Source organism: Verrucomicrobiota bacterium (assembly GCA_039192515.1).
In the GTDB taxonomy this organism is placed as follows: Bacteria; Verrucomicrobiota; Verrucomicrobiia; order Methylacidiphilales; family JBCCWR01; genus JBCCWR01.
In genome coordinates, this window is record JBCCXA010000014.1 from 1 (window position 1) to 57,671 (window position 57,671).

Here is a 57,671-nt window from a genome sequence, read left to right on the forward strand (position 1 = left end):
AAGTGAACAACACGTCAACCATATCCGCCTTAGATTGGCTGCCTACATTGTGTGGAATTGCAGGCGTAAACATCAACCCTAATGAGTTTCATGGAGAAGATATACTAGACATCTGGATGGGGAACGATCGTTCGCGCGTAAGTAACCAATACTGGGAACGTTCAATGAAACAAGTCGATGACGAGGGCGAATGGAGGCTGTATGTAAATGAGAAAAGACCAGGAGTTTTCAAGATAACCGGGCTATACAACTTAACAGCCGACTTATACGAGACCAAAGACCTCCAAAAAAATCCTCTTTATGCAGATAAAAAGGCCGAACTTCTAGCTGACTGGCAGGCTTGGGCAGCTACCTTACCAGTTACCTTGCCTTAACAAGTATGCAAGACCTGCACTAAATACTGATTCCCACAGTAGACCCCAAGGCCAAGTAAGCCTTGCTACTGTGGGATAATTTTAAGCATCTAGAAGCTTTCAAGCTTAACTTTAAGCTACTTCCTAGCTCTTAGCCATCGTAGCCGGGAGCAATGCCTTAATCAGATTATCCAGTCTCTTTTCATTGTGGCTCAAGCTTTTATGCATCTCGTTCAACTTCTATTACCTAATCCGCGTTAAAGATCCTCTGTGCTCATTTCTGTAAACTAACCCTTGTTCATTATTCGCTCTATGGTTAGCAGAGAATGCTCGCAGGCATCAGTATCTATTCAGAGCATGTTTGAATTCACTTCAATAACATTTAAATATCCATTTTTGTCACTGGGGTTATCGATAAGATTGAAGCATTCATAAATTATTCCGCCGGATTGATCCTCTGATGCCAACTCCAATCAAAGCCTAGTTGCTCTGTGCACTTTTCCGGATTTGATCCCCTGAAACTGACCCCGATCTAAGCAGTATGGTGCTCCGCGCAAATTTTTTATAGCTTTCCCGGTCAAGCCGCAAGATGACAATAAAATAAGCCGGAGATAACTCTAAGAGGTCTGAAAGCATAATAGCTTGGACCAGGCACTATCAATTATTCATTAGCAAATAAGCTAATCATATTTATGTATACACATACGGTTAATAAAGATTTGGATTAAATGTTTAATTTATTTGTGTTTCCACCCGATCTTATAAGAGGAAAGCAGTGATTATGAAAAAGAAGGAACCCATCAAAGTTAAAAAATCAGGGGAAATTCAGGATACGTTCCAGGCATATCTGAATGAGATTGGAAAGACCAAATTACTGACACGAGCTCAGGAAATTGAGCTGGCTGAAAAGATCAAGGCTGGCGACTCCAGAGCACGTCAGCATATGATCCAAGCAAACCTCAGACTTGTCGTTAAGTTGGCTCAGGACTATAAGAATTATGGACTACCCATGCTTGACCTGATTTCAGAAGGCAATTTGGGCCTTATACGTGCAGTTGAAAAATTTGATCCAGAAAAAGGTGCTAAATTCAGCACCTATGCCTCTTGGTGGATCAAGCAATCCATCAGACGAGCACTAGCCAATCAGAGTAAAACTATACGTTTGCCTGTTTATCTGAGTGATCGCGTTCAGAAAATGAGACGCATTGAGCATCAACTAACGGATGAACTGAGTAGGAATCCTACAGATTCTGAACTGGCTGCAGAGTTAGAAATGACTATAGCTCAGGTTGCTATGCTAAAAAGAGTGTCGCTCGAAACACTGTCGCTAGATGCGTCTGCCTTAAGTGATACGGAAGACTATACACTCGCAGAATGCCTTGGTGACGCCAACTCGGACGATCCCTCAGAGCAATTAGAAGAAATGAATATGCAGCAGGCTGCTATTGAAGCACTTGCAGAATTGGATCAGCGTGAGATACGCATTCTCTCACTTCGATTTGGTCTAGAGGGAGAAGATGTGCAAACTCTTTCGGAAATCGGCAAGTCTTTTAACGTAACCCGCGAGCGCATACGCCAATTACAGAACGGCGCTCTGCGCAAAGTGCGAAGAGCGATCCGAAGAATGGATTCCGAGTCCAAGCGCGTTGCTAAAAACTTACAAGCAAAAAAGAGTGCCGCTAAAAAAGAAACCCGGGGCATCCTAGAGAACAAACTACCTCGCGAAACCTCTTGTCTAGAAATTAAGAAGCCATTTCCAGATAAAACCGGAAGTTTACTGGCCTAGTCTTGTTATAATCTATTTCATCCATTGACGAAACGTCTACGATCTGGCTTCATGGAACATTTATGAAGACGATAGGGTTAGGACTTGTAGGATGTGGTGTTGTAGGAGGCGGATTGGTTAAGGCTTTGCGTAAGAATAGTGATTTGATCACCCAACGTTCCGGATTGGAATTGAACATCGCACGCGTTGCCGTGCGCGATATCAAAAAGGACCGCGGCATTGACCCTTCTTGTTTGACCACAGAATGGCTCGAAGTTATCCAAGATCCTAAAGTTCAGGTAGTTATTGAGTTAATGGGAGGAACTGACACTTCTTACAAGGTAGTGCAAAGGGCTATTGAATCAGATAAGCCTGTCGTAACGGCAAACAAAGCTTTACTCGCTGAAAGAGGCGAGTCGCTTTTTGCTCTAGCAACCGAAAGAAAAGTCCCACTCTATTTTGAAGCCAGTGTCGCCGGGGGGATTCCTATAGTCCAAGCCCTAACAGAAGGTCTACAAGCAAACCATATTAAATCCATACATGGTATTATCAATGGGACTTGTAATTACATTATGACTCGCATGGCTTCAGAAGGTGCTGACTTCGAAACGATCTTGGCTGATGCCAAACGCCTTGGATACGCAGAAACCGATGAGGCCCTTGATGTCGATGGCATTGATGCAGCACATAAAGCAGCCATCTTGGCAACACTCGCATACGGCTTCTTCGTTCCATTTGATCATGTTTTTGTAGAAGGCATTCGCAACTTAACACCTTTGGATTTTGATTTCGCGAGCAGCCTAGGATATTTACCTAAGCTGCTAGCAACGATTAAAGTAAATGAGAAAAACGCTGTAGAAGTTCGCGTTCACCCTACCCTCATTCCAAAATCACATGTCCTGGCTTCTATAGATGGTGTTTATAACGCTGTAGCGGTTGAAGGAGATGTCGTGGGCAATACTCTCTTTTACGGCCGAGGTGCAGGAGCTGATCCTACTGCTAGTGCGGTATTGAGTGACACAATAGAAGTTGCCTCGCAAATAGCATCGGGTGATGCTGCACGACATTTCCAAGAACACCATCTTTACAACAAACTCATTACTATGGATGAAGTGATAACCCGGTATTATGTCCGCCTTACAGTTGATGATAAGCCTGGTGTGTTAGCACAAGTTGCAGACGCTTTTGGAAAGAACAATATTGGTATCTCATCGGTCATCCAACCTGATAAGTCAAATGCGGATGGCACTATCCCATTGGTCCTTATGCTAGATAAAGCAAAAGAATTGGTTCTGCAGGAAGCCATGCAAACCATTACCCAGTTACCTGTAGTCAAATCACCTAATCAAGTGATTCGTTTGGAAGACTTTGAGGAGTAAATCGAATAGCTTGCCATGACTCCTGTAGCTGGTTCTCAAGATCAGCCCGATGATTGTCACAAATCTTGACTGCTAGAAAGGTAGAACCACCTCGCAGCATCATTCCTAATTTATCTCCTGAAATCCATATTACTACTTTATCTAGAGTATTTTTGAGTTCATTTTAAATAGACGTTCTCAGCATACCCCGGTTCAAACGGGTTACTCAGGAGATTGAAGTATTTATAGATTTTTCAGCCGAATGGATTCTCTGACATCAGCTCCAATCAAAGCCTAGGTGCTCTGTGCAGATTTTCTGGACCCCTCAGTCAAGCCGGAGGACGACAATAAAAAAGCGAGAGATGAGGATAAAGAAGAGCTAGAGAATGACAAGTTGGACTAGGCATTGTTGCCTATTAATTTTGAAATCCATTAGATTGACACTTCATACAGTTGATAGCTAAGCCTTCGTTTGCTTCATATTCAGGTTAGCTCAGACCATATGATTAATACATCTACATCAACTGTTTCACTCCCTTATGACTCAAGCTTTTATGCAATGATAATGCCACCGTTTAAAAGTTGAGGAAAGTGAAGAGTGTGGCAGGTTCTTGTTCTGTCTTTGTAAAATGGAATAGTGACCATCAAAATAGAGAACTACTTCTTAGGGCTTTGATTTCTGACAAATCACAAACTCCATTCTTTGCTACAATGGAATATGAAAAATTGGTTGATACAGCACCTAAAGAAGATCCCCCTAACACGACTTAGGAGTCTAGTGACTTAGATCGGATAAGATGGCCTATACTACATAGAAGAGCTTTAGAGTAGAAAAGCATTCTGTGAGTTTTTAATCTGGTTTAACTCGAGCATGACAAAAAGATACAATCGGAAGTGCCATTAAGTCTGTACGGTTGCCTTAACTACCAGATGATGAGAATTGAGGAAGGCTTGACAAAATGGTGAAGAACAAACTGAAAAGAAGAAGTGTAAGTTCTCCATATAGCAGATACCAATAACCCGGTGATGAAAGTTAGACTCATGACCTATTGCCTCGACTTTCTTTTATCACCCTAGCATGCTCGTCAGTGAGGATGTTCAGAAAACTATACGTCTTTCCCCTACTTACTGTTGGCTACACATCCATACTTTCAGCCCACATGGCAGACCAGCAAACAGCTATTGCGGAAATTCGCTTCCCCTCCCCGAGCCAGTGGCAAGTCAGTATCCGCTTGGATGGCGAAGCGATCTTTCTCAATCTTCCAAATGACTGGCCTAATATGAGCGAATTTAAATCGCTGGAAGAACTTTACACTAACGAAACATTAACCGGTGATGAAATCCGAATTCCCATTTTAGAGTCGCTTGCTAAGCATATTCGTTTTTTGGTTGATGATAAGCCAATAAGCTACGAGTCAAGATTTTCCAAAGATCCTGAATTTGACTATGAGCCATCTTTTGGGGAATCCCTTTGGGGGCTCATCGAGTATGAGGGTCTCTTACCTCAGAGAGCTAAGAGCTTTCGCTTGCATTTCCCTAGAGAATACTATCCTTTGGTGATTAACCTATATCCAGCGAATTCTAAAGCATTATTAACTGATATCTTTCCAGCGGGTTTGACCAGGCCCCCTGAGCCCTATTTTTTCGAGTCTTCGGGGAATATAGGTGTGAATAAAGATGAAAAAGGCCTAGTGACTTATCTAAAGGGGTGGCTAATAATACCCTTTTCATGCTCTATACTCTTGGTTGTTTTTGTATTTGGTTGGCTGATAAGGAAAAAATGGCCATTTTTTTAGGCAGGAAAAATTAAGCCTATTCATTTTTCTATTGGCAAATTATGAACTCTGGGCTAGCGTAACCGGCTCTCATGGTCAAAAAAGCATTGAAGAAGAAGGCATCAAAAGTCGCCAAAAAGAAAGCCTTGCCAGCTAAAGCCGCTAAAAAGAAAGTCGCTGCAAAGAAAAAAGCAGCTCCCCGCAAAGCAGGTAAGGCTCAAAAGAAGACTGCCAGTAAGAAAGTAGCAGTAAAGACTAAAGGGGTGTCTAAATCTAAGCCTGCTTCCAAAACATCAGCTAAGAAACCAGCCGCAAAGAAAAGCGCTAAGGCTCCAGCCAAGAAAGCAGCGGCAAAAAAAGCCAAAACCGTTGCGAAGAAGCCCATTTTAACGAGGGTAAATAAAGCCGCTAAGGAAAAGTCTACGAAAACAACTAAATCATCTGTGAAGAGTTTACAAAAGGGGCCGAATAAAAAGGTTGTGACTACCAGAACAGCAGCAAAACCAAAGCCTAGAACGAAAGCTTCGAAGGGTTCTCCCGCCGTGGAGATACATGAAACGCCTACAACAGCTCAGGCCAACGAAACAAAAGCTACTCCCAAAACGCAGACCTCTGCTCCTAGAGTAAAACCTGTCAAAAAAGTCTACCGCAAGCCCCTTTTCCCCATCAAACCCAAAGCTGAATTAAGGGTGGACGGTTCTCCTCTCCCTACATCTAAAACTAACAAGGCCCCGGTTAAGAAAATCAAGCTAAGTGCTAAATTCCTAGAATTACAAAAAGGACGTCTGCTAGAACTACGCGATCACATGCTCGATCAAATGCAAGGAGTCGCTCAAGACAGTCTTCGTTCAAAGTCTGATAGCAGCTCCTCTTCCGCATTTGGCATGCATCAGGCGGATGCCGGTAGCGATGCATACGAAAAAGATTTCGCCCTCAGTTTACTTAGCCAAGAACAAGATGCCCTTTATGAAATTGAGGAGGCAATCAAGCGCATTGAAACAAGCACTTACGGTGTTTGCGAAATGTCAGGAGAAAGTATACCTCTGGAACGATTAGAGGCTATCCCTTTTGCTCGATTTACAATAGAATGCCAGAAAAATGTAGAGCTTCAGAACCGTAGCCGAAACCGTTGGGACACGACTCCTCAGTTTATGGAGTCTGCTGATAACTTCTATGAAGAAGATGAGGATAGCGGCGAGGAAGAGGCTCAGAAACTAAAAAACTAGGAGATCTCGAAATGACTATTAAGAAGAATGCGCGCCGCAGGCGTCGCAATGCTAGGTCGTCAAGACGCCGCATTGATGTGCACGTCGACGCTATTGAATACAAAAACACCGACTTTCTGAGAAAGTTTATGACAGAACGCGGAAAGATATTGCCTCGTCGTGTGACAGGAATGACCTCTAAGCTTCACCGTAAACTTACTCGTGAAATCAGAAAATCACGTAATGTTTTATTGCTAAAATAATCTAGGAGAAATTCACACATGTCACGTATCTGTTCAATCACAGGTGCGGCACCTTCGCGCGGCCGCAAAATCAACCGCTCAGGTAAAGCCAAGAAAAAAGGAGGCATAGGTATGCACGTCACCGGTAATACACCGCGTACCATTACCCCTAACCTTCGTAACAAACGTATTTGGGTCCCTGAGCTAAACAAACACGTTCGTGTAAAAATTACGGCTAGAGCACTCAAAACCATCGATAAACGAGGTGCTTATAGCGTTCTTAAAGAAGCTGGTCTTATCTAATTTCCCATAATAGCAACTTATCTAAAATTTATCAAAGTAGTCGCTTGACCTACAGCTAAATCAAGAGCGTAATATCTTTACAGAACTTAAACCGGAGAATTTGTAACATGGCATTCAGTACAGTTAGCAAGAAAAGTGGCAAGACCTATTATCTTCACTTAAGGGAGCAAGAGCTTAAGGGTGGAAAAAAAGTGAATCTATATTACTTTGCAGGGGAAATTAAGCCAGGTGCAATTGACGCCCTACCTGAAGGTTACATTGTCTCAGAGAATGAGCGCACAGGTCTGCCTCTTCTGAAAAAAGGTTAGACTTTTTCGTCGCATTTTTCATAAAAAGGCGGTTATCCAAATGACCGCCTTTTTTATGGACGCAGTGTTCTATGCCCCATTCTGAACTCCAGAGTGCTCAGTCCGTTGATCTTTCCTTATACCGCATGCCTGCGGAATGGGAACCACATGAGGCCACGTGGTTAGCCTGGCCTCTCAACCAAGAAACCTGGCCCGAGCCTTACTTAGCTCCGACGCAAGATACTTTTGCCTTTTTAATCGCTCACCTGACTCCATACGAAAAGGTGCACCTGCTCATACCAGAACATGAAATTGAAAATCTAACTCAAAAGCTAGTTACTCATTCCATCTATGATGCAGCAAATTTACATCTACACCATTGGCCATATGATGATTCCTGGATGCGCGATGCTGGACCCATATTTGTTAAAAATGCTTCTGCAGAAGCATCCACTTTAGTAGCTCACAATTTTATCTTTAACAGTTGGGGGGAAAAATACAGTCCTTGGAAAGATGATAATGAAATCCCCCTCAAAGCGGGACAATATCTTAAGACTCCTACCCTAAATCACTCCCTGGTCTTAGAGGGCGGTTCCATTGAAGTTAATGGTGAAGGCGACTTGATAACAACTCGCCAGTGCTTACTCAGTCCTAACCGAAACCCTCACTTGAACCAAACTAATATTGAAAGCTACCTATGTAAGAATCTTGGATGTGATCGCATACACTGGTTGGGCCAAGGAATCGAAGGAGATGATACGGATGGCCACATTGATGATATTGCTCGGTTTGTTTCCCCTTGCAAAATTGTTGCTGCGGTCGAACACAACAAATCAGATCCTAATTTCGAGCCACTCAAAAATAACCTTAAGCAGCTAGCGAAATTGAAGCTAGCGAACCATCAATCCCTAGAAGTCTTAGAAATCCCCATGCCTCAAAAAAGGTTAGAGAATCCTTTTGGGCGTTCCCCTGCCAGTTATGCTAACTTCTATATTGCAAACAATATCGTATTCGTTCCTACCTACTCGGATCCCAATGATGAGAGAGCTTTAACAATACTCCAAGATGCCTTTCCTGAAAGGAAAGTAATGGGCAGAGATTGCCGATCCTTGGTAGTTGGTCTGGGTTCTATTCATTGCATCACTCAACAACAGCCTTTGTAAGCTTTAATAGTCACAAAATTGCCTATATAATGTCCATAATAACAAAGATTACACACCAAATTTAAGCTAGTCTGGATACGTAAAATATTTGTAGAAACTTTTCAAAGCAGCTCAACCTCGTAACCTTGGAAAAATAGTTATTGCTCCGTATCTTAATTATTTGTATAAGCACACAAGATAAACCTTAAGCCTATTCATTTAATTACAAGTTCTATTAGGTGAAATCATGGCAAACTAGAACAAACATTATGAAACATAGCAAAAATGATCAAATGGTCTTCTGGGGCTCATTCATAGCCCTTATCACAACGTCAATGGCCTTTATTATTAGGGCCATCTTAATTAACAGCGGGGTTTGGCCTGAAGAGTTTGGCTTGGACAAAGTCCAAGGAGGAGTCCTTTTTGGTGCGGGAATATGGCCATTCGCCATCAGTATCATTCTATTTAGCTTAATCATTGACCGGGTTGGTTATAAGTTTGCCATGTATTTTAGTTTTGTTTGCTACACCATTTTTGGAGGCTTGGCCATAACCGCTTACAGTATCGTCAACGCAGAGGGGGCTGACCTTGCTGCCGCTCAAGCCAAAGCATGGCATTTCATTTATTGGGGCTCGGTGATTCTCGGTCTGGGCAACGGAACAGTGGAAGCTTTTATTAACCCAGTTGTTGCGACTCTCTTTAAAGATGAAAAGTCGAAGTGGCTCAATATTCTGCACGCAGGCTGGCCAGCTGGTCTCATTTTAGGGGGTATCCTAGCCATAGGTCTTAGCGACATGGTGGCAAATGATTGGAGAATTCTTATTGGTCTGATGTTTTTACCGGCGGTGGTGTATTTGATCATGTTAGCTAAGCAGCAATTCCCTGTAAATGAACGTGTGGCAGCTGGATCAAGCTACCGAGAAATGTTAGCAGAATTTGGAACTGTTGGCGCGTTCATCGCATTTTATCTAATTTTCGCACAGCTTGGTGCAGTCTTTGCGTGGTCCACGGTTGTTACATGGGGCCTCATTGCTGCTTCTGTATTAGCATATGGAGTATACAGCCGATCATTTGGAAACCCTCTTTTATTGATCCTGGTCATCATTATGATGCCTCTTGCCACCACTGAGCTGGGAACCGATGGATGGATCTCTGCCCTGATGGAAAAACCTATGCACGCTGCGGGCTGGGATCCAACTTGGGTGTTGGTCTATACTTCGGCTATCATGATGGTTTTGCGCTTTTTTGCGGGACCAGTTATTAAGATGTTTGGGCCTCTAGGCTTATTGGCTCTTTGCTCAGGTTTAGCGATTGTAGGTCTTTACCTGCTTTCTTTTGCTACGGCAGTTGTCTTCATCTTTGTTGCTGCCACCATTTATGGCGTAGCAAAGACGTACTTCTGGCCGACTATGCTAGGTGTGGTGGCGGAACAAACACCTAAGGGCGGCGCACTTACTTTGAATGCCATCGCGGGCATCGGAATGCTGACTGTAGGTATTCTTGGAGGTCCCTTTATTGGATACTTACAAGAAACTTCCGTTACTTCTGCTATTAAAAAAGAAATGCCGGCTATTTACGAAAATGTCACCAAAGAAAATGATTACCTACTGGGTAACTATGTCGCACTGGATGCCGGCAGCGTTGAAAAACTCCCCGAGGCTCAACAAACAGAATTAGGTGAAATACGTGAAAAGGAAACGCAAGGAGCACTTGCTAAGATGGCAGTATTCCCCGCATTCATGCTGGTGTGCTATATTGGTTTGATCCTTTTCTTCAAGAGTCGAGGGGGCTATAAGCCTAAAGTGATTGAGCAGTCCGAGGCCAAACCTAAATCTTCCGAGCCTGAGCACTCACATGTATAAATAAATCTTAGTTTTAACCCAGATGATATAGAGAGCTACGTTATGTGGCTCCAATATGTGATGGAGGAAAGTGATTTAGGCTTTTGTTTCTAACGTTTGCTTGGCATCTCGATCTGTTTCTTCGGCCTTATCTGATAGGTGCTTTGTTTCTCGAATCATTTCCTCGACACCATCCCACTGCATATGGGTAAGACTATCAAATGTCTTGAGATAAAGAGTGACAGCAGCAGCATCAAAATCTTGATAGATTTTATCAACAGCTGCTTTTATCTTCTTTTTATCCATGCTATCTGGGAAACTGCTAGCGCATCCTGCCCCATCATGTTCAATGCCTAATTCATCAAGAAAAACAGAGAGCATGTCTATTTTGTCCCGTCCCAACCAACTCATTAGAAGGTTTTGAGAAATCATATGCAGTTGAGGCAGGCCTAGCAGAGGCTGAAATAATAAGTGCCTTTCTTTACGAGGCATTTGCTGAATAGTAACCACTCTTTTTCTCAACTGTTTGCTAAGTTCATCTAGAGCACTGCGATATAATTTCTTATTCTTTAAATAAGCTGACTCGAGAATTTCATGATTTAATTGGGGTGTCAGATCTGACCAGACTTCGCACGCTTGCATACACGAACAAGCACACCAGCTAGCAGGAGAACATCAAGACTTATCTGAAATTAGTTAAGAAGTTTTTGTATAGATCCTAGATTTAACTTTCCACTTGATACCAAGCGCCTATTTTATTTTCTATATATGGCATTACTTTCTTTTGAACCTGTTTATCAGGAACGTATCTGGGGGGGGCAAAATCTAAATAAATTGTTCGGCCGGGACATTCCATCGGACAAATTAATCGGAGAATCATGGGAAATATGCGATCGACCAGAAGCAGACGTAAAACTCTTAGAAGATGGACAGGCATCAGAAAAAACACTTCATACCCTGTGGACAAGCTCAGATAAGAAAAGGATTTTTGGAAATAAAGCACCTGATACAGAGCGTTTTCCTATTCTCATTAAACTTTTAGACGCACAAGAAAAGCTATCTCTACAGGTACACCCGCCGGCTGAGTTGGCCCAAAAATTCAATGGAGAACCGAAAACTGAATTGTGGTACTTCTTGGATACAATAGATGAAGCCATGATTTATGTTGGACTCAAAAAGGGAGTTTCAAAAAAAAGTTTTGAAGAAGCCATTGAAGATAGAACGGTCGCAGACTGTTTTCATGAAGTAAAGACCGTCAATGGAGAAGTCATGTTCTTACAATCTGGACGTGTCCATGCAATAGGTGCCGGAAACGTTATTTTAGAAATCCAGCAAAATTCTGATACCACTTTTCGAGTTTATGACTGGGATAGGCTTGGGACTGATGGAAAACCTCGAGAATTACATATTCAAGAATCTCTTGAATGTATTGATTTTAAGGACTTTGAACCCACTTTCACACAACGCCACGGCAACAAACTCCTAGAGTGTCCTCTCTTTAATATTTACAGATCTGATTATTATGAGAAAGAAACTAAAGATCTTCATATCTCGACCCATACCTGCCAATTTTTACATACCGCGCAAGGTAATTTTAAAATTGGCGATCAAGAAATCAAGCGTGGCACAAGTCTGATTGCTACGGCTGATAGTGGCACCTTGGAAGTTGAATGCCTAGAAGATTATGGCGAGCTTGTTACCGTGAGTTTTCCTTAAGAAACTTTTTTTCGGCCTGCTTTGTTTATTCTTTCAAGACCAAGATGTCTCTAAGCTGAAATCTAATGCCTTGATTGTGTGAGTCAAAGCACCGACAGAAATATAATCTACCCCAGTAGCAGCTACTTCAGGAACACGTTCTAGGGTTATATTACCAGATGCCTCAAGTTTAGCTTTTCCAGCTACTAACTCTACAGCCATCCGCATCTCTTCATTGCTCATATTATCTAGCAATATCTGATCCACTCCCAGCTCTGCGATAACTTCAACCTGTGCTAGGGTATCAGCTTCCACTGTCAGTTTTCTATCTGGATCAAAACGCTTAGCCTCTCCTATTACCTGCTCAATATTCCATCCGTTGAGGGCTGCCATCGCAAAATGATTATCTTTGATCATGAATTCATCATAGAGTCCTTTACGATGATTCAGCCCACCGCCACAGCGAACCGCATACTTTTGGAGCGCTCTCATGCCAGGAACTGTTTTACGCGTATCTAAAATTTGAGTAGAGGCTCCCTCACCCAATGCTGTAACATAGCGAGCAGTTTTAGTAGCAATTCCTGAAAGGTGCTGTAAAAAGTTTAATGCTGCTCGTTCACCAACGGTGATGCTTTTTGCATTTCCCTTTATGGTCATGACCGTATCATTTTTAGCCATAGAGCTAGCATCCGCTTTTACTATTTCTACATTCAGAGATGGATCAACTTCATGAAAAACAGCTCGAGCAATAACTACCCCGCATAACACACCTTGCTCCTTACAAAAGATTCTTGCCTTGGTTTTTAGATTTGGAGGAATCGTTGCTTCACTTGTAATATCAAGAGGTCCTCTATCTTCTCCCAGTGCTCGAGCTGCAGCTTCATGGACAATACTTGGTTCTAAACTCTCAATCGACATAAAGACATCATGCAGTATCCAGATGAAATGTCGAATGCATGGCGCAACCTATTGACTGCCTTTTACAACACGGTCGACCACATCTAATAATTCTACAATGCTGAATGGCTTAGGCAAAACCTCTTTAAACCCATATTTACGATAGTTCACCATTGGATCCTTTTCCTTATAACCACTTGTAGCGATGGCTCTAGCCTTAGGATCTATGGTCAACAAACTATCTAGAGTTTCTTTTCCACCCCTTTCACCCGATAATGCGAGATCCAATATAACGAAGTCATATGGCTGGTTTTCTTTCATTGCATCTGAATAGTGACCCAAGCACTCATCACTAGTCACTGTTGATAGAGCATCACAACCAAAACACTCCAACCCCTTGACAAGTAAACGAGAAAGGCGCTCATCATCATCTAGAATCAAACACTTTTCCTTTGCCATGTCTCATGGCATCACCGTCATAACTCGCCCTTACTTGGACTGAGGACACCAGTAAACAAACAGTGAACTCTGTCCCTGCATTCTCCTCCGTATGAAAGCAAATAGTCCATTGGTGTTTTTGATAATAGAGTATGCACTAGCTAGACCCAGTCCACTACTTTCTTTTTTTGTAGTAAACTAAGGCTCAAATATCCGCGATTGCACTTCTTGAGCAATGCCAGGCCCTGTATCTTTAACGGAAAATTCCACATACCCCGCAGGTGTTAGTCCGTCTTTCTGGCTCTCCATGATAACTGTTCGCGCTTTGAAAAGATGGTTGATCTATCTTGCGTAGCTTGTCGAGCGTTATAGATAAGATGATGAATGACTTGTTGGATTTGATTCCGATCGATCTCCAAAACAGGAAGTTCATTATCTACCTGAATATCAACTTTAGCTGAAGTGCCACCCATACTTACAGAAGCAGCATCCTTGAAAAACTGCCTCGGCCTGATTTTCTCTTGAATTGGCTTGTCGCCATCCCGCGAAGCTCAACAATCGTTTATTGAGCTCTTAGGTTAAATCTGCCATTTGTAGAGCCTCTTGCAAACACTCCTTCATAGAAGCAGATAAATCTTCAAATTGGTCAATGACAGGTAAATTCATCATGAGCACACAAAGATGGTTATTAAAATCATGGTCAGATCCTTTTGCTATCTGCCTAATTAATTCTGACCTTGAGGCCTTATCTTGATCACGCACGGACTCCACATTTTGGGGAATATTCAACAAGGTAATGACAATATGTTGTTAGTTATTCCGTTGACTAAAATCTAGAACCGCATGAACCATTGAATCTTCTCTTCCTGAGATTTGCCATAACCAAGAGATAAGTCATGCTTCGCAGACTTTTTCGAGATAACTTCTTGCAGGAAATGTTCTTCTGGCAATACACCAACTTCGTCTTTGTTGAAAATTATGCCGGGAGCATGGTTGAAAGCTGGAAAGCTATCAAGGTCCTCACCCGACCACTTGGTAGCTTGGTAGTTAATCTCTTGCAAGACTCCTTAAGGATCACAGATAACAACTCCTACAGGTAAATGATCCACTAAGTCACAATAATGGCCGCTTTATTTTTCAGCGCGTATTCATTCACTTGGCTAGCGTAAGTACTCATGATTAAAGAAATAGAATCCGCCGCAGAGGGGACACAAATTTGTTCGCCTAGTGTACACTCGCACACCTCCTCAACATTCTCTATACAAATCACTCCTCCTCTTTTTCCCAGGATAGAAAAAGGAACATCGAGCATAGATTTAACGCTGAGTTGTTCGAAATAGCGCTTAAATTCTCTTGCTCTAGGGTCATTGAATTTTTCTAGAACGCAGCCCTTCTTGTGACGGTTCAACCTTCGTTCAAAGTGCTCGATGCAACGTATTGCCTTCTGTTTGTCTTCATAGCTCCAAATCCCCACCCTTTCAACGCCGAGCACCTGTGAGATCTCTTGCGTAATCTTCGCCAAGATAGGCATCAGATCAGATGCATCTGTTAATTACATCTGAGATACCTCTTTGAATTAAATTGATGATTAAAATGTGATATTGGCCCCTAACCACGATCTCTTGAAAATAATTTGGGCTTTTTCAGGACAAAGACTTGTTTTAAGCCGGAACATGTAATAGAAGTTCAATGAGATGCGCAAAAGCTTAAGTGACAAGGAAAAGAGAGTCGCCGAAGATCTGTTAATCAAACCGTCTGAGCGAAGCTCTTCCAAACTAGCGAGGGTGAAGCTACTCGGCGCGCAGAGCACTCATCCGGATGCAGCCGAGACATGGGTCTCAAATAATGATATTTCTGGCAGGCTCTATGTTTTATGGAATCAAGATCTTGAAGAGATCTTTAAGTCTCAATTGTATCATTCGGATTGGAGTTATGCTTAATGAGAGATTACCTCTGTGATATACACGACTAGCAAATACCATATTCAGAAGGCAGCCGATTTAATAAAAGCAGGAGAATGCGTCGCCATGCCCACTGAAACCGTTTATGGGCTTGCTGCAAATGCTTTAAACCCTTCCTCCGTCGCCAAGATTTTTGAGATCAAAAGGCGTCCATCCTTTGATCCACTCATTTTACATATATCGAAAGATTATGATCTTGGACAAATAGTAAATTCTGTCCCAGAAGCTGCAGAAAAAATTATTCAAGCATTCTGGCCAGGAGCCATTACCATTATTCTACCGAAATGCGCATCTGTTCCAGATATTGCAACTTCTGGCTTGCCTACCGTTGCCGTGCGCTGCCCTGCCCATCCTGTAGCTCAAGAGCTACTCACTCATTGCAAATTCCCCCTAGCTGCACCGAGTGCCAACCCCTTTGGACGCATTAGTCCAACCACTGCAGAGGCTGTTGAAGAAGAACTCGGCGACAAAATACCAGCTATCTTGGACGGTGGGCCATGCGAGTTGGGTATTGAGTCGACGATCATAGACTTTGCCGAGGGAAAACCTGCCATCCTCAGACCCGGGGCAATATCTGCCGAAGATTTAGAACCGTATCTAGGGCCTATTCAACAAAAAGGACTGGGCGAACATCCTGAAGCCCCTGGCATGCTCAAGAGCCATTACGCACCACGGACACCGCTTTATCTAGCATTCGAAAAACTACCTCAAGAGCTCCCTAAAGAAAACGCCTATCTCTTCTTTGACCGACAGCAGAATCTTCCCCCTATTTCATTTACCCTCTCCGCAAAAGGGGACCTAAGAGAGGCTGCGGCAAATCTTTTTCAAGCCATGCGAGAACTAGATCAAAGTGATGCAAGTCAAATCTATTGTGAGCCTATTCCTGACTACAGCCTGGGTCGAGCCATCAACGATCGACTCATCAAGGCATCTTCTGGAGCAGTTGCACTCATAGACAATGATTTTATCGTCGCTCCTGCTGGCCGGTAAATTCGAATGAGCACGATTCTTTCTGCTTTCCTCAGTTTCATGTATTTCATATACCTAGGTGAATATGCTTAAGCGAATTCTTGGAATCCCACTCTATATTCAAATCCTTGTCTCAATTTTTTTAGCCATTTTGCTCGGACAACTCATTCCCCAAGATGCCGAGCTTTTTTCTATACCTGTCTTAGGTATCTATGAATTTCTAGGCGATCTCTTCTTACAGGCTCTTAAAATGCTCATTGTTCCTCTAATAGTTTCGGCGGTCATTACTAGTATGGCTGGTTTAGGCAAAGACCATGCCTTTGGCCGATTAGGACTCAAGACCCTAAGCTATTATGCTACTACTAGTATACTCGCGATTCTAACAGGCCTTTTTCTAGTCAACATAACAGAGCCAGGCTTGAAAGATGGTCAGCCTAATTCAATACTTAAAGAAATAGCAGCGCCTGAGGAAGAAGTTTCCTCAAAAGTGGGTGATCGCGGCATGAGGGATATTGTTGAGATCTTCTTGCGCATGCTTCCCCCAAATATCATTAAGGCGGCAGTTGAAGGGCAAATGCTCGGTCTTATCGTCTTTTCTATCTTATTTGGATACTTTATTGTTCATATCCGTAAAGACCTTTCCAAATCATTAACGAATACTTCTGAAGCGGTATACGAAGTCATGCTCAAAATCACAAGTCTCGTCATGCGTTTTGCTCCCATTGGTGTTTTTGGGCTCGTAGCAGAGGTTTCGGTAAAAAGTGATTTAGACCTCTTTTTGAGCTTATTTAAGTTCTTCCTAACGGTTTTGTTCGCCCTAGGAATTCACCTCTTTGTTACCATGCCCATCTTGCTATCTGTAATTGGGCGCGTGAACCCCTTCAAACATTATCGTGCCATGTTCCCAGCACTCTTAACCTCGTTTTCAACAGCCTCTTCCAGCGCAACACTTCCTGTCACCATGGAGTGCTTACAACACAAAGCAGGAGTAAGCCGTCGCATAAGTAATTTTACAACACCTCTTGGTGCTACAGTAAACATGGATGGAACTGCATTGTACGAATGTGTGGCCGTAATATTCCTTATCCAAGTTTATGGAGGTGACCTATCATTCGCCACTCAAATGACGACTGTTGTCTTAGCACTTCTCACTTCCATAGGAGTTGCTGGCGTACCCTCGGCCAGTTTAGTTGCCATCCTTGTTATTCTAAATGCAGTAGGTATGCCCAAAGAAGCTCTCGGATTGCTCATGGTATTCGACCGCATTTTGGATATGTGTCGGACCAGTGTAAATGTATTCAGTGATTCTTGCGGTGCTGTTATTATTGCTCGCACTGAAGGGGAAAAGACCAAACTGCTTTCCTAAAACCCTCTATGGTCTAGGAAACCAGAAAAATAGATTCACGTCGGATAAACTTAACTCTGATAATGTAGCAGAGATTTAAAAATCTGCTGGAGATTATTCTAATTTGATAAATCCTTTGCTATTAATACCCACAACTCTCCCCATTAAATGAGCCTTATAGCCAACCTTATAATGATCTACTTGCTTGGGGTTAAAATTAAAGTCCCTATGCGTAACTTGAGCATAGCTGGTAATGGTTTTAGAAATAATTCCATCCATTTGTATTTCATACTTTTTAGAATCACCTAGCTGGACAATCCTACTGATGGTTCCAGATACAGTGATCGTTTTGTTGTAGAAATCTTTATCATTATAGACTCTATCAAGTTCTGCAGATGTAATCTTTGATTTATAGCCTGATACCCTCCTCCGCTTATTCGACCTCTTGGTATCTACCAACTTACTTTTTTCTATACTTTGTTCTTTAAGGTGCTTTGCTTTTGCAGCAAGTGTTTCCTTCCATTGATTAAGACTGCCCACTAAAAGCAATGGGTCCTTAATTGGCTGCATCTTTTGTGTTTCAATATGATATTTTTCTGCGACTTCCTTAGGTAATTGCTTGAGATCTAAATGCAAGGCCTGACCTGCGTCATAATAAAGAATACCAACTTCCGTTTTACCTATGATATTTGATGAATCAAAATCATCGGGCACTTTATCATAGGTTGGATTTGGAGCTTCGGCAGCAACGTAAGAGCATAGAAAACTTGCTGCTATTACAAATACTATTAGTCTCATTTATAATCATATCGGCCAATTTTATCGAATATCTAGCTCGAGCATTGAAATGGTATCGCATTGATAGCCAATTACTTACAAAGACAAGATTCGTTATGGTAAGTATCCTAGAACTGTTTTATCTTATCCAAAGGAAATCTTGTGCTAATCATTTCCTGTCCCCCGCCTAAAGAAAACAACAGCAAAGTTAGCCTTTGGATAATTTAATTACCTATCATTTTTGCAGTAATTTTCACCGATCTCAGTAAAAAAACACCTATTTATGACGATTTACTATGAGAGTGTATGTATAACAAATTAAAATTATATTTTTGCTTTCTGATAGTATGGCCGTATTTGATTGGTTGTCCTAGTTATGCATTCAATCAGGATTTGTTGGGCATAGACACTATCTTTCTACATGAACCAAGCGATATCCCAAATTATAAAAAATCAAGAGAGATACAATGTGTTATTATTGAAGAGAACGCTAACACAGTAAAAATAGAAACTTCACAATTTAGAGGAATTTCAGATGTCAGGGAAATACCCAGGAGTAATATTAGGGATATCAAGCGCGGAGACCGTTCGAAGATTCTATTTAAAGAAATTAAAGACCTCCTCTTAATACCTAGCACTTCAAAATCATTAGCGTTTTACGACCATTATAAGGAAAAACACTTTCAAAATTTTTTAGAGAATTATCCAAAAAGTGCCGGAGCTGATGAAATTAGAAAATTTCTGAATAAATTTGATAAAGAGAAAGAGTTGGTGGCTCAGAAATGGACACGTATTGATGACAAGTGGTACCCCCCAAACAAACATGCGCAAGTCAATGAGTTCTTTATGATCAATGATTTGATGATGGAAGTCATGCGGGCACAAGAAAAATTAGGCAACACCATCGAGCATGATATCGACATCCTAGCGGATGAAATGCAACAGTTAGGAAATAGTATTTATTACCCATATCTTGTAGAGGGTTTAAGGTACGCTTTCCCTCAAGATGTAGTGAATACGAGTGATCATCCAAAGCTACAGAAAATCCTAAGAACCGATGAAAGCAAGTTGTTAACTGCTATTAATCAGTTTGCAGAAACCTATCAGACATATCATAAATTTAAAGAAAGTGACCTCAAGAACCCTAACATCCTAAAAGAAATTTTTATTAACTTGAAAAGAGTCAGCCAAACTTGGTCTGGCCTGACTCCCTTAGTTGATTTTTTTAAGAGTGAGATAGTATCCATCAAACAGTATTATTGGGACCATATTTTTTCTTCTATCATTGACTTAAATAAAAATATTGAATTAGTGGGTATTGGTGAGTTGGGATCTTTATCAGAAAGTATACAGCTTGATACAATAACTAAACATCAAATAGAGCAAAACTTAGCTGAAATAAAGCAGTTCTCACAAAATGTGTCTGTTCTCATTTCTAAAAATCAATTGAATGAAAATGTGAGATTAAGGCTTCCTGAAAGTGCCCCCGAGACAGCAAAAGAGCAGTGGGCAGAAATAAAGGCAAACATTAGGCAGAAAGCATCTAACCGTAAGGTTAATGAAGCCAGAGGATTAATTACAGCAGGGGATTACTTTCGTGCAGGAAAAACTTTAATTACCGCAAGAGAATTATGGCCAGAAAATACTGAACTAAATAGTGTTAAGACCATGATGTTAGATATATATAAAAATAAACTGGTCTATTATCAAATCGATGAAGCACATGATATTATAACAGAGATGAAAACTGTCTGGCCAGATGATCCGAATCTACCAATTGAGGAAATAGCATATCATGAGGCTAAAACACATTTAAATCGCATTATCACCGGCGTTGTATTAATCCTTGTGGGAGGAGGTATCATAGCCATTTGTCTTGTTACTTGGTTTAGAATTGCACCAAGTATGAGTAACCGATAATTGTCATACCAGATTCAGGAAAACAGAACTGCCTAGAAAACCCTTTGATAGCCTTAGTAAGCACGCATTGACCTTTTGTTAAATTCCTTCCTAATAGTCTCGGAGAGTATTTATACAAATAGTTTTTTGCCATGAATTGTCATCATACTCAAAAGCAAGGTGTAAAGAATGATTCCCATGAAAGGGGTTTCATTTCAATCCAAGGAGCACGCCAGCACAATCTCAAGAACCTGTCGCTAAAGATACCAAAGAATAAGCTGACGGTTATCACAGGACCTTCTGGATCAGGAAAATCCTCTTTGGCATTTGACACGCTTTTTGCTGAAGGGCAACGCCGTTACATTAATAGCCTCTCCTCCTATGCAAGACAATTTTTAGACAAGATGGAAAAACCCGATGTAGATATTATTGATGGTCTATCCCCCGCCGTAGCTATCGAGCAAAGATCTGGATCTAACAGTCCTCGCTCTACCGTTGCGACAGTTACTGAAATTCTCGATTATCTCAGAATACTCTATGCCACCTCAGGCAAGGCTCATCATCCAGAAACTGGTAAACCGCTACAAAAATTCAGTAGCCAAGAAATTGTCGATAAAATATTATCTCAGGAGGAAGGTATGCGCTTTGTTATCGCTTCTCCTTTGGTTTCCCAAGACAAGGGGCATCATAAAGCTCTGTTCCAGCAACTACGTCGTGATGGCTTTGTCCGAGTACGTGTTGACGGTAAGATGTACAGTTTAGATGAAGAGATAGCCACCGACAAAGAGCAGCCACACGATATTGAAGTAATAATCGACCGCCTTAAGGTAACTTCAAAGATTCAGAACCGGCTAAGTCAATCTGTAGAATTAGCTTTAGATAAAGGGCAAGGAGTCCTCACAATACTGTGGTTAGATAATGAACAAAAAATAATTGATCAATGGCATTTAAGTAATCAAAATTTTGATCCTGAAACAGGATTTGTATTTCCCACCGTTACACCACGACACTTTTCATTTAATAGCCCTTTAGGAGCCTGTCCCACTTGTTCTGGTTTGGGAACGGAAGCCATCTTAGATAATGATCTTATTATTCCAGATCATTCCTTGAGCTTAGAAGATGGCGCTATTCTCCCCTGGAAGAAAGCACCTGTAAAACTCGCTACACATTATCAGCACTTACTAAGGAAGCTGGCTGAATACTATAAAGTTAGTATGACAAGTTCATGGAAAGATCTGCCAGAGTCGTTTCAACATGTTCTCTTATATGGCTCGGGTGCTAGAACCATACCACAGCTCAACCAGTCTTTTGTAGGCATTCGGCAACAGCTGGAAGAGCTTTACAATGACAGTTCGAGTTCCACTACTCGTCAACGAATTCATGCCTTCATGACTCATCAAACGTGTAGAGCTTGTCGTGGCTCACGCTTACGTCCTGAAATATGCGCAGTAACGCTTGGAAACAACCATAGCGAATTTCAATTAAGTCTTCATGAGCTCTGTGACGCAACAGTAGAAAATGCTGAGTCCTTTCTTAAAAAGCTTCATTGGAGTGGTAATAAAGCAGATGCCTCAGAAGATCTGTGCCAAGAAGTTTTAGACCGCTTAAGATTCTTGAAAGACGTAGGACTTGGTTACTTAACGCTAAACCGCGAAACAGGAAGTCTCTCTGGAGGAGAGTTACAGCGTATACGACTTGCTGGGCAATTAGGTGCTGGTCTGACAGGCGTGCTATACGTTTTAGATGAACCCAGTATAGGACTTCATCAACGAGATAATGAACGCTTATTGCAAACTATCGAAAATCTCAGAGATCTAGGAAATACCGTAGTTGTAGTCGAACACGATGAAGATACCATGGAGCGAGCTGACTACATTATCGATCTCGGACCAGTTGCTGGACCACGTGGTGGCTATCTGGTGGCAGAAGGCACACCAGGCGACATAGCAAATCATCCTAAGTCAACCACTGGCCGTTATTTATCAAAGCAAGAATCTTTACCTATTCCTGAAAAGCGTAAACCTTTGCACAAAGGGTTTTTGAATATTATCAATGCTCGAGAAAACAACTTAGGAGGTATTAATGTTTCTTTTCCCATTGGTTGTTTTACTTGTGTAACTGGAGTAAGTGGTTCTGGAAAGAGCACTCTTGTCAATGAAGTGCTTAGCAAGGCTCTTTTTAGACATTTTTTCCGATCAAAAGACAAGCCTGGACGACATGATAAAATTACTGGACTAGATGAACTCGACAAAGTAGTAACAATTGACCAAAGCCCGATCGGCCGAACACCGCGTTCCAATCCACTCACTTACATTGGTGCATTTAATCTCGTACGCGACTTATATGCACAATTGCCTTCTTCACGCATTCGGGGCTACACAAAAAATCGCTTCAGCTTTAACACAGCTGGAGGACGTTGTGAACATTGTAAAGGCGATGGGTATATACGCTTAGCTATGCATTTCTTGCCAGACGTATTTGTAGAATGTGAGCACTGCAAGGGCCAACGTTTCAACCGAGAGACTTTAGAGATTACTTATAAGGGACATCACATTGCCCACGTTCTCAATCTAACGGTTGATGAGGGAATTGACCTATTTAGTAGCATTCCCGCGATAACTGAGAAACTTGAGGCCTTATCGAAAGTAGGTCTAGGTTATTTAAAATTGGGACAGCCTTCCAACACTCTATCAGGTGGGGAAGCACAACGCATCAAGCTTGCTACCGAGTTCTCCAAGAAGACAACAGGACATACATGTTTTATCATGGATGAACCGACTACAGGCTTGCATTTGCTTGATATTGAATATCTTTTACGCATTATATTTCAGTTGCGAGAGGCGGGGAATACAATTATCGTGATTGAACATCATTTAGACATTATAAAATCTGCAGATTACGTCATAGACCTAGGGCCAGAAGGTGGAAACCAAGGTGGCCAAGTAGTGTGCGTTGGCGCACCTGAGGAAATAGCTAAGTGTAAAGAAAGTTACACGGGAAGTTTCCTCAAAAGAAAACTTCAAATGTAATTCTCTAGTACATATGAGTATGAAAAATTGGATAAGGTTATATCCTATGGCCAAGTTGGTACTAAGCTTATTGGCATTGATGTTAGGTGGCTATGGCTTGAGCGCTCAAACATATGAAACCAGAGATCTTTCCTTTGCCAAGAGATCCTTTCAAGATGGCTTACATGACCTTGCAGCACTAAAGCTGAATAACTTTATCAAGGCTTATCCAAACAGCAGCCAATTACATGAAGCTTACTGGCTTTTAGGACAGGCTTACTATTTTCAAGATAATTTTGAGAATGCCCTTACTGAGTTTAGCAGGACAAAAAACATCCCTGAGGATTGGCATCCTCGCTTTATCTACTGGCAAGCTGAAACTTATGGTCAACTTAAACAATGGAAAAAAGCCATTGCTTTATTCCAAGAGATTATTGACGAATTCGCGCAGACAGAATGGAGTTCAAAATCGTCCATCGGTTTGAGTAAAGCCCATTTTGCTATAGGAAATCATGAGCGGGCTATTAATTGCCTAAAACCTCTACTAGAATCTGAGCGTGATGGGGTAAAGCAGCTCGCCATGCTTCAAGAAGCCAGAATCCTTCTAGCCCAAGAAAAATGGACCCAGGCCCGTCCATTAATTGTTTCATTAACCCAAGCGAAACTGCGCCCGCCCCTATTATTCGAAGTAAAGCTATGGGAAGGTGAAGTTGCTATCATAAACGAAGAATATTCGGAAGCGCTTGAAGCTTTTAAGCGGATTACTTCTGATCAGCGAGCTACTCCTCGCAGGCTAGTGGCTCAAGCATGGTTCAATCAAGGGAAGGTCCATGAGATACTTGAGCAGTGGCCAAAATCCGCCAGTGCTTATGAACAATGTTTTATTCTAAGTCGGTCCGCCAACACCACTGAATCTGCGGTTCTCAAATACCTTGAAATTGAATCAAAGAATGGAAATCTTGCGACTGCAGCCCTTAAAGTAAAAGAGTTCGTTAGGAAACAGGAAATCCCACCCATCTTTGCCTGGCTCGCTATAGCTCGTTATCATCTCAATGATAAGGATTACAACTTAGCCATTAGTGAATTAGATAATTTTATCAGTTCCTATCATAACCATCCAGCCCGGTGGAACGGCTATCTCCTTTTGGCAGAAGCACTTCAATTAAATAATAACATCCCAAAAAGCTTGGAAGTCCTTGATAAAATTGCAGAACAAAACGAATCTCCTCAACTCAAGCTAAAAGCCCAACTCAAAATGGCTGGCCTTAAGTTTGATCAAAATGATTTTGCCAATGCCTCTAAATTCTATCAGATCATTGCTAAAGAAACCTCAAGTCTACAACTTTCCGAGACATGTGACTTCCGAAATCTTATCTGCCTTGCAAGAACAAGAAAAATTGACGAATTTGAGAATGAAGCCACTATTTTTCAGAAGAAATATACAGAAAGCGAATATCTGGAATCCATCCAGTTAGAACACGCTTCATTGTTAGAGCAAAATGATCAAATCAAAGAGGCTCGGAATATTTATTTTGAGCTCATTGCTAAATCAGCATCTCTTCCTAAAGTAGCTGAAGCCAAGTATGCCTTGGGTAAGTCATACTACAAATCATCAGAAAATAAGAAAGCTTATGAAACCCTGGAAGGCTTGATTGAAGATCACCCTTCATTCCCGCAACGCGAAGAGGCCATCTACTGGAAAATTTTTACAGAACAACATTCCGAATCCAGTGATGCTGAAACCATTCGAAAGAGTTACGAAGCCCTACTAACTGATTATCCTGAGCATACAAAAAAAGTGCATATTTTTTTCCAAATAGCGCTCTCATACTATAATGAGCAAAATTATAATTTGGCTCAAAAAAAATTTGAGCAGATTGCCCAGGATTTTCCATCAAATGCATTCGTTCATGAATCCATGTATCTTGCAGGCAGGTCGTCCATGGGCCTTAACAATTACCAAAAATCTATCTCCCTCCTCGAGAAAGTTGACCAAGACAGTGAGTTCAAACCATACGCCCGTCTAGCACAGGTTGTTTGTCTTATGTTTCAAGGACAGCATGAGGAAGCATTGAAAATCACAGATTCATTGATTAAAGAAAAAGCGAATGATTATATTTGGACTGAAGCCTCATTACGTAAGGTTGACTGCCTCTTTCAGCTTGCAAATAACAGTCCGCAAAGATTAAAAGAAGCACACGACATCTGCTCAAAAATTTTAGCTAATGAAAACGCTAATATTGCTGCAAAAAATGAAGCAGGCTATCTCAAAGGCCGTATTTTATTGGAAATGAATCAACAAACAGAGGCACTAGAGGCTTACATGGATGTTGTTTATGGAAATTATCTACCATCTGAGATAACTCAGCAGAATCATGAACCTGAACTTTTCTGGTTTATTAAGTCAGGTGTGGAGGCTGCTGAAATGAAAGAGGACCTAAATGATATTCGCGGGGCGGTTGCCATTTATCGCATCCTAGAAAAGCTCGGAGGACCTAGCAGAATAGAATTTCGCCATAAAATTGAGGATCTTAAGGCTAGGCACTTTATTTGGGAGGAAACCTAGGTCGTATTATTGACGATAATGAAAGATCTATTGATTCGCAACAACTTATAAAAACATGGCATAATTGATAGCATTGACTTAGAAAAGTCCTCTCTTATAGTGTAGTCGGTTGTGCACGAAGATGATTTAATTCTGGTAAAGCACTCGGGAGATCTTGGGGTAGTGCGAGTAGAGGGCAGAGGAACTTTCAAAAATGCAAGATACCTCAAGACTTTCGCGAAAAAGTCCAGAGAAATTGGCATCAACCAGTTTGCCTTAGATCTAGGAAAGTGCACTCACATGGATAGTACATTCATGGGGACTATTGCGGGACTAGCAATTGATGCCAAAAAAAGCCAGACTCCCCTCCCACAAGTTTATTACATATCTGAAAAGAATTTGGAACTCTTGCAAACACTTGGGCTAGATAGGATTCTTAATATAGTTGCTGATGATTTAAAGATTTCCGCTGATGGAAAAACCGACTCTAAAGAAGATGCTGAAGATAAAATTAATCAAGAACAGCTATCAGAAGATATGTTAGAAGCACATCAAACACTTGCCAGTTTAAGTGAATCCAATGCTGAGAAATTTGAAGATGTCATTCATTTCCTTCGAAATAAACTCGAAACAAGTGAAGAGTAATTAGCCACCATGTTTCAAGTTTTTGGAACGATCCTGATTTTAATACTTAGTGCCAGCTTGTTTATTGTTGCTACCAAGCTACAAAGGACGCTTCAGGTAATCCACAAGAGGGACGATCAAATTAACGCCTATTCTAAAGAGAAGTCGCTGCTCTTTGATTTTTTACATGACTTGGGAGAAGCCTTTACAGAGAACTTAGATAGGCAACAACTCTTAGATACTATACTTGCTTGCTCAGTTAACGTTACAAGCGCACGCGGAGGCATCATCTACCTCTACAAAGAATCAAAGCAAGCCTTAATTTCAGAGTCGGTTGTTGGAGTTTTTCCTCCGCCCTTTCCTTTCCCTAAGGAAATGGAATTTAAAATGGCAAGCCGCGATGAATACCTAGAGAGTATTCTGCGCACTGAACCTCTGGCTATTTCAGCCAACAATCCTCTAGTAGACGTTTTTAAAGAAAGAAAAGTCCTCTATGTCAAAGCTGAAGATAAAAATCGCCCGTTCCTTTCAATGGAAGACGAAAATTTAAATTTTAGATCTCTCATAGTTGTCCCACTGCACAATAAAAAGGAATGCCTTGGGATACTAGCTATTGCTAATCCAACAGATCGAGAATCTTTCACTGAAGCTAACCTCAATCTTGCAAAATCTATTGCTCACCAAGCATTTTTCTCTCTACAAAGCACCACTTTATACGCCGAACTCGCAGAAAAACAGCGAATGGACTTTGAGCTTAATACGGCAAGAGAAATACAGACCATCTTATTACCTGAAAAATGCCCGGTTATCCCTGGTTATGATATCACTGCTATCAGCATACCCGCCCAACAGGTCAGCGGTGATTATTATGATTTTATTGAATTAGATGAGGACCACCTAGGTATTGTCATCGCCGATGTTTCCGGGAAAGGCGTACCCGCATCCCTCGTCATGGCCATATGCCGTTCCCTCATTCGTTTCCACTCTCCTACCATGAATTCTCCTACAGAGACGCTTAAAGTAGTTAACCGAATTTTATATCCCGATATACGAGAAGACATGTTCATTACCCTAGCTTATTTTGTTCTAAATCATAAAACAGGTGTTCTCACCATAGCCAAAGCCGGCCATGATGCTCCCTTACTTTGCACGGATAACTTTGAAAATATCAAAACCCTTCAGTCGCCCGGTATTGCTCTCGGCATTGACAGCGGAGAAGTCTTCGATAATGTTTTACAAGATTTCGTCGTTCCTCTATCAACGAATGATACTGTTCTTGTGTATACAGATGGTATGAATGAGACAGTTAATAGTGATGGAGTGGAATTTGGCCGTGAACCAATTAAGGCCTCCTTGAAAGCTGAAGCACATCGTGGAACATCACCTCTGTTAGAGGATCTTGTGCAAAGGGCTATTCATTTCCGAGGAACAGAAGTCCAAAGTGATGATATAACTTTAGTAGCATTACAGAAGAAATAATGAGTGATAAACAGACCAACAAAAGCCAACTAAAAGAAGAAGATAAGAACTTAGAAACTTCTATCGAGAACGAAGCCATTGAGGAAGAGAAGAACCTTGAGGCACCTGAAGTAATTGAAGCAAAATCTTCAGAAAACGAGGAAATAGAGAAACGGGTAACTCCTGAGCTCTCTCCTGAAGAAAAAATTGCCCAACTACAAGATACCGTGGTTCGAATGCGTGCAGACTTTGACAATTTCCGCAAGCGTTTACAAAAAGAGAAGGAAGACTCTATCCGTTATGCAAACGAAGGCCTACTAGAATCTCTCATACCTATTTTTGACAACTTTGAATTGGGACTCCAGGCAGCTGAGCAAGCTACCGATGTAAAGTCCCTAGTGATGGGTATGTCAATGGTCAAAGAGCAACTTAAGCGCTTTCTCGATGATTCTGGACTTACCCAAATTGACGCGAGAAGTGGCGAATTCGACCCACATGTCCATGAGGCTGTTTCACACGAAGAATCTTCTGATGTGCCTGAAGGTCAGATTATCACTCAACGTCGCAAAGGGTATAAACTTAAAGACCGACTTATACGCCCCGCAAGTGTAGTCGTGGCTAAAGCCCCTAGTGAAAAAGAAGCAGAAGAAACTTCAAACACGGAGCAAACGAATGCCTAAATTAGGCGCTTTGCAAAAATAAGATAAGGCACCATGGCTATTTCAAAAAAAGATTATTATGAATTATTAGGAGTTTCTCGAGAGGCTTCTGCTGACGAAATTAAAAAAGCTTACCGAAAACTTGCAGTTAAATATCATCCAGACAAAAATCCAGGAGATAAAGAAGCTGAGGATCGATTCAAAGAAATTGGAGAAGCCTACGAGGTCTTAAGCGACACTAATAAAAAAGCTGCCTATGACAACTATGGCCATGCTGCTTTCCAACAAGGCATGGGGAGCGGAGGTAGAGGGTCTTCATTTCATGACCCCTTTGATGTTTTCCGAGAAGTCTTTAGTGGAGGCAATGCTGGTGGAGGTGGCATTTTTGGTGATATTTTTGAGGAAGCTTTTGGTGGCGGAGGGCCTAAAGGAAACCAACCTTCACGTGGTGCAGACTTGCGTTATGATCTAGAGATCTCTCTTGAAGATGCTGTATCTGGTTGCGAAAGAGAGATCTCCGTTCGAAAATTAGAAACATGCGACAGATGTTCTGGCTCAGGTGCTTCTCCTGGTTCAAAGACCATTACATGTAGCACGTGTGATGGTACTGGCAGAGTTTCTGTGAGCAGAGGCTTTTTCTCTATGACACAAACCTGCCCCACATGTCAAGGTGCTGGAGTGAAGATAGAAAAACCTTGCCCTCAGTGCAATGGCGAAGGTCGTGAAGCTAAAACTTCAAAAATTAAAATCAAAGTGCCATCTGGGGTAGATACAGGATCTAGACTTCGCTCCTCCAACAATGGAGAAGCCGGCACAAAGGGCGGAGGCTATGGAGATCTCTATATAGTCATTCATGTAAAGAAACACGAAATTTTTGAACGTGAAGATACCGACCTATATTGTGAAGTTCCTGTTAGCTTTGTTCGCGCTGCACTTGGAGGCGAAGTAGAAGTACCAACCCTTGAAGGCAAAGCCATCCTTCGTATTCCAGAAGGAACGGCTGGTGGAAAAATATTTCGCTTAAAGGGCAAAGGTGTTCCTGACCTTCGCGGGTACGGACACGGTGACTTGAACATTCGCATTTATGTTGAAATACCCAAAAAACTGAACTCTGCCCAGCGTAAGAAATTAGAGGAATTTGCAGAGCTCTGCGACGACAGCACACATCCAGAACGCCAGTCCTTCTTCAAAAAGGCAAAAGATTTTTTCAAATAACATCCGGTTTAGACTATGGCTAGATTTTATGCTCCAGATCTGAAACATGTGAGCTCCATTGAAGGTCCTGAAGCCTTCCATGCCTTTGCCGTGCTTCGCCTCAAAATTGGGGATTTTTGCACCCTCTTTGATGGATTAGGCACAGAACAAAAAGCTCGGATACTCAATATTGATAAAGACTCATTTGAATATGAGCCAATCATTACTCAAGCCTCACCTAAACCTCCTTGTTCACTTCATTTGTCACAAGCCATTCCTAAAGGAAAAGCGATGGATTTAATTCTACAAAAAACAACTGAGGTCGGGGTCTCTTCTATTTACCCTTTATTGTCTAATCGTTCCGTCATAGAACTTGCCGTCAATAAACAGAAACCTAAGACCGAGAAATGGGTTCAAACATCCGTAGAGGCCTGTAAACAATGCGGCCAAAATTGGCTCCCCCAAATCCATCCCTATAGCGATATTGAAACTTATCTTGGTGTTACTTCTTCTCTCAAAGGCCTTAAACTTATTGCCTCTCTACAACCAGACGCAAAATCTCTGACAAAAGTTATATCCCAGGCAAAGTCAGAAGGACTCATTAAAGATATTTATTATCTAGTAGGACCTGAAGGAGATTTTACGCCATCAGAAATGGGCGAAGCTCGCTCCTGTGGTTATATTCCCGTTTCGTTAGGCCCTAATATCCTTCGTTCAGAGACGGCAGCCATCTTTCTAACCAGTATACTATTCTACGAGCTTAATTTTGCTTAGAAATATTTTCACCGTATCTCAAGGTGTTTGACTCTGATTGATATAATCATAAGCATCATGTGTGCTTGAATCTTTGTGCAATAGGCATGCGCCTACCAGATCCAAAAGCCTTAGGAGTAATCTTTAGACCCGGTGCTGCTTGCCTCCTCTTATATTCGTTAAGATCTACTTTACGTATAATATCCCTAACTAAAAACTCGTCATGGCCCATTCCAACGATCTCTTTGACTGATTTACTTTCTTCGATATAGGCCTTGAGTATTTGGTCTAATTCCTCGTAAGCAGGCAGAGTATCTTGATCTTTTTGATTCGGAGCAAGCTCCGCACTTGGAGGTTTGGTGATCGTATTATTGGGAATAATCTCCATTTTTCGATTAATCCATTTAGCCAATTGGTAAACTTGCATTTTAGTAACATCGCTAATCACAGCTAATCCTCCGCACATATCGCCATATAAAGTGCAATAGCCAATAGCGAGTTCAGATTTATTACCCGTTGTTAAAATTAATCTATTTTGCTTGTTGGAAATAGCCATCATGGTCAGACCTCTTAGTCTCGCCTGCAAATTTTCCTCTGTTACATCTTGCTGAGAACCCTTTAGCACCTGAGCCATGTGGTTTAGAGAAGCGTTATAGATTTCTTTGATCGGCATCGTTAAGGTCTCAATTTCTAAAACAGCTGCCAATGCCTCAGCATCTTTGATACTACCCTCACTAGAATACTGGCTTGGCATCATGACACCTAAAACATTATCAGGACCTAATGCATCAACGGCAATCACCGCCGTAAGTGCGGAGTCTATCCCACCACTTAAGCCGATAGCTACTTTTTCAAAGCCACACTTGCGGACATAATCGGCAGTACCCTTAGATAAAGCATAAAACAAAGCTGTTTCATCTTCCTTCCAAGGGTCTGATGGAAGTGCCAACGCCTTGGTATCCATAACAAAAATGTCCTCACCAAATTCATTTCCTTTGGCTAATAGATCGCCATTCGCGTTAACAACTAAGCTCTGGCCATCAAAAATCAATTCATCATTTCCACCTATAAGATTTACTTGCACGATAGAAACGCGATGTTGCCTAGCAATTTCAGATAAAAGACTAAAGCGCGTTTTCTCTTTACCTAGGTGCCACGGACTTGCGGATATATTGACTAAAAGATCCACGCCCTTATCCGCTAAATCCTTTACAGGATCACACTCATAAAGCCTGTCATCCCAATAATCTTCATCGTTCCAGATATCTTCACAGATGGTTACCCCAATCTTCTGCTTCCCTATGCAAATCACCTTATTATTTGAACCCGCCTCAAAATAACGGTCCTCATCAAATACATCGTACGTAGGAATAAGCGACTTGTGGACTCTCGCTACCTCCTGCTGTTTTTGCAGCACTACGGCCGAATTAAAGAGAGCTTTTCCAGGACGGTCAGAATTCCTGGTTAAACAGCCTACGATTAATGGAACCGCGCCTACACTCGCTATGATTTCTAGTAAAGTAGCTTCATCCTTGGCAACAAAATTCTCATATAAAAGCAGATCTCTCGGCGGGTATCCAGATATGCTTAGCTCTGGTGCGATTACTAATTCAGCTCCTTGATGCACACACCATTTATAGCCACCCAAAATTTTCTCTGCATTTCCAGTGAAATCACCAACCTTCGTATTTATCTGTAGACACCCAACATTCATCTTCTTCCAAGACTATCCTCTAAGCTTGGAGGTTTGTCGACATCGTAGATTCATGAATGCCTATACATGCATATACTTTAATTTGTTTTATCACAAGATTGACACAGTGTGAATTTCAACTATTTTCCATTGTTTATCTAAACGAATTTAAAAGGACCAATCGAGATATGGCAGTTCCAATTTCGCAAGCGTGGACAGTAGCAAGTTATGTGATTTCTCAAAAAATCAAGGGCAACAAACATTATCCCCTCGTGCTGATGTTAGAGCCTCTTTTTCGTTGTAATCTAGCCTGTGCAGGCTGCGGCAAGATTCAATATCCAAACCATATTCTAAACAAAAGACTGACTCCAGAGGAATGCTGGAAGGCTGCAGATGAATGCGGCGCTCCTATGGTTAGCATTCCTGGTGGTGAGCCCCTTATTCACCCCGAAATGGATAAAATTGTGGAAGGTCTAGTTCAACGCAAGAAATATATATATCTCTGCACGAATGCTTTGCTTCTTAAAAAGAAAATCGATTTATTTAAACCGAGCAAGTACCTCACATTTTCTGTTCATATGGATGGCTTAGAAGAAGAGCATGATGTTGCCGTATGCCGTGATGGTACCTACAAAACAGCCATTGAAGGAATCAAAGAAGCTATCAAGCGTGGATTTCGCGTTACAACTAACACAACTCTATTTGACGGTGCTGAGCCCGAGCGTGTCAGAGAATTCTTTGACGAAATGATGGGACTAGGCATTGAAGGTATGATGCTTTCACCTGGATACAGCTACCAAAAAGCACCTGACCAAGAAAACTTCTTGCAACGCAATCGCACCAAAGAACTTTTCACACAGATTCTCGACAATCCCAAAAAGACTTGGAAGTTTAATTTATCTCCTCTCTTCCTTCAATTCTTGCAAGGCAAGGTAGACTACGAGTGTACACCATGGGGTAACCCTACTTACAACATTTTCGGTTGGCAAAAGCCTTGTTACCTCTTACAGGATGGTTACGTCCCAACTTACCAACAACTTATCGATGAGACCGAGTGGGAAAACTATGGACACACTAGTGGCGAAGAACGCTGCAAGGATTGTATGGTCCACTGCGGTTATGAGGCCTCTTCTGTAGACGATACCTTCAGTTCTTTTGGAGGTTTTGTCAGAACGGTAAAAGCTACACTAGCAAACTAATTATTATCTCCTCTTAAAAGAAAGGAATCTCTCTATGCCTCAACAAGATAAATCAGCGCCGAGTAACTTATCAAATGGATGTAGTGAATATGAAGGAAAAATTTATACACCATCTACGCATGATGAGTTGGTAGATATTGTCAGGCTTGCCTTTGATTATCGCGGTGATGTTACATTAGCCCTCAATGATGGTAGTGAAAAAATTGGTTTTCTTTACAATTACAGCCCTGAGGCTGACCAAGTAATGATCTTTATCACCGAGGGGCGCCAATCGGTGCCAGAAACTATTAAATTGTCTAACATAGATAAAATCGATTTTTCAGGAGATGACAAAGCTTTTGGAAAATCGTGGGATAATTGGATGGCTAAGAGCAAATCACAACGCCAAGAGGAAGCTAAAGCTATAGCCGAAGAACAGCGTGAGCTTGGCATCCTTTAAAATTCTATTTAATTAGTGGTGCTTTCAAAAACTGGCTCATTAAAAAATAGTTTGAGGTGCGCGTAAATCTAGACCACTCAAATGTATCTATTTTCCATAGAACATACTGTGCGCTATCGACTATAATCTAAGATCTATGTCTCAGACATTATCTCCATAAATTATGATAACTTATTCTAGTACAATTCAAATATACATGATTTGGCAATAGAATCCGAATAAGTTGCACAGGAAAATGACAAAAAGGTTACAGAAGTCGGATTTTGTTGCATCAAACGGTGATACTGTAAGTTGAGTTTTTGCTTCATAAAAACAAAAGACTTAGGTAGATTTTTTTAGCCTTGTGTAATGTTCTGCATCATTCATAACACGCCTTTAAATTTTCAGTGACAAGATTTTGTTTAGATCATGCTCATTTGCACGAATTCCCTCAAGAAGTAGGTTTTCGACTTTCTGTTTCGTTAAGACAAGATTAGTAATAGAATAATTTATTACTAAAAAATAGTAATATAACTATTTTTTTCCTAGCAAAGGCTTAAAGATTTGATACATTTGGCGGCTTATGGCACGCAAGCAAAGATTATCATGGAAAAAGCCGTTACTCACGGTCGGGACTGTATCAACCTGGAATGGACTCTCTCACCTGGAATCCTCCGAACCACTAGTAGATTTGATTGAGGTGCGTCTAGATGCTCTATTTGCAAAAGACCGTTCACCAGAAAATATTATCAAAATACTGAAAAAGCGTAAGACAAATGTAATTCTTACATTAAGAACTCGGGATGAAGGAGGACTCTATTCTTGGAAATCAACTGAGCGTGTTTTAATTTTCGAGCAATTGCTACCTTATGTTGATGTCATAGATATAGAGCTTAAAAATGTTCATTACCATAGGGATATCTTGCGCTCCGCACGTTCTAAAGGAAAAAGTATTATCCTTTCTGCACATTCCTTAAGCCGCAAACTGACACCTCGCAAAGCAGCGAGATGGATGAGTGAATTCAAAAAACATCGCGCTAATGTTTACAAGATTGCTTCTCTAGCACGTAATTGCCAAGACCTAGGACTTCTTACTAGGTTAGTTCTAGAGAATCGCTCGAATATGGCTGTCATGGCAACAGGCAAAATGTCTCAAGTTTCTCGAGTCGTCTTATCAGCGCTAGGTTCTAAGTTAGTTTACGGTTATTTAGATGAGCCTATGGCAACCGGGCAACCCCCTGTAGAAGAAATTAGAACTATGTTAGATCCCATAGGACTTGTTTGAGCTTAAAATAAGACCGTTTATATCAATCTTATTTTGATATTAAGTCAGCGCAAAGTTTTCCACCATTTCTTGACAACCCTTTAAGTCTAGCTTGCCACTGGCAAGCTGAGGAATTTCCGAAATTTCGAAGATTTCCTTAGGCATCCATAAATTAGGTAAACCTTGTTGCTTAAATAGCTTTTGCCAATCCGTCTTTGGCACAGACTTGGTCGTGAGTCCTATGAGAATCTCTCCTTTTACATCATCTCTAATACCCATGACAACGACATGTGCATCTTCACTCAAAATCTCAGTAAAGATTTTGCTTAGCTTTTGCTCAACGGTTCCGTGAGGAACCATTTCGCCTCCGATTTTAGAAAACCGTGATAACCTACCCTCAATATATAGAAACCCATCTTTATCTACATAACCCAAGTCGCCAGAACAATACCAACCATTCTTAAGAACTTCTTTCGATTTTTTTTCATTTTTTAAGTAGCCCTCAAAGACATTGGGGCCTTTAAACCATAAGAGTCCTGTCTCAGTAGGATTTATCTGCTCGTTGGTTTCAGGGTGAGTCACCTTTACCTCAATCTCAGGAAGTACCTGACCCGTGCTGCCAATTCTACGATATTGACTATCTTTTCCTATATCAATCTTTGGTGTTTTAGTATTAGGACGATTAGCAGAAATAACAGGAGAAGTCTCAGTCATACCATACCCTTCGCAAACAGGAATCTTCATTTTGTTCTCAAAATCTTCCATTACTTGTCTAGGTAATTTTTCTGCTCCAACAACTACCAAGCGTAGGCTCTTAAGCTGTTCCAACTTCCCTTTGCGAGTATATGAGCGAAGAAAAGTAGGGGTTGAAACTAAAAGCTCCACTTCATATTTTTCAACAGCAGCAATGATTTTACTACTATCTAGTGGAGAAATATAAGTAATAACTCTGGGGCCACAAATAAGCGGCCAAAATAGAGTCACTGTAAATCCAAAGGAATGAAAGATGGGTAAACATCCCATAATTGATGAAGCCAATTCCCTTGGAAATATTTCCTGAACCTGGTAAACATTCGCGACAATATTTCTGTGTGTCAAGACGACACCCTTTGGATTACCAGAACTTCCGCTGGTGAATAATACTCCTCCTTCTCGACTACCTCCTTTTTCACTCAGGTTTAATGATTTTACAATCTGTTGACTTGATTGGACGAAAACCATGAAGCGTTGAAGGAATATCTTTATTTTACCAATTTTTAATAATTGTGTTTTAACATCGATCAAATTCTTTTTTTCAGGCCAAGGAAAATCTTTAGCTTTCTTGATCATAATATCGGTGGATATGACTGTTGTTATTTCACTCAGCTCCATGCATAGCTCATTAGCTTTTCTACCCATAGTAAAATTAAAATTTACAGGCACTTTATCAGCTAAAACACAGGCTAAGTTTGTAACAGTTGCTCCAATACCCGGAGGAAGAACAATCCCTATACGCGAATCATGAACATACTGCTTGAGCCACTTTGCAAGACACCAACTTACAGCAAGTATCATCCCTCCGGATAAACTTCGCTGTTGAAAAGCATCAGTAATCATGATTTGAAATTGTCTACTTTTCAAACCTCGTACGCAGGCAATCCCTAGACTATCTTCAATTGCTTTATTTAACATGGAAAACTAGATTTACTGATCTGAATTAAATAGAAGATGGTGACACTCTTCCTTAAAGGCACTACGCTTCAATTTTGTTTTGATAGGTGCCGCTATGAGTGAAATAAGTCGGTCAAAGTCTCTTGCTCTCAGTTCACTTCTTTGATAACCAATTTCCGTCAAAGCTTCTTCTAGAACATCTAAAGCCTTTTCTTCACCAAATTCCTCAATCATAAATTTATCAAAAGCCTTCCAAAATTTTCGCGACAAAGTCACAGTCCCATTGAGTACTTCTTCTCGATCTGTAAAATGCTCTTCTTTAGGAATTGACTCTGACTTTGGCACCGCTTCTTCTTCTAATTCTTTTACATCTGTAATCTCCATCCGAGAAGAGGGTTTAAAAAGTATTACATTTAAGGATCGTAATACAAAAGGCACACTCACATCAGTTTCCACTAGCACTCCGATCACCACATAATCACTTGCTCCTAAAACAAATGAGCCATTCGCAAATTCAAATGAAGACTGTGTCACGGGAAGCTTCTGCGTTTTGAATGTCTCAAGAAGGCTGAGTAGATATCTTATCAGATCATTACGAACTGGAGCCAAGGAGTTATGATGATCTATCTCATAAATAACACACCCATCTTTATCAAAAGCAATAACTGCTCTCACTCCCTCTAAACTTGAGAGCCCCTTAAGAGGTGTCGTGTTAATTGGATTTTTCATTTAAATGATTAGTTCTCAATTCCTTGAGCTCTATAACTGAGCGATCTATACTTCGATATGCTCTGCCTGGGCTCCACTTGGCATTAAAAAAAGCTGCAATTAAAGAATTACCCGTACCCTGCTGAACAAACAAGATATCATCTCCCTTAATTGAGACTTTTGAAGGACCGCCTTGATCTAATATAGTAGATAGGTCCGTTGCAACACGCATCATAAAGCTTGCCATGCGTTTAGCCGCAGAAGCATTACCCAGCCCAGAGCGATCGAGAACCTCTCCTTCCTCACTAATTTCTGCAGCCAATATAATACCAGGAACTTTCCGAAAAACAGGATCTATTTCTGACATCTCTCCATTTGGCTTTAGACCCAATGACGGCTCGACACCCAACTCTAAAGGATTCTCCTTTGTCGTTGCCTTATCGATAACAGCATCACATTGTTTCAGCAGCTTCTCCCACTTCGTTTTAATCGTATGTTGAAAGGTTGTCGCAGTAGGCTCTAAACTAAATTTTCCTTGTTGTAATCTTAATAGCTCAAATAGAGCCTTTTTGCCTTTAAACTGACTGGATCTGGCATGAATTACTCGACCGTCTTTGACAACAATAATGCCCTTTTCGACTGCAGTTGTAATACTTACCGTGAGAGACTGCGGCATGAGGCAAGCCTCTTCGATAAGGTCCAATAAACAAATCCACTTTAGCTCACCTCTAATAATTGCCATATGATTTCTCTATTACCTATGGTAATACCTATCCAACCCTGAAGCTCAAAGTTCTTCAGCCAGTGTCAAAACATCCCTTAAGCTATCAATTGTCCACACCATCTCATTATTTTCCAAGGCCAAATTTGGAGTCAATGAAAGAATGTTTCCATCAACCCCACCGGCCAAAAGAACCATTCCACAACGTAAGCTTTCTAAAACTAAAAACTCCGTTCTTTGAGAAGCCACTTTTCCATTTCCATCTGCAATCTCAAGCCCCCACATTAATCCGCGACCTCGTAATCTTGCAAGGCAGGTATGCTCTTGAACTAATCTGTATAATGCTTCGTACCATATTTTTGATAATTGCCCGACCCATTTCTGCGTCGATTTCTTCTTCCAATAATGGATAGACTCCACTGCCATGGCACAACCAATGGGATGGCCTAGAAAAGTGCTTGTGTGTAATGCTTCCCCCGTACTCTTGGGCCAGTAATCCATGATCTCTTCCTTGCCCACACACGCAGAAATGGGAAACCCTCCACTTAAAGCTTTGCCCAGGCAAACAAGATCAGGGTAAACGCCCTCTGCTTCACAGGCAAAAAAATCACCAGTTCGATAAAACCCTGTGTAAATCTCATCGAAAATCAAGAGAACACCATATTGCTCTGAAATATCTCGAAGTAGTCTAAGAAAACCTTTAGGTGGAACTACCTCTCCTCCCCTACCTTGAATAGGTTCCACTAAGATCGCTCCATAGTCTTGATTTGCTAGTAATTCTTCTAGTTGAAAAACAAAAGGCTCTTTCCAATTATCACCAGCATCTAAATAGTGAGGAAAAGGTACAAATGATGCAATGTCTGCTAATTGCTTTTTGAATGGCTCATGGAATTCACGACGACCAGTAACAGTCATTGCACCATAACCAAGTCCATGGTAGCCAGATTCAAAGGCAATAATTCTCCTCTTACCTGTTACCAACCAGGCTGTTTTCATCGCTGCTTCAACCGCTTCGAATCCAGAGTTCCCTAGTATTGATTTACCTTTACCTAGCCCCCATCTTTCATAAGTGATTTCTGAGAGCAATTCACAAAGCTCTGCTTTTGCCGGACATGGATGAACATCCCCCATTGCGTGATATAATAGACCAGCCTGCATCTGCATGCACTTAACTAATGCCTGATCCCCCCACCCCATTGTAGACACACCGAACCCACTCGTTAAGTCAAGATAGCAATTACCATCAACATCCCAAATATTGCAGCCTTCCGCGCGATCCCAAAAGATAGGAAAATGTGGAGAAAGATAGGTAACATTCTGTGACTCATAGCTCTGCAGCTTTTTACTTAATTGCAAAGATTTTGGGCCAGGAACCTCTGTTATTAATTTAGGTAGCACACCATGATAATGGCCCAACTCCACCTCTTTTACAATCCTGAGCTATTTTCAGCCAATTTCCTTGCATCCCCATAGAATTTGGTGTGAACTACCCAAATATAATATGTCTGAGCAAGATTCCTTCGCGTTCTATGAGGCGCTTGAACAAAATGATAAGCCAGAAGAGCCGAAGTTGCGCGGATCAGAACAAAGCTATAAAAGAGCCGAGACTTTTAAGGATCTCAGAACGTATCCATACTCAACCTATAAAAAGATAAAGAACCAGGAGACAGCCCGAATGCCTAACACAATTCATAGACCCATAGATGGTAAAAGGAATATTGAGCGCCAAACCCGAGAACAACGCACCGTTAATCAAGTTCTCAGTGGTATTACTCTTACTATCATATGTGGCATCGTTTTGGTTGGAGCATTGGCGGGAACTGGAGGGTATGTTTTATTTAAGCAAATCAATCAACAAAGTGTCACTATTTCTGATTTGGAAAATAACAGCAATATGCGTCTTGCCGCACTTGAAGAACGCCTCTTAATCAAACACGCCGAACTTACCGAAGCTTTTGCCAACTCCAACCGCCGTATCATGGAGCTTGCCACCAACTTTGAACAGTACCGCAATGAAACTACTGAAAATCTGAAGAAGGCTCAGACTAACATCAATACGCTATACGCTGAAAACCGCCGCCTTAAAAAACAAATCTCCTCTTACGAGCGGCGACTTGATGAACAAAACGATCTTATCTCTCTTTATGAAGCGCGTAGAAGCAGATTTTTTCGCTGATTGAAGGATATGGGACTCGTTGAACTTAGACGCCTTTATTCTGAATGGCGCATACGCTTAAGACGCGTACAGGAGGTCATCCAGCCCACTGTATGGTCAGAGCAAGACTGGAATAGGTTTGCTCACTCTCTAGTCATCGTCATCAATAAATATGGGAATACATGGGACCAAGAAGAAACAAAATTTTCTGACATTCGCTGGGATGTCGAAGGAGATGCCCAGCTCATTTGCCAAACCGAAATAAGTCCTTCTAAAAGGTCTCTTGTCGTTGCACAACAAGGTGGGTTTGCTGATAGTAATCATAACTATACCTGGTTCTACGCTGAATTTAATGAACAAGGGGAGTTTATTGGCAACCCTTATTGGGTTGATGGAAATTGGAAAGACGCTTTAGCCATGGTTCTACTCCCTCAACAAATGGCAGCGGGCTTTTATCTCCAAGCGTCTTATAACGACGGTTTAAAACAAAACCTTCTCCTACAAGACGCAAAGAGTGAGGGAGAGAATAAGTGGTTAGAAAAGAGCTACGAAGAAGTTACTCAATCCTAGACCATCCTTACAACCATGAGCAAAAGCTTTAGCTACCCTTAGCTACCAAATTGACTAAGAACTTGAGCTGCTTTACCCTTGGCCTCCAATATCAGGTTGCCTTTCCTGTCCAAAAACAACTCCATGTCATCTACTATTACTCGTCGCTCAAGTAACAATTTTAACTCTTTGGCACCTAACTCAGCTACACCTTGAGCACCACCTTCTGGTCCAAACATCAACTTGTTATCATTGGTTTTACTTAACACCATCTCTCTGCCATTGCTAAGAAAATTAAATGATTGCCCAGCCTCTACTTGATCGACAAGCGCAGGTCTCAACAACATACCAAAATGAAAAACACGTGGTTTTTTCCATCTGGCTTGCCATATCTTATGATCCTGATCAAAACGAATATTGGCGCGCTTTAAAAACTTCTGATTTTCCGCAATCTTCTCAATAGGCAGATGATCCATAATAGACGGATTTTCCACCTCATCTTCAATCAGATCTAACATGAGTCTACCAAAGGGGTTCTCTTGAATAATACTGGAATAAGCAAACATGCGAGCCAGCCACCGCTCTTCTCGAATAATATTCTCAGCGATAGGAAATTCCTCGCTGAAATTGATAGGACTAGGATGCCGCAAATCAACCGAAGAACTATCAGCCCAAGCAATAGACAAACTCAGCCCTACAAAAAATAGGGTTCTGAAAATGGATGTCATTTAGAAAATACAGCTCCCATATCGATTTTCAACTATGCGCATGCGTTTATATTTTTTCAACAAAAAATTTACCTAACTACAACATTATGAACAACCTAGGGAGTTATTCACAAACTGTTCACAATCAAGAGGTTCGCAAAATTCATATCTTGATATATCTAGATAAATTTTCTGATTCATCCCTCTTTGATTGCTCTTTTGGAACTCCCAGCAGTCTAAAGAATCAGACTCTGGGGATATTTTACAAAATCGCATCCATGCTTCTATTTGATCAACGCTCAGTCTATAATGTCAAAGCATGTGTAAGGGGACTCAATAGAAAAATCATTGATTTGACCGAATTTAGGACTCTGTTAATAAAAACGTTCTTCTACCGGTTGCTCAATGACTTGGTCAATCACTTCTCCAGTTAAGCGGTCAATCGCGACTTGTACAATTAGATGCTTTTGTCCTGTGACATGAAAGTCTTTCAAGTTTCGGCTGGCTGGGGTAAAGCTTCCGCTTTGTGTGATAACGTCAATCAATAAGTGCCAGGTTCTGGCATTATGAATATCTGAAAGCGCTGAGAGCAGAGCATCTCTTTGAACTTTCAAATCACGATTCGTATACGACGAGAAGGACTGTAGCATTTGGGCAATATCTACTGAGTTTGTTAGAATATTGGTAGGGTTTTCTTTAGGACCCAGATAATCTTCAATTTCATCGACGAGTTGTTCAGCTTCATTCTCTGTAATGGTTGCCCCAGGGTCTTCACCCTCGATAGGAGCTACATCTGTATTAGCTACAATAGCTTTTAAAACTTCCCTTGGTGCTTTATTGAGATTCACTTTATCAGATCTAACACTAGCTTCATTTAAACTAAAGAGCTCGAGTAATGCAGCGTCTGCTGCAGGTTGCGCAGAGTCTGGGTTTTCTTCATGGTTCAAAAGGTTGAGTGTCTTCCAAGGTAAATCGCGGCAGGCATAACTCATCTCTGCAATAGAAGTGAATGGTCTATTTAATACAATTGGACGACTTATGATTTGGCCATCAGAGTAATTAAAAGTGGCATTAGGATTATCTGCTGCTCTTATCTGACTGGAGTTACCCCGGTCGCTGTAAGACTGCTCTCCACTTGCTTTGTTAGAACTCATAGCCTTACAATCAAAATGCTGTGTTTTTACCCAGGTAGTATAACTGCCTTCATTCGTGTTATCGAAGCCCGAAAAAGCACAAAGGGCATCAGAACCAGAGTCAGAATCTAAAAGCTTTAGCAAAACATGATCGGTAGGATCTAAACCCAGATCTCTTTCTGGTTCAGATGTGCCAGTGTGCAAAAAACCAAATCTTGTAACTCTGGGGTCAGGAAAAAAAGAATATAACCTGGCGATACCATTCTTACTGAAATCCTGCTGGTTGTTACTATTGTGATTTAGCTCTTTTGATACCCTGGGAATGTAAGAACTATAGTTACCTCCGATTTCAGTGATCGTTTGCACTGGCAGCCAACTTCCTTTTACTAGCTTTTCGAGTTGAATATGATATTGCTCGGCATCTATGTACAATCTATGATTGTCAAAATTGGTGTTATCTGGTACCTGGTAATTACTCAATTCAAACTTTCCTTTATAAAAACCAAATACGTTTGAACCATCTTCTTCGTAGTAGTCATCATTGCCATTTGCATCATCAGAAAATGAGCTTGCGTCACTTCTTATCAGAAACCTCGGATCGGCAAAGTCTCCATCAAGAACAGTAAAGTTAATAAAATCGGTAACAGGGCTATCAGGACCCTGTCCAGCACCTGCAGCACCATTTCGAATATGTGCGCCGTTGCTCCAGCTTTCTGGAGTAAATTTGACTTGTATAAACTGGTCATAGAATTCAGCACTTTTGAATAAGCCATGAAATTTTAATCGGTATTCGCCGCCCTGAGATTGAGAGGCATTGCGGTGCGGGTTCCACAGATTAAAGGTCCAATGAAAGGTTGCTGAACTGTTGACCGGTAACTGATATGTAGCTGATCCATCAGAATCACCCACTATACTAGGATGTGTCACACTGTCGTAAACGACTCCCCCAATTTGATCATCAAGACGAATGGTCGTGTGGTGTCCCAGAGCAAAGAGATATGGTATGTTCTCGATCCCTGCCAAGTCGTGGTCAATGGCAAAACCAGAGCCTGATGGTCCTTCAGGATTTGAAGTAATATCATTGCGAGCTATGACTGTGGGATCGCTGTCTTCATCATATTGGTCAATAATATTTAAACCAATTTGCCAAATGTGACGTGATAGCTCACGGGCAATAGAATCTGTATCAAGAAAAGAATTTAGATGTCTAAAGGTAGAATTATTATTAAATATATTTTCAAGCACTTGGTTTTCATCTTGAGCAATCTGTCCCAGTGAATCAGGCCAGATACCAGCTTGAAGCACTTCAAAGAAGTTGGGTTCGCGTCCCTCCTCGGCAATCTCTTGAAAAGCTAGCAGCCTCTCGCGACTCCTTAATCCATCTTCATCAGGGCTAAAACTACTGTCTTCTACTACAGCTTCTTCGTCATAAGTCCACTTAAGTCCCTCTGGCTCCAAACCAAAGTAATCCTTTATTTTTGCAAGACGCTCTTCTTGGCTCATACTCTGACTCAAGTCACTTTCTTCATTAAACAGAGCAATCATCGTGAGTGGGAAACGGCTCTTTAATAATAATTCCCCTACTTGTGCTTCAGTTCCATCTCTTCTCGTAAAGGGCTTTGTCACCCTTGCGTCATTAGGAGAAGTATGAATCTCCTCTGGACTCGCTGCAGGGGTGTTAACAGGCTTCCAATCGGGACTATTTACTGCCGTGCTAAAGGTATTGACATGCGTCAAAAACTCTTCAGGGTCTCCACCGCTAAACTGATTTCTAGCCGTCTCTGAATAGGCATAATAAATGAGGTCTGTGCGATCTAGGAATCTATTTGTTACATACCCTTCTGAAGTAGGAGGTGCTACCTGATATCCATAGCGTTGGCCATAATTCGTAATATAGTCATCATATTTAGCGAGGTCGGATGCCCACTTCCAATTAAAGAGACTGATGGGGTCATCTGATTCTCCTATATAACCTGGCAATGGATTGTTATAAAGGTCTAACCAGGCTAGGCTTCCCTTTCGCTTTGATTTTGCCTGTAGGTCCTCTGGTAAATTTCCCGGAGCACCCACTACATTGATATTGATAAGACCAGAGGTGTCATATACTCGGTACGCATAACGCCCCAAGACATAGCCATGATTGAGCCTATCCCCTAATACACTTTTCAATAACCTTTCGGAAAATTTATCGAGTTGAACTGGACCATTTCGATCAACATAAATCCAATCAGGATACCCGTCTGCTAAAGTTTGCTGATTTTGAGCAGTTGTCAGTAATCTCGCCGTGTTCCAAGCTTGCGCTGAAAGCCTTCGATTGTTAAGCGAAGGATCATCTGTGCTTACAGTGCTTGCTAAACTTACATTGCTTCCTTCAAAAAACTCTACTCCTCTTCGGCTCGTTTTTAGTAAGTTTAAAATATTCGAACGAGCCATTTGCAGGGCGTGAGCATCTCGCTGTGGAGAGTAATCTTTGTCTTCTTTCGGTGTATAAAAAGCCCTTTCTGATATAGAGTCGGATGAACTTGTCACAGAGTTCTGTTCAATCTCATAGAGGGTTTCGGATATCACCTGATTTAGAGCATCTTGAGCCAATAAATCCACCATCAGCGATTTAGAATAGTGAGTAGTCGCGGCCAGATCAGTTCGGGCCGTGCTCACAAATGCCACTAGCATGATAGCTGCTAAGGCGATTAAAAATAGCACTCCCACCAAGGCAATTCCAGCTTTGGTAGACTTACCACCTTGAATTTTTTGGTAAAATCTTCTGAGCTTGTCCCATCTTCCTGATGGCTTTTCGCGTTCCTCTTGATCCTTCATAAAGCCCCGTTTTCAATTTTATGAATTAAATGATTCTTTTCGGATATCGGACTTTAAAAGATTAACTTTAGCTTTTGCCACTGCAGATTAGCTCCTGTAAGCCTTGCACTACAAAGAATAGAAGAATCGACTAAGATGTATCCAAATCTAATATTTCCGGCAGATTCCATGTTTCTCGGAGCCAAGATCTTGCGTATACCCCCGCCCTACGCGATTAAATGGCTCTATCTTGCTTGGAATCAAGCTGTTATGGAGATTTTCAATGGGCTAATAAATCATTCGGAGTAAAATCGAATGATAGGTTGTAAGACTGAAACTGTTCCGTTACAACCATAGTAGTTTGCTTATATTCAGATAAAGCCATACAAGAGTAAAAGAACACCAAGCTAAATGATCGAAAATGGAGATTTAAAGAATGAATAAAAAATTTAAATCAGGGGGGATCCTTCCAGCCTATACTTTTAAATCGGTAAACGGAGATACCTTCACATTAGGGAAACCTTCAGTGAACGGAAATTGGCAATTAGTTTTCATTTACCGCGGCCGCCACTGTCCTATCTGCGTTGAATATCTTGCTAGGCTTGAAGAACTTAGAGAAAAGTTTATGGCAGCGAAAGCAGAGATCGTTGTTGTTTCTGCTGATCCTGAAATAAAGGCAAAAGATATGGTGGAACAGACTAAGATGAAGTTCCCCGTGGGCTATGATTTATCAATTGATCAAATGAAAGAATTAGGTGTCTACATATCAATGCCAAGATCTAATGATGAAACTGATCGCCCTTTTGCTGAACCCGGCATGTTTGCTGTAAATTCTGAGGGGAAGGTTCAACTAATCGATATTTCTAATACTCCTTTCAATCGTGCCGACCTATCCGAACTCCTAGATACTGTTGAATGGATTCAAGATAATGACTACCCCATACGTGGAACTTACGAGGCCTAAAAATTCAGCTATTATAAAGCCTCTGAAAATTGCATACCTGCTGATAGAAGCTACGACTGCAAATGCTTTTCTCTGAATCCATCGCAGAGTCAATGAGTTGAACTAGCTTGATTCACGTTCCACTGAGAAAATTGGCATTTCATAGTCATTCAAGTCAGTACAGTATCATCTGTATCACTTTGAGGAATCAACCCTAAGCCTTGCAAGATATCTATTGATAGACGTTGTGCTATTAATAGCTGCAGTCATTAATATTTTTCTATATTCCTTTTTTATGTTTCTTGGGACCAAGATTTTGCAGAGGCCTTTAACTCGCTATGGCATCATTCGCATTAAAAACTCCAGGTTACTGAGACCATCCCAAAATCAATATCATCACCTCCAGCATCTGTAATCACTCCACCTGCGAAGAAATGGCTGTATGTCAAGTCAAATGCCAGATAGCGGTTCAATTGGTACTTAATGTAAATGGATGGAACATGTGCCACAAAATTTCCACTTTGGTTTGCCGTCCCAGGAAGTGGCCTTAGACCTCTCGAATAGACTGCCTCCTCATCTTCAAGACGCCAAAATAAATTCCAATCAAGCTTAACACTAAGGCTCTTGAGTGGATGCAGTGTTACAGCTGGGTCCACATTAAAGAAATTCTGCGGCACTAATACGGATGCCTCTTCAAAATAGGGTAGCTTTGGAAAAAGAGGATTGAATGTGTTTAGTTCGTTATCGTTTGGGTCATCGTCACCACTAGCAATGTTCATACTTAGTTCGACACGTGGGGACCAAGGTAGCCTTTCAAATGTATAGCCATTGATAGTCGCAACAGTCCACGCACTTATGTCAGCATTTCCAAAATCGCCAAGCTGGTAAATAAACTCATAATTCCAATCCCAGGCTCCTTGCTTGCCAAATAACCTTGAGCCCAGTGAATGCCGGGTTTCATTGGCACTTCCTTGTGTATAAACCCTATTTCCCCGGTAGGTTCCAAGGTAGTAAAAGTCTGCTTTGGTTAGCCCATAGTCCCAAGTAGTATAAACTCCCCATAAACTTGAATCATAATCAGCGTCATCATCAAAGGCATATTTTTTGATCTCAGTCTCATACGTGGCAAGAAGCGTGATATCCCCTCCAAATATCTCACTATCCACACGTATTCCATCAAAATTCTGACGAACATTTGGTCCATTGCGTAAAGAAACTAGACGAGCCGAACCTAAAGAAATATGTTGCCGCCCCACACGCAGACGATAATTCGCCAGAGACAAATCGGCAAATGCTTGTGCTAAATCCATGTTGTTCTCATCAAAGGGACCCGATTGAATCTCATGGGTGAAATTCAAGTAGCTACCAAATTCAACAAAGGTGCGAAAATGTTCATTGATATATAAATCTCCATGTAAAAGGATTCTTTGTAAAAAAATGTTTCCGTCATCCTCAATTGGTAAAAGACCAAACCGATCATTTCCGAATACATTTAACCGCTCGCGAACTGAACCGCCCAAGGAAAGATAAGCATCTCCTTGTAAAGGCAAAAATTTAATTTGTTCATAGCTATTGAGAGTTTCTTTTTCTGAAAGATAAGAATAATCCTCAAGCCACCGAAATGGGGATATCGTTGGTGGTTCAGCGTGAATATTAAGTGTTAAAATTCCGCTCAACCAAAAGCCAATTAAAAAAACTTTTTCATCATTCATTAAACACTCCCATCTCGCTCACTCATAGTTCTTATAAATAACGCGAGACTAAATAATAGTTAAGCATCATTCCTTTACTATAAAATCATAATTCTCGCTTCGTAGCCTGATTCATTCCTTTTGATTCAAACCGAATAATTATACCATTCAGATTAAAGCTAATGCGGTTCAATTTCGCCATATGGTAAGATAATTAGGATCGCTTTCTATTAGTCGTAAAAGTAACTTTTTAACCATGAGGTGTTTTGTTCTTTTTATTCTGGGCTGTTCTGTTTTTAATATGGTTAGTCAAATTTCAGCACAAGTAGAAGAAACAGCTACTTGGGGCGGAAGAGGTCTAACTACCAATTGGGAAGATGCTGCCAACTGGACAACAGCAGCCTTCCCCGACAATGATTCAACCATAGAGTACCGTGTGACCATTGATGGTGCCAGCAATCAAGGACAACAATCAGTCGTTACCCTGACTGGGTCCAGTGGTAATATAGAAATCAACACACTACAACTCTTTAGCAATGTCGCAATCGATCCTGACACGCTTATTATCGATGACAATGTGAATCTTACCATTGAGCAAGATAATGCCGTCGGCACCACTTCCTTCATTAATAACGGAGGACTTATCCGAGTTGTATCAGCGGGTGCATTCTCGCAGCTTATTGTCAGGGGAGGAACGGTTGATCTAACTGGCAATGGAACTATCCGATTAGAAGACGGAACACGAGCAAGAATCAACGGAAACGGCACCTCACCTATTCTCAATAATGTTAGCAATACCATCGAGGGCTATGGGCTATTAGGTAATAACCAATTAGGTCTCATAAATGGAGGTGTTATAAGTGCCAACATCAATGGGGAAACCCTTCAAGTCAATGCTTCCCCGAATGCCATGACCAATTCAAATATCATGAGAGCTTCCAGTGGCGGAATTCTTCTTATTAATGGAACTGACATTACTAATTTAGGCAGTGGTGGTCTCCAGGTATTTGATAACAGCTTAGTCAATTTGGACAGTTCTACTTTGATCGATGGGACTCTCATTAGCACAGGGACTGGTAGATTTCAAATCGTGGATAGCTCTACCATCGATGGGAGTACTTCAGGAGATGTTCTGATTGAAGCACCCATCGATGTATTAAATGTACAAAACTTAACCCTTGTCGGAGACATTGATAACTCGAATACCATCCATGTGAATGGCACCGGTTCTTTAAACCAAATAGTCATAGAAGGAACAGTCACGCTGAAGAGCAATGGAAACATCGTTCTATCGGATGATCCCAACAATCGAATAAACAGTGGGGGCTCCACTCCCGTTCTTAATAACCTGAACAACACTATTTCTGGCGCTGGTATTATCTCTAATAACAACATGGGAGTCATCAATGGTTCCTCTGCTCTTATTTTAGTCGATGGCACCAACAGCCTACGCCTCAATCCAAACAGTTCCGACCTTAAGAATGCCGGAATCATTCGAGCAATTGGTTCTGGTGGGATTCTTTTTCAGGGCGGTGATTACTTCAATTTTATTAGCGGCGATGAAGGACTTATTGAGATCATTGGAAGTTCTCTGCAGCTAGACGGGGGGGCTGATGTGAGCGGAGGCGAGATGCAAATAGAAAATGCTTCCACACTTATACTAAATGGGGGCGATTATATCGATGGCAACCTGGATGTCGATTCCAGCAGCTCGATTTCTGTCATCTCCTCCGGTTGTGTGTTAGGGGGAAATGTCACCCTTGATGGAGATACCACAATCAACGCAAACGCGCAACTCACCTTGTTAAGCGATGGCAATTATACTAACACTGCCACCATTAGCTTAAATGCAACAGACACTCTGTTGAGCCAATTCATTTGTGATGACGGCCCTGTATCACTATCTGGTGGCGGAGTTGTTACTTTAAGTGATTCGACGAGAAACCGTATTACCGGCAGTGGATCATCTCCATCCTTTACCAATATGGATCACCTCATAGAGGGTGCAGGGGAATATGGACTCAATCAACTTACTCTAGAAAATCAGGGTACCATCCGCGCCATCTACACCACACCACTCATTATCAACCCTGATACTGGTGGCATGACCAATACCGGGACGATGGAATCAATGGGATCAGGAGCGATTCTTCGATTATCTGCCACTGACTACTTCAATGACGGAGGCATCATTCAGGCACAAACCGGAAGCAGTGTCGAGTTTGACCAAGCTGACATCGTCAGCGGAACTTTACAGACATTTGGAACCGGTAAACTCATAGTTCCATCAGGAACCTTTGAATGGGATGGAGGTCCGGGAGCTACTCTGGCTGGAAATCTTGTAGTCGAGAATGCTGCTGTCTTAAATCTAAACGGCTCTTTCAATATCGGGTCGAGTCTAATTGAAGTAAAATCCAGCGGAGGTAGTACCACGATAAGTATCGATGGAACCAGTACCTTGACCGGAAATGGTACGATACAATTCTCTGATTTTATTAACAATCGAATCAACAGTGGTTCTGGAGCAGTTCGATTTATCAATGATGGCAATACCATTCAAGGCTCCTTGGAAATAGGATTGAACAACATGGGATTCACCAATAACGCACTCGTCAATGCTACCGGAACTGAAGGAATCATCATAGACACCAACGGCAATGGTCTTGTCAATTCAGGCACTTTTCGATCCTCCAACCCTTCCGGGCTCTTGCGTATCAGAACACCTGTAACTTTTGATAATACGGGAGGAATCATTGAGGCGCTAGATGGTTGTACGGTTGAGTTGCAGGCAGCCGATATCTCAGCAGGCACTTTGCAAACCACGGGTACGGGACAGATTGTTGTCACCGACAGTTTGACCATCACCAATACTGGCTCCACCACTTTGAATGGTAACTTTTCTGTTAATAACAATGAAGCCTTAACTCTTTTCGGTGATTTCACTGTTGGTTCCAGCAACTTCAAGCTTAACGGAAATTCCAATGCCACCTTCTTAATCATACCAGGAGATCATACGATAACCGGAACCGGAATCATTGACATGGGTGATAATGGCTCCGGCCGCATCAATGAGCCCGTTACAGGCGCTGTAGGTGGAGAAGTCCTAACCATTAATGATATGACTATCATTGGATCAGGATTGCTGGGGAACGACAACATCGACTTTATTAACAATGGAACAGTTCGAGCGACAAGTGAAACCAGCACTCTTGAAATTAATGTACCAGGTACCGACTGGTGGGATAACCCGGCTCTAGGAACTCTTATTGCCGAAGGAGCGGCCGGGATGCACATCAGACAGAAGTTTCGTAACACTGGCACCGTGCAAATTAATTCTGGAAGTCAGTTTGTCGTAGATGGAGAATACGGGCAACTCGGCAATGGCACCACTGTTGTCAATGGAACACTAACTCCCTCTGGGGATATGAACATCGCATCACCGTCAACTCTTTCAGGGTCTGGTATACTAAACTCAGATGTCAATTTGCAAGGCACACTTTCTCCAGGAAACTCCATTGGTAGTATCACCATTGCAACGGGCAACCAGCTTTTCCTAGATTCCGGATCCGAGTTATTTATCGAAATTGCCTCTAAATCAGATTTTGATAGCTTGGAAACGGTGGCGTCTTCAATCCTAGCAGGAGGGGCAACTGTAACGGTTGATTTCGTAAATGGTTATGCCCCAGAAAATGGGGATACCTTCACCATTTACAGTGGCGCTCTGCCTCAGCAGTGGGAGGTCTTGATGGCTTCAGTTCCTCCACTGCTCCCGTTGGCTTTACTGCAGTCACAACTATAAATGATTCCGGTCAAATTATTATTGGCATCGGAACAACCAATACCAATACCTACGAGAATTTTCAGCAACTCTATTACACCGCTCAAGAAATTCTCGATGGCGATGCCGATCCAGATACTGATATCAATGGCGACGGCATCCATAACAAAACTGCTTTTGCCCTAGGACTTAATCCTCTTGTGTTCCATACAGATATTTTTACGCCGCTATTTATAGAGATCGATGGGGACTTTTATTTTGCAGTTGATTATACTCGTCCAATAGGGCCAGATAAACCGCTTGGAGTAGTCTACAACCACGTTCGCAGTTTGGATTTAGTTAGCTATGATCAACCTATAATCGTTGAAAGTGTCATCGACAATTTGAACAATACTGAAACAGTCACCTTTCGCTCGGCCGAGCCGCTGCTTGATAGAGCCTTCATGATGCTGGCAGTAGAACTGCAATAGAAGCTAAGCTCGAAGAATCCAGAGAAAAGCTTCTTTTAGCAAAAGCTGAGATCCTAGTGGCTTCTGCCAATCCCTACACAAGAGCGAAAAATGTCGCAGAGCAACTCAAAGTAAAATTCCCTAGGGCTATACTATCGCAATGAATCCTATGAAGGGACTTGGTGTTTACACCTCAGTGCCTCGTTACGTAGACACCCCTACTCAAAAATCCTGAACGGTTGGTCGGAGAATAATTTCATTAACATCCACATCTGCTGGCTGCTCTATTGCATAGGCAATCGCACGAGCAACTGAATCCGCTGGAATGGCATTATTCTCATAAAAATCATTTAGGAATTGCGCACTTTCGTCATGAGACGATCCATGCTTAAGTTCGGAATCAACGGCACCTGGCTCAATACATGTCGTTCGTATTTTACCACCAACTTCGTGGCGCAATCCCTCACTTATAGCTCTAACAGCGAACTTGGTGCCACTATATATAGTTCCACCGGGGCTAAATACTTTGACGCCTGCAACAGAAGAGATATTAATGAATTGTCCACTTCCCTGTTTTTCAAAGGCTGGTAAGGCAGCCGCAATACCATACAAAACACCCTTGATGTTGATATCAATCATTCGGTCCCATTCGTCGACATGCAGTGCTGATATTGGAGAAATAGCCATCAGTCCAGCGTTATTAACCATCACATCTACACGATCGAAAACATCGATAGCTTTGTTTACAAGCGCCGCAACATCACTATTCGAGGTTACATCCGTCACAAAATAATCTGCGTTGCCTCCAGCCTCTTTTATATCTTTAACAATTGATTGCAATTTATCCTCTCGACGTGCCCCAAGAATGACCTTGGCACCCAATCTTGCTAAATGGCGTGCAGTAGATTCACCTAGGCCGCTGCTACCGCCAGTGATGACCACAACTTTATTTTCAATATTCTTGCTCATGTTCTACTTCCCTTACAATGTGTAATTTGATATTTCTTCTGGTAAAGTGTCGTTAAATAATATTCCGATTTGTTGACATATTCAGCATAACAGGATCTGAAGGCCGGATAATTCCACTCCCAATAGAGTCTAACGCATAAATGACTCATTACCAAAATAACATTTTATCCTAAATCACTTTTCTAGGCATTAGAGATACAGATTCTACAGTGCTTTTGAGAATTCGGTGACTGCCGATTTAAGCTGGGAGAGAAGTTCAGCATCGGTGACTCCCTCCTCCCTAGAAAAGTTTTCATGAAACGAAGGTAAAGAAAATGTGGTAACTACCTTAGCTCCTAAGTGTGGAAAAGTTGCTTCTGCTGCTGATAACACGGTGCTGGCACCTCTCTGACCAGGAGAAGTGCTAAGCAGAAGCATAGCTTTTTCAGACCATAGCTTTTGCTTGTGACGGGAAGCCCAATCCAGAATATTTTTAAAGGCCGCCGAATAACTACCGTTATGCTCAGCTAGAGACAGGATGACTCCATCACTCGACTCAATGAGCTGAACCAACTGTTGTGCCAAATCAGGAACACCACCACTAGATTCTCGTTCAGGTGAATAGATGGGCATCTCATAGTCATTCAAATCTAGAACCACCTTCTTAGTATCACTAAGAAGAGATCCTGCAAATGTTGCTAGAGACCTATTAATTGATGTGATGCTGTTACTGGCGCCAATGATTAGTATCTTTTTCATATTCCATTTTCCTGTTAATTATCAATTTTAATTTAATTAAAAAGCGCACAGAAGAGACTCTTTAAAAAAAGATATTTCTGTTGTTTTAATAGGGTATGAGACCGCAGCCTTTTTTTGCCAGGTGATAGCTATTGCCACTATGAGGAATAAACCTGATCTGTTCACAAGAATTGAGACTCTCTTATTGAGGTAAGTATGAATCATCCCCCAATAGTAGAGTTCCTTATTTTGGAGCCTTAGCACACGCATTTTTGGTGACATAATAATTCGCCATAGGAATCTCAATACCATTTTTACACCCTTCATGTAGATGAACCTATAAGTAACCCTATTACTAATAGAGTCAATAGTATTAGTGATTATTGATTAGAGATCTTTCAAATAGATGCATGCTGTAAAGCTTTCGGGTCATTTTATGGAATTATTGGGAGATAAAAAATTGTCTGATAGAATAACCTGCCTTCTGATACCTTATTTTGAGGGTTACTTCATTACACATAAAGCTATGCCTATGTCCAAAAAAGAAACTGCTAAAATGCTAACCGAACTCTGCTGCAAGAACTATTTAAAACCATGATTCTAAACTATCTTGAGTAAGCCAAATCAGGCTCTCCAGATTGTTTGACCTTTGGATACTTTCCCCCTACTCGCTCAAAGGTCTCTGTTCTACCAAACCAACCAATCAGTAGATATCCTCTTACTTTCAGTGCTCCCGTTTTAGGCTCAGACCAAATATAACCATCATATAAAATCCCCTTGTCTGGATCATATACTTTTCCTCCTTCCCAATGCTGCTGTTTTTCATTCCATCGAAAGCCTTCCATGACTGTTAATCCTAAAAGAGGTCGCCCCCTCAATGTCTCATCAGGATTTTTTTCATCCAACATATGCTGTGCACTTTTCTTGAGTGCTATCACTTTGACTTGTAATTCACCATTTATGACAGATGCCTCAAGCTTTCCATCACCATCAATCAGCATCCAATAAACACCCTCTGCCGGATTTGCCTTAATGTGAGAAGCAACCGTCACCAGTAAGAGATTCATCAGAAATATTCGACAAATTAACTTCATGAGATCAGCTTGCACTAATTGAAATATCGGTCAAGGAACACAAAGTCTGGTATTCGATAGCTCTTCCAAACACGCGAAGACTTTGTGATCAAATAAAAATATCGCCATCTGAATCAAAAAGAGCTTAGGCTAGAGAACGTAAGAGTTCGAGTAGACTCTCAGCTTTTTTGAGGTTAGGATCTTACCTAACTCATTAATTGTTATTGTTTAGAAAACCAGAACGTATATGGATATCACGCTGCGGATAAGGAATTTCAATTCCTCTTTCTTTAAGTTTCTTATGGATAGCATAACGGACATCGCTTCTAAAGGACCTCGGCCGCAATGTATGGGTTCGGTTCCATATAGCTAATTCAAAATTCAAAGAACTATCGCCAAACCCATCAAAAAAAACCTTCGGCTTAGGATCTTTCAGAATATTAGGGTTTTCCTCAGCGACTTCTAATAGGACAGCCTGAACTTCTTCTGGGTCAGAATTATAGGAAACACCGACAGTGATGCGAAATCGAACTGTATCTTCACTATGGCTCCAGTTAGTCACTTGATTAGTAATAAAATCTGAATTGGGAACAATGACAGAAATATTGTCGTTGGTTACAATCGTGGTGCTTCTAACTCCAATGCTAACCACCTTACCTGCTAGCTCATCTCCATTTACATTACCTAAGTCGATATAGTCACCAACCTTGATGGGTCGCTCAATAAGAAGTAGAAAACCGCTAATGAAGTTCTGGAATAGATTTTGCAGGCCGAAGCCTAGACCTACGCCCACAGCTCCAGCAAAAAGAGTCAAAGATGTGAGACCTATACCTGCTATTTCAATGGAGAGAAAAAGAGCTATAACCAGGATGAAATAATGAAGAATTTTTCCAATGGCGTATTGGCCACCTTTGCCAAGGCCTGTTCGGCCGAGAAATTTCCTTGCTATCCTTTTCTCAATAATACTTGATAGGGGAATAGATATGATGAGTATCATTATACCTAACAATAAGGAGCCTATGGTTATATTTGTATCTGCTGAGGTATAAATACTCTGGCTTAAAACAGCCTTTGCTATACTGAAAAAATCTCTTTCCACCCATATGATTTATATGAATAAGAGATCTTTTTCAATGCGGATTTATGTGACAACCTTCTTCTAGTTAGCTAAACATAGCATTCTCTTGAACTGTTTATATCAGGCCAGTAACCTTACAAAATCTTTAGATGCTGTTTAAAAGTAGGGAGCATCTATTGCCTGAAATTTCATATCTGTGAAATCATAAAGTTCTTTCACCTCAGTTAATTCATGACTGTTTAGCTTTGCATAATATAATTTGCCTTCTGTAGCGCAACATATCCTTCTTTGAACCTTATCATAATCAGCCCATTCCCAATCTTTGTAATTTAATCTGATTCCTTTTTCATGATTCTCCAGTTCATGCTCGTCATAATAGCACGCTTTACTTTTAGATGTACCTAGACCAGCTCTAGCAAACTTTCGTAGTACCCATCCTCTTTTCAGTTCCTTCTCAAAAATAGTGGTAACCTCTAAATTACCACTCTCAATCTTATCCACTAGATTCCAACCTGTTCGTTGAAGTCTGATAAAGTAAACTCCTTGACACTCGCCTCCATAGCTCTCATGCCAAGGAAAAGTATCAGTCCGTTTTAATAAGCTTCTTTGCTGCTTAAGCTGATGTCTAAAAACTGGTGGATCATCATTAAGCCAGTATATATCTTTTGCTACAAAGATTCCTCCACCAAACCAACAATCTCCTTTAGCCCATATCTGAAAAGCTTTTAGGTATGGATAAAAGGAAATAGCACTCCAAGATCCCTGCATTTCACTATCCCATTTTCCATTCATGGCAAAGTATATGAAGTATTTGCCATCTGGAGAAAGATCGCTTCTCCTTTCGTAGATTCTGCCATGCAACCATTGACCGACCTTGAACTCGTCTTTCTTCCTATCCCAACCAATTGTACAAACATATTTTGATAGGCCGCGTCTGATCACAATTGCTTCATCAGAATTTGTGGCAAATATAGCATGTAATCTTGGAGGAAAGGTCTTTTTTTTCATGTCAATAGTCCGTCATAACCTCGGATCAACAGGCTCGCTTTCTAGAGCGAGCACACCAAATATGCATTCGTGAACTCTCCTTAAAGGTTCTCTTCTGACAAATCTCTCAAGAGCCTCAACGCCAAGCGCAAATTCCCTCAAAGCCAAGGATCTCTTTGACGACAAGCCTCTTTGCCTCAACCTTTGCAAATTCTCCTGGAGTGTGTACTCAGGACCGTAGATGATACGCAAGTATTCTTGGCCTCGACACTTTAAAGCTGGTTGCAGCAAACCACGTTTTCCTATTGCTATAAATTCTAAGGGTTTAATGACCATGCCTTCTCCACCCTTAGCTGTAAGCTCCTCCCACCATTTAATTCCCTCCGTTTGATTGCTGTTAACGGTCAGATCAATTTCTTTAAAGGGTGTTGCTAATAAAATACTCTCTGCAGCTTCACAAACCTTGGCAATATTCTCCATATGCCAAATATGGTTCTTAT

At 41.4% G+C, this 57,671-nt stretch carries 53 protein-coding genes (1 of these 53 running past the window's edge); 31 read left to right on the forward strand and 22 right to left on the reverse strand.

Annotated features, from left to right (window positions below; all coding sequences use genetic code 11):
* The 11 genes from AAGA18_07770 to AAGA18_07820 all read left to right on the forward strand — a co-directional run.
* Positions 1-374, forward strand: a 374-nt coding sequence (locus tag AAGA18_07770) for a hypothetical protein (GenBank protein ID MEM9445238.1), incomplete at its 5' end; no start/stop codon positions are given.
* 760 nt (positions 375-1,134) lie between these two features.
* Positions 1,135-2,139: a sigma-70 family RNA polymerase sigma factor gene (locus AAGA18_07775; protein ID MEM9445239.1), complete on the forward strand. Its 1,005-nt coding sequence runs from the start codon at positions 1,135-1,137 to the stop codon at positions 2,137-2,139.
* A 62-nt stretch (positions 2,140-2,201) separates the two neighbouring features.
* Positions 2,202-3,497, forward strand: a complete 1,296-nt coding sequence (locus AAGA18_07780; GenBank protein MEM9445240.1) for a homoserine dehydrogenase — start codon at positions 2,202-2,204, stop codon at positions 3,495-3,497.
* Between the two features lie 561 nt (positions 3,498-4,058).
* Positions 4,059-4,247, forward strand: coding sequence for a hypothetical protein (locus AAGA18_07785; GenBank protein ID MEM9445241.1), 189 nt, complete (start codon positions 4,059-4,061; stop codon positions 4,245-4,247).
* Between the two features lie 323 nt (positions 4,248-4,570).
* A complete protein-coding gene (locus AAGA18_07790) occupies positions 4,571-5,272 on the forward strand; it encodes a hypothetical protein (GenBank protein ID MEM9445242.1) in 702 nt (233 codons plus the stop codon).
* A gap of 71 nt (positions 5,273-5,343) precedes the next feature.
* Complete coding sequence (locus AAGA18_07795; GenBank protein ID MEM9445243.1) at positions 5,344-6,477, forward strand: TraR/DksA C4-type zinc finger protein; 1,134 nt, start codon at positions 5,344-5,346, stop codon at positions 6,475-6,477.
* A gap of 11 nt (positions 6,478-6,488) precedes the next feature.
* Positions 6,489-6,719, forward strand: a complete 231-nt coding sequence (gene rpsR, locus AAGA18_07800; protein ID MEM9445244.1) for a 30S ribosomal protein S18 — start codon at positions 6,489-6,491, stop codon at positions 6,717-6,719.
* A gap of 18 nt (positions 6,720-6,737) precedes the next feature.
* Complete coding sequence (rpmB, locus tag AAGA18_07805) at positions 6,738-7,001, forward strand: 50S ribosomal protein L28 (protein MEM9445245.1); 264 nt, start codon at positions 6,738-6,740, stop codon at positions 6,999-7,001.
* A 107-nt stretch (positions 7,002-7,108) separates the two neighbouring features.
* Complete coding sequence (locus tag AAGA18_07810; GenBank protein MEM9445246.1) at positions 7,109-7,309, forward strand: hypothetical protein; 201 nt, start codon at positions 7,109-7,111, stop codon at positions 7,307-7,309.
* Positions 7,310-7,380: 71 nt separating this feature from the next.
* Entirely contained in the window at positions 7,381-8,451 is a 1,071-nt protein-coding gene (locus AAGA18_07815; protein ID MEM9445247.1) for an agmatine deiminase family protein, read from the forward strand.
* Between the two features lie 248 nt (positions 8,452-8,699).
* Entirely contained in the window at positions 8,700-10,292 is a 1,593-nt protein-coding gene (locus AAGA18_07820) for an MFS transporter (protein MEM9445248.1), read from the forward strand.
* Between the two features lie 75 nt (positions 10,293-10,367).
* Here AAGA18_07820 and AAGA18_07825 read toward each other — a convergent pair whose 3' ends face one another.
* Positions 10,368-10,913: a hypothetical protein gene (locus tag AAGA18_07825; GenBank protein MEM9445249.1), complete on the reverse strand. Its 546-nt coding sequence runs from the start codon at positions 10,911-10,913 to the stop codon at positions 10,368-10,370.
* A 126-nt stretch (positions 10,914-11,039) separates the two neighbouring features.
* Between AAGA18_07825 and AAGA18_07830 the strand changes: the two genes are divergently transcribed.
* Entirely contained in the window at positions 11,040-11,987 is a 948-nt protein-coding gene (locus AAGA18_07830; protein ID MEM9445250.1) for a type I phosphomannose isomerase catalytic subunit, read from the forward strand.
* Positions 11,988-12,020: 33 nt separating this feature from the next.
* On the opposite strand, the gene nadC is transcribed toward AAGA18_07830, so the two are convergent.
* From nadC to AAGA18_07860, 6 genes are all read right to left on the reverse strand, one after another.
* On the reverse strand, positions 12,021-12,884 hold the full coding sequence (gene nadC / locus AAGA18_07835) for a carboxylating nicotinate-nucleotide diphosphorylase (protein ID MEM9445251.1): 864 nt from the start codon (positions 12,882-12,884) through the stop codon (positions 12,021-12,023).
* Positions 12,885-12,932: 48 nt separating this feature from the next.
* Positions 12,933-13,322 (reverse strand): response regulator, encoded by a 390-nt coding sequence (locus AAGA18_07840; GenBank protein ID MEM9445252.1) that lies wholly within the window; start codon positions 13,320-13,322, stop codon positions 12,933-12,935.
* 263 nt (positions 13,323-13,585) lie between these two features.
* On the reverse strand, positions 13,586-13,774 hold the full coding sequence (locus tag AAGA18_07845; protein ID MEM9445253.1) for a hypothetical protein: 189 nt from the start codon (positions 13,772-13,774) through the stop codon (positions 13,586-13,588).
* 100 nt (positions 13,775-13,874) lie between these two features.
* A complete protein-coding gene (locus AAGA18_07850) occupies positions 13,875-14,093 on the reverse strand; it encodes a hypothetical protein (protein ID MEM9445254.1) in 219 nt (72 codons plus the stop codon).
* Positions 14,094-14,134: 41 nt separating this feature from the next.
* Complete coding sequence (locus AAGA18_07855) at positions 14,135-14,362, reverse strand: hypothetical protein (GenBank protein MEM9445255.1); 228 nt, start codon at positions 14,360-14,362, stop codon at positions 14,135-14,137.
* Between the two features lie 47 nt (positions 14,363-14,409).
* Entirely contained in the window at positions 14,410-14,832 is a 423-nt protein-coding gene (locus AAGA18_07860; protein ID MEM9445256.1) for a GAF domain-containing protein, read from the reverse strand.
* A gap of 163 nt (positions 14,833-14,995) precedes the next feature.
* Between AAGA18_07860 and AAGA18_07865 the strand changes: the two genes are divergently transcribed.
* From AAGA18_07865 to AAGA18_07875, 3 genes are all read left to right on the forward strand, one after another.
* On the forward strand, positions 14,996-15,241 hold the full coding sequence (locus AAGA18_07865; GenBank protein MEM9445257.1) for a hypothetical protein: 246 nt from the start codon (positions 14,996-14,998) through the stop codon (positions 15,239-15,241).
* Between the two features lie 15 nt (positions 15,242-15,256).
* Positions 15,257-16,252, forward strand: a complete 996-nt coding sequence (locus AAGA18_07870; GenBank protein MEM9445258.1) for an L-threonylcarbamoyladenylate synthase — start codon at positions 15,257-15,259, stop codon at positions 16,250-16,252.
* Positions 16,253-16,316: 64 nt separating this feature from the next.
* Positions 16,317-17,597 carry a dicarboxylate/amino acid:cation symporter gene (locus tag AAGA18_07875; protein MEM9445259.1) on the forward strand — a complete coding sequence of 427 codons (1,281 nt, stop codon included), beginning with the start codon at positions 16,317-16,319 and terminating at the stop codon, positions 17,595-17,597.
* 93 nt (positions 17,598-17,690) lie between these two features.
* Here AAGA18_07875 and AAGA18_07880 read toward each other — a convergent pair whose 3' ends face one another.
* The gene (locus AAGA18_07880) at positions 17,691-18,374 is read right to left on the reverse strand and encodes a hypothetical protein (GenBank protein ID MEM9445260.1); all 684 of its coding nucleotides are present in this window, start codon (positions 18,372-18,374) and stop codon (positions 17,691-17,693) included.
* 285 nt (positions 18,375-18,659) lie between these two features.
* Between AAGA18_07880 and AAGA18_07885 the strand changes: the two genes are divergently transcribed.
* The 8 genes from AAGA18_07885 to AAGA18_07920 all read left to right on the forward strand — a co-directional run bounded on the left by AAGA18_07885 (position 18,660) and on the right by AAGA18_07920 (position 30,514).
* Positions 18,660-20,273 carry a hypothetical protein gene (locus AAGA18_07885; GenBank protein MEM9445261.1) on the forward strand — a complete coding sequence of 538 codons (1,614 nt, stop codon included), beginning with the start codon at positions 18,660-18,662 and terminating at the stop codon, positions 20,271-20,273.
* Between the two features lie 131 nt (positions 20,274-20,404).
* The gene (gene uvrA, locus AAGA18_07890; GenBank protein ID MEM9445262.1) at positions 20,405-23,281 is read left to right on the forward strand and encodes an excinuclease ABC subunit UvrA; all 2,877 of its coding nucleotides are present in this window, start codon (positions 20,405-20,407) and stop codon (positions 23,279-23,281) included.
* A gap of 46 nt (positions 23,282-23,327) precedes the next feature.
* Positions 23,328-25,826, forward strand: coding sequence for a tetratricopeptide repeat protein (locus AAGA18_07895; protein ID MEM9445263.1), 2,499 nt, complete (start codon positions 23,328-23,330; stop codon positions 25,824-25,826).
* Positions 25,827-25,937: 111 nt separating this feature from the next.
* On the forward strand, positions 25,938-26,450 hold the full coding sequence (locus AAGA18_07900; GenBank protein ID MEM9445264.1) for an STAS domain-containing protein: 513 nt from the start codon (positions 25,938-25,940) through the stop codon (positions 26,448-26,450).
* A gap of 9 nt (positions 26,451-26,459) precedes the next feature.
* Positions 26,460-27,908 (forward strand): GAF domain-containing SpoIIE family protein phosphatase, encoded by a 1,449-nt coding sequence (locus AAGA18_07905; GenBank protein ID MEM9445265.1) that lies wholly within the window; start codon positions 26,460-26,462, stop codon positions 27,906-27,908.
* Complete coding sequence (gene grpE / locus AAGA18_07910) at positions 27,908-28,567, forward strand: nucleotide exchange factor GrpE (protein MEM9445266.1); 660 nt, start codon at positions 27,908-27,910, stop codon at positions 28,565-28,567. Before AAGA18_07905 ends, grpE begins: the two co-directional genes overlap by 1 nt.
* Before the next feature lie 33 nt (positions 28,568-28,600).
* Positions 28,601-29,761, forward strand: coding sequence for a molecular chaperone DnaJ (dnaJ, locus tag AAGA18_07915; GenBank protein ID MEM9445267.1), 1,161 nt, complete (start codon positions 28,601-28,603; stop codon positions 29,759-29,761).
* Positions 29,762-29,776: 15 nt separating this feature from the next.
* Positions 29,777-30,514, forward strand: coding sequence for an RsmE family RNA methyltransferase (locus AAGA18_07920; protein ID MEM9445268.1), 738 nt, complete (start codon positions 29,777-29,779; stop codon positions 30,512-30,514).
* Positions 30,515-30,569: 55 nt separating this feature from the next.
* Here AAGA18_07920 and AAGA18_07925 read toward each other — a convergent pair whose 3' ends face one another.
* Complete coding sequence (locus AAGA18_07925) at positions 30,570-32,207, reverse strand: NAD+ synthase (protein MEM9445269.1); 1,638 nt, start codon at positions 32,205-32,207, stop codon at positions 30,570-30,572.
* A gap of 167 nt (positions 32,208-32,374) precedes the next feature.
* On the opposite strand from AAGA18_07925, the gene hpnH reads away from it, so the two are divergent.
* The 3 genes from hpnH (at position 32,375) to AAGA18_07940 (ending at position 35,088) form a co-directional block, all read left to right on the forward strand.
* Positions 32,375-33,385, forward strand: a complete 1,011-nt coding sequence (gene hpnH, locus AAGA18_07930; protein MEM9445270.1) for an adenosyl-hopene transferase HpnH — start codon at positions 32,375-32,377, stop codon at positions 33,383-33,385.
* Positions 33,386-33,419: 34 nt separating this feature from the next.
* Entirely contained in the window at positions 33,420-33,824 is a 405-nt protein-coding gene (locus AAGA18_07935) for a hypothetical protein (protein ID MEM9445271.1), read from the forward strand.
* Between the two features lie 562 nt (positions 33,825-34,386).
* Positions 34,387-35,088: a type I 3-dehydroquinate dehydratase gene (locus AAGA18_07940; protein MEM9445272.1), complete on the forward strand. Its 702-nt coding sequence runs from the start codon at positions 34,387-34,389 to the stop codon at positions 35,086-35,088.
* A 39-nt stretch (positions 35,089-35,127) separates the two neighbouring features.
* Here the strand turns inward: AAGA18_07940 and AAGA18_07945 are convergent, their stop codons facing one another.
* The 4 genes from AAGA18_07945 to AAGA18_07960 are packed head-to-tail and all read right to left on the reverse strand — an operon-like array spanning position 35,128 to position 39,562.
* The gene (locus AAGA18_07945; protein MEM9445273.1) at positions 35,128-36,738 is read right to left on the reverse strand and encodes an AMP-binding protein; all 1,611 of its coding nucleotides are present in this window, start codon (positions 36,736-36,738) and stop codon (positions 35,128-35,130) included.
* 12 nt (positions 36,739-36,750) lie between these two features.
* Positions 36,751-37,446, reverse strand: coding sequence for a hypothetical protein (locus AAGA18_07950; GenBank protein MEM9445274.1), 696 nt, complete (start codon positions 37,444-37,446; stop codon positions 36,751-36,753).
* Positions 37,430-38,167, reverse strand: a complete 738-nt coding sequence (locus tag AAGA18_07955; GenBank protein MEM9445275.1) for a DUF4388 domain-containing protein — start codon at positions 38,165-38,167, stop codon at positions 37,430-37,432. Before AAGA18_07955 ends, AAGA18_07950 begins: the two co-directional genes overlap by 17 nt.
* Positions 38,168-38,212: 45 nt before the next feature.
* Positions 38,213-39,562: an aspartate aminotransferase family protein gene (locus AAGA18_07960; GenBank protein ID MEM9445276.1), complete on the reverse strand. Its 1,350-nt coding sequence runs from the start codon at positions 39,560-39,562 to the stop codon at positions 38,213-38,215.
* Between the two features lie 85 nt (positions 39,563-39,647).
* Here AAGA18_07960 and AAGA18_07965 point away from each other — a divergent pair, with 85 nt between their 5' ends.
* Positions 39,648-40,322, forward strand: coding sequence for a hypothetical protein (locus AAGA18_07965; protein MEM9445277.1), 675 nt, complete (start codon positions 39,648-39,650; stop codon positions 40,320-40,322).
* A 9-nt stretch (positions 40,323-40,331) separates the two neighbouring features.
* Positions 40,332-40,871 carry a hypothetical protein gene (locus AAGA18_07970; protein ID MEM9445278.1) on the forward strand — a complete coding sequence of 180 codons (540 nt, stop codon included), beginning with the start codon at positions 40,332-40,334 and terminating at the stop codon, positions 40,869-40,871.
* A gap of 38 nt (positions 40,872-40,909) precedes the next feature.
* Here the strand turns inward: AAGA18_07970 and AAGA18_07975 are convergent, their stop codons facing one another.
* Positions 40,910-41,578, reverse strand: coding sequence for a hypothetical protein (locus AAGA18_07975; GenBank protein MEM9445279.1), 669 nt, complete (start codon positions 41,576-41,578; stop codon positions 40,910-40,912).
* A 353-nt stretch (positions 41,579-41,931) separates the two neighbouring features.
* On the reverse strand, positions 41,932-45,507 hold the full coding sequence (locus tag AAGA18_07980) for a hypothetical protein (protein ID MEM9445280.1): 3,576 nt from the start codon (positions 45,505-45,507) through the stop codon (positions 41,932-41,934).
* A 415-nt stretch (positions 45,508-45,922) separates the two neighbouring features.
* Between AAGA18_07980 and AAGA18_07985 the strand changes: the two genes are divergently transcribed.
* Positions 45,923-46,450, forward strand: a complete 528-nt coding sequence (locus AAGA18_07985; GenBank protein ID MEM9445281.1) for a peroxiredoxin-like family protein — start codon at positions 45,923-45,925, stop codon at positions 46,448-46,450.
* Between the two features lie 332 nt (positions 46,451-46,782).
* On the opposite strand, the gene AAGA18_07990 is transcribed toward AAGA18_07985, so the two are convergent.
* The gene (locus AAGA18_07990; GenBank protein ID MEM9445282.1) at positions 46,783-48,141 is read right to left on the reverse strand and encodes an alginate export family protein; all 1,359 of its coding nucleotides are present in this window, start codon (positions 48,139-48,141) and stop codon (positions 46,783-46,785) included.
* Between the two features lie 280 nt (positions 48,142-48,421).
* On the opposite strand from AAGA18_07990, the gene AAGA18_07995 reads away from it, so the two are divergent.
* Together AAGA18_07995 and AAGA18_08000 are read left to right on the forward strand one after the other, a co-directional pair.
* A complete protein-coding gene (locus tag AAGA18_07995) occupies positions 48,422-51,919 on the forward strand; it encodes a hypothetical protein (protein MEM9445283.1) in 3,498 nt (1,165 codons plus the stop codon).
* On the forward strand, positions 51,853-52,368 hold the full coding sequence (locus tag AAGA18_08000) for a hypothetical protein (protein ID MEM9445284.1): 516 nt from the start codon (positions 51,853-51,855) through the stop codon (positions 52,366-52,368). The genes AAGA18_07995 and AAGA18_08000 overlap by 67 nt, the downstream gene beginning before the upstream one ends.
* 201 nt (positions 52,369-52,569) lie before the next feature.
* Here AAGA18_08000 and AAGA18_08005 read toward each other — a convergent pair whose 3' ends face one another.
* From AAGA18_08005 to AAGA18_08030, 6 genes are all read right to left on the reverse strand, one after another.
* Positions 52,570-53,316 (reverse strand): SDR family oxidoreductase, encoded by a 747-nt coding sequence (locus AAGA18_08005; protein MEM9445285.1) that lies wholly within the window; start codon positions 53,314-53,316, stop codon positions 52,570-52,572.
* A 204-nt stretch (positions 53,317-53,520) separates the two neighbouring features.
* A complete protein-coding gene (locus AAGA18_08010; GenBank protein ID MEM9445286.1) occupies positions 53,521-54,054 on the reverse strand; it encodes an NAD(P)H-dependent oxidoreductase in 534 nt (177 codons plus the stop codon).
* 584 nt (positions 54,055-54,638) lie between these two features.
* The gene (locus tag AAGA18_08015) at positions 54,639-55,100 is read right to left on the reverse strand and encodes a DUF2147 domain-containing protein (GenBank protein MEM9445287.1); all 462 of its coding nucleotides are present in this window, start codon (positions 55,098-55,100) and stop codon (positions 54,639-54,641) included.
* A 220-nt stretch (positions 55,101-55,320) separates the two neighbouring features.
* Entirely contained in the window at positions 55,321-56,103 is a 783-nt protein-coding gene (locus AAGA18_08020) for a mechanosensitive ion channel domain-containing protein (protein ID MEM9445288.1), read from the reverse strand.
* Between the two features lie 237 nt (positions 56,104-56,340).
* Positions 56,341-57,192 carry a hypothetical protein gene (locus tag AAGA18_08025; GenBank protein MEM9445289.1) on the reverse strand — a complete coding sequence of 284 codons (852 nt, stop codon included), beginning with the start codon at positions 57,190-57,192 and terminating at the stop codon, positions 56,341-56,343.
* 12 nt (positions 57,193-57,204) lie between these two features.
* Positions 57,205-57,671, reverse strand: partial view of a polynucleotide kinase-phosphatase gene (locus AAGA18_08030; protein ID MEM9445290.1) — the 3' portion only. The gene runs 2,092 nt beyond the window's last position; 467 of the gene's 2,559 nt are visible here — the last part of the coding sequence; its start codon lies beyond the right edge, outside the window; the stop codon is at positions 57,205-57,207.

What these genes read in the sequence shown, in the direction of transcription:
- nadC (MEM9445251.1), bottom strand. Translation starts at nt 12,884, where the DNA reads ATGTCGATTGAGAGTTTAGAACCAAGTATTGTCCATGAAGCTGCAGCT.
- AAGA18_08010 (MEM9445286.1), bottom strand. Translation starts at nt 54,054, where the DNA reads ATGAAAAAGATACTAATCATTGGCGCCAGTAACAGCATCACATCAATT.
- hpnH (MEM9445270.1), top strand. Translation starts at nt 32,375, where the DNA reads ATGGCAGTTCCAATTTCGCAAGCGTGGACAGTAGCAAGTTATGTGATT.
- dnaJ (MEM9445267.1), top strand. Translation starts at nt 28,601, where the DNA reads ATGGCTATTTCAAAAAAAGATTATTATGAATTATTAGGAGTTTCTCGA.
- AAGA18_07820 (MEM9445248.1), top strand. Translation starts at nt 8,700, where the DNA reads ATGAAACATAGCAAAAATGATCAAATGGTCTTCTGGGGCTCATTCATA.
- AAGA18_07985 (MEM9445281.1), top strand. Translation starts at nt 45,923, where the DNA reads ATGAATAAAAAATTTAAATCAGGGGGGATCCTTCCAGCCTATACTTTT.
- AAGA18_07940 (MEM9445272.1), top strand. Translation starts at nt 34,387, where the DNA reads ATGGCACGCAAGCAAAGATTATCATGGAAAAAGCCGTTACTCACGGTC.
- grpE (MEM9445266.1), top strand. Translation starts at nt 27,908, where the DNA reads ATGAGTGATAAACAGACCAACAAAAGCCAACTAAAAGAAGAAGATAAG.
- AAGA18_08025 (MEM9445289.1), bottom strand. Translation starts at nt 57,192, where the DNA reads ATGAAAAAAAAGACCTTTCCTCCAAGATTACATGCTATATTTGCCACA.
- AAGA18_07950 (MEM9445274.1), bottom strand. Translation starts at nt 37,446, where the DNA reads ATGAAAAATCCAATTAACACGACACCTCTTAAGGGGCTCTCAAGTTTA.
- uvrA (MEM9445262.1), top strand. Translation starts at nt 20,405, where the DNA reads ATGAATTGTCATCATACTCAAAAGCAAGGTGTAAAGAATGATTCCCAT.
- rpmB (MEM9445245.1), top strand. Translation starts at nt 6,738, where the DNA reads ATGTCACGTATCTGTTCAATCACAGGTGCGGCACCTTCGCGCGGCCGC.
- rpsR (MEM9445244.1), top strand. Translation starts at nt 6,489, where the DNA reads ATGACTATTAAGAAGAATGCGCGCCGCAGGCGTCGCAATGCTAGGTCG.
- AAGA18_07970 (MEM9445278.1), top strand. Translation starts at nt 40,332, where the DNA reads ATGGGACTCGTTGAACTTAGACGCCTTTATTCTGAATGGCGCATACGC.
- AAGA18_07975 (MEM9445279.1), bottom strand. Translation starts at nt 41,578, where the DNA reads ATGACATCCATTTTCAGAACCCTATTTTTTGTAGGGCTGAGTTTGTCT.
- AAGA18_07830 (MEM9445250.1), top strand. Translation starts at nt 11,040, where the DNA reads ATGGCATTACTTTCTTTTGAACCTGTTTATCAGGAACGTATCTGGGGG.
- AAGA18_07810 (MEM9445246.1), top strand. Translation starts at nt 7,109, where the DNA reads ATGGCATTCAGTACAGTTAGCAAGAAAAGTGGCAAGACCTATTATCTT.
- AAGA18_07875 (MEM9445259.1), top strand. Translation starts at nt 16,317, where the DNA reads ATGCTTAAGCGAATTCTTGGAATCCCACTCTATATTCAAATCCTTGTC.
- AAGA18_08015 (MEM9445287.1), bottom strand. Translation starts at nt 55,100, where the DNA reads ATGAATCTCTTACTGGTGACGGTTGCTTCTCACATTAAGGCAAATCCG.
- AAGA18_07965 (MEM9445277.1), top strand. Translation starts at nt 39,648, where the DNA reads ATGTCTGAGCAAGATTCCTTCGCGTTCTATGAGGCGCTTGAACAAAAT.
- AAGA18_07885 (MEM9445261.1), top strand. Translation starts at nt 18,660, where the DNA reads ATGTATAACAAATTAAAATTATATTTTTGCTTTCTGATAGTATGGCCG.
- AAGA18_07780 (MEM9445240.1), top strand. Translation starts at nt 2,202, where the DNA reads ATGAAGACGATAGGGTTAGGACTTGTAGGATGTGGTGTTGTAGGAGGC.
- AAGA18_08020 (MEM9445288.1), bottom strand. Translation starts at nt 56,103, where the DNA reads ATGATACTCATCATATCTATTCCCCTATCAAGTATTATTGAGAAAAGG.
- AAGA18_07865 (MEM9445257.1), top strand. Translation starts at nt 14,996, where the DNA reads ATGCGCAAAAGCTTAAGTGACAAGGAAAAGAGAGTCGCCGAAGATCTG.
- AAGA18_07955 (MEM9445275.1), bottom strand. Translation starts at nt 38,167, where the DNA reads ATGGCAATTATTAGAGGTGAGCTAAAGTGGATTTGTTTATTGGACCTT.
- AAGA18_07790 (MEM9445242.1), top strand. Translation starts at nt 4,571, where the DNA reads ATGTTCAGAAAACTATACGTCTTTCCCCTACTTACTGTTGGCTACACA.
- AAGA18_07815 (MEM9445247.1), top strand. Translation starts at nt 7,381, where the DNA reads ATGCCCCATTCTGAACTCCAGAGTGCTCAGTCCGTTGATCTTTCCTTA.
- AAGA18_08005 (MEM9445285.1), bottom strand. Translation starts at nt 53,316, where the DNA reads ATGAGCAAGAATATTGAAAATAAAGTTGTGGTCATCACTGGCGGTAGC.
- AAGA18_07775 (MEM9445239.1), top strand. Translation starts at nt 1,135, where the DNA reads ATGAAAAAGAAGGAACCCATCAAAGTTAAAAAATCAGGGGAAATTCAG.
- AAGA18_07795 (MEM9445243.1), top strand. Translation starts at nt 5,344, where the DNA reads ATGGTCAAAAAAGCATTGAAGAAGAAGGCATCAAAAGTCGCCAAAAAG.
- AAGA18_07845 (MEM9445253.1), bottom strand. Translation starts at nt 13,774, where the DNA reads ATGGGTGGCACTTCAGCTAAAGTTGATATTCAGGTAGATAATGAACTT.
- AAGA18_07840 (MEM9445252.1), bottom strand. Translation starts at nt 13,322, where the DNA reads ATGGCAAAGGAAAAGTGTTTGATTCTAGATGATGATGAGCGCCTTTCT.
- AAGA18_07945 (MEM9445273.1), bottom strand. Translation starts at nt 36,738, where the DNA reads ATGTTAAATAAAGCAATTGAAGATAGTCTAGGGATTGCCTGCGTACGA.
- AAGA18_07825 (MEM9445249.1), bottom strand. Translation starts at nt 10,913, where the DNA reads ATGCAAGCGTGCGAAGTCTGGTCAGATCTGACACCCCAATTAAATCAT.
- AAGA18_07860 (MEM9445256.1), bottom strand. Translation starts at nt 14,832, where the DNA reads ATGCCTATCTTGGCGAAGATTACGCAAGAGATCTCACAGGTGCTCGGC.
- AAGA18_07880 (MEM9445260.1), bottom strand. Translation starts at nt 18,374, where the DNA reads ATGAGACTAATAGTATTTGTAATAGCAGCAAGTTTTCTATGCTCTTAC.
- AAGA18_07905 (MEM9445265.1), top strand. Translation starts at nt 26,460, where the DNA reads ATGTTTCAAGTTTTTGGAACGATCCTGATTTTAATACTTAGTGCCAGC.
- AAGA18_07980 (MEM9445280.1), bottom strand. Translation starts at nt 45,507, where the DNA reads ATGAAGGATCAAGAGGAACGCGAAAAGCCATCAGGAAGATGGGACAAG.
- AAGA18_07990 (MEM9445282.1), bottom strand. Translation starts at nt 48,141, where the DNA reads ATGAATGATGAAAAAGTTTTTTTAATTGGCTTTTGGTTGAGCGGAATT.
- AAGA18_07925 (MEM9445269.1), bottom strand. Translation starts at nt 32,207, where the DNA reads ATGAATGTTGGGTGTCTACAGATAAATACGAAGGTTGGTGATTTCACT.
- AAGA18_07995 (MEM9445283.1), top strand. Translation starts at nt 48,422, where the DNA reads ATGGTTAGTCAAATTTCAGCACAAGTAGAAGAAACAGCTACTTGGGGC.
- AAGA18_07895 (MEM9445263.1), top strand. Translation starts at nt 23,328, where the DNA reads ATGGCCAAGTTGGTACTAAGCTTATTGGCATTGATGTTAGGTGGCTAT.
- AAGA18_07935 (MEM9445271.1), top strand. Translation starts at nt 33,420, where the DNA reads ATGCCTCAACAAGATAAATCAGCGCCGAGTAACTTATCAAATGGATGT.
- AAGA18_07920 (MEM9445268.1), top strand. Translation starts at nt 29,777, where the DNA reads ATGGCTAGATTTTATGCTCCAGATCTGAAACATGTGAGCTCCATTGAA.